General features: G+C 54.5%; 39 protein-coding genes (2 of these 39 cut by a window edge). 25 read left to right on the forward strand and 14 right to left on the reverse strand.

Annotated elements, in window-relative coordinates:
• A protein-coding gene (locus MHH28_RS31775) for a glycoside hydrolase family 28 protein (protein ID WP_405109636.1) crosses the window boundary here: on the forward strand, window positions 1-229 show its 3' portion. It extends 1,223 nt beyond the left edge of the window; the window shows 229 of its 1,452 coding nt (coding positions 1,224-1,452); its start codon lies beyond the left edge, outside the window; it ends in the stop codon at window positions 227-229.
• Between the two features lie 28 nt (window positions 230-257).
• Here MHH28_RS31775 and MHH28_RS31780 read toward each other — a convergent pair whose 3' ends face one another.
• The gene (locus MHH28_RS31780) at window positions 258-1,127 is read right to left on the reverse strand and encodes a helix-turn-helix domain-containing protein (protein ID WP_405109639.1); all 870 of its coding nucleotides are present in this window, start codon (window positions 1,125-1,127) and stop codon (window positions 258-260) included.
• Between the two features lie 73 nt (window positions 1,128-1,200).
• On the opposite strand from MHH28_RS31780, the gene MHH28_RS31785 reads away from it, so the two are divergent.
• The 13 genes from MHH28_RS31785 to MHH28_RS31845 all read left to right on the forward strand — a co-directional run bounded on the left by MHH28_RS31785 (window position 1,201) and on the right by MHH28_RS31845 (window position 13,661).
• Entirely contained in the window at window positions 1,201-2,091 is an 891-nt protein-coding gene (locus MHH28_RS31785; protein WP_405109642.1) for a pectinesterase family protein, read from the forward strand.
• A gap of 19 nt (window positions 2,092-2,110) precedes the next feature.
• Entirely contained in the window at window positions 2,111-3,145 is a 1,035-nt protein-coding gene (locus MHH28_RS31790; protein ID WP_405109645.1) for an alpha/beta hydrolase family protein, read from the forward strand.
• A 35-nt stretch (window positions 3,146-3,180) separates the two neighbouring features.
• Window positions 3,181-4,308 carry a glycoside hydrolase family 105 protein gene (locus MHH28_RS31795; RefSeq protein ID WP_405109648.1) on the forward strand — a complete coding sequence of 376 codons (1,128 nt, stop codon included), beginning with the start codon at window positions 3,181-3,183 and terminating at the stop codon, window positions 4,306-4,308.
• Between the two features lie 180 nt (window positions 4,309-4,488).
• A complete protein-coding gene (locus MHH28_RS31800; protein ID WP_405117371.1) occupies window positions 4,489-4,683 on the forward strand; it encodes a hypothetical protein in 195 nt (64 codons plus the stop codon).
• The gene (locus MHH28_RS31805) at window positions 4,658-5,350 is read left to right on the forward strand and encodes an alpha/beta fold hydrolase (protein ID WP_405109651.1); all 693 of its coding nucleotides are present in this window, start codon (window positions 4,658-4,660) and stop codon (window positions 5,348-5,350) included. Before MHH28_RS31800 ends, MHH28_RS31805 begins: the two co-directional genes overlap by 26 nt.
• Window positions 5,351-5,378: 28 nt before the next feature.
• On the forward strand, window positions 5,379-6,050 hold the full coding sequence (locus MHH28_RS31810; protein ID WP_405109654.1) for an SOS response-associated peptidase: 672 nt from the start codon (window positions 5,379-5,381) through the stop codon (window positions 6,048-6,050).
• A 137-nt stretch (window positions 6,051-6,187) separates the two neighbouring features.
• Window positions 6,188-7,012 (forward strand): S-layer homology domain-containing protein, encoded by an 825-nt coding sequence (locus MHH28_RS31815; protein ID WP_405109657.1) that lies wholly within the window; start codon window positions 6,188-6,190, stop codon window positions 7,010-7,012.
• A 309-nt stretch (window positions 7,013-7,321) separates the two neighbouring features.
• Window positions 7,322-8,071, forward strand: coding sequence for a response regulator transcription factor (locus tag MHH28_RS31820; RefSeq protein ID WP_405109660.1), 750 nt, complete (start codon window positions 7,322-7,324; stop codon window positions 8,069-8,071).
• Window positions 8,068-9,003, forward strand: a complete 936-nt coding sequence (locus tag MHH28_RS31825) for a sensor histidine kinase (RefSeq protein WP_405109663.1) — start codon at window positions 8,068-8,070, stop codon at window positions 9,001-9,003. Before MHH28_RS31820 ends, MHH28_RS31825 begins: the two co-directional genes overlap by 4 nt.
• Window positions 9,004-9,105: 102 nt before the next feature.
• Window positions 9,106-10,023: an ABC transporter ATP-binding protein gene (locus MHH28_RS31830; RefSeq protein WP_405109666.1), complete on the forward strand. Its 918-nt coding sequence runs from the start codon at window positions 9,106-9,108 to the stop codon at window positions 10,021-10,023.
• On the forward strand, window positions 10,016-10,708 hold the full coding sequence (locus MHH28_RS31835) for an ABC transporter permease (RefSeq protein ID WP_405109669.1): 693 nt from the start codon (window positions 10,016-10,018) through the stop codon (window positions 10,706-10,708). The genes MHH28_RS31830 and MHH28_RS31835 overlap by 8 nt, the downstream gene beginning before the upstream one ends.
• Window positions 10,709-10,945: 237 nt before the next feature.
• On the forward strand, window positions 10,946-12,682 hold the full coding sequence (locus tag MHH28_RS31840) for an ATP-binding protein (RefSeq protein ID WP_405109672.1): 1,737 nt from the start codon (window positions 10,946-10,948) through the stop codon (window positions 12,680-12,682).
• A gap of 178 nt (window positions 12,683-12,860) precedes the next feature.
• Window positions 12,861-13,661, forward strand: a complete 801-nt coding sequence (locus tag MHH28_RS31845; protein WP_405109675.1) for a class I SAM-dependent methyltransferase — start codon at window positions 12,861-12,863, stop codon at window positions 13,659-13,661.
• Between the two features lie 138 nt (window positions 13,662-13,799).
• Here the strand turns inward: MHH28_RS31845 and MHH28_RS31850 are convergent, their stop codons facing one another.
• The 3 genes from MHH28_RS31850 to MHH28_RS31860 form a co-directional block, all read right to left on the reverse strand.
• Window positions 13,800-14,645 (reverse strand): DegV family protein, encoded by an 846-nt coding sequence (locus tag MHH28_RS31850; RefSeq protein WP_405109678.1) that lies wholly within the window; start codon window positions 14,643-14,645, stop codon window positions 13,800-13,802.
• Window positions 14,646-14,800: 155 nt separating this feature from the next.
• Entirely contained in the window at window positions 14,801-15,661 is an 861-nt protein-coding gene (locus MHH28_RS31855; protein ID WP_405109681.1) for an effector binding domain-containing protein, read from the reverse strand.
• A gap of 142 nt (window positions 15,662-15,803) precedes the next feature.
• Window positions 15,804-17,489, reverse strand: a complete 1,686-nt coding sequence (locus MHH28_RS31860; RefSeq protein WP_405109684.1) for an alpha-glucosidase — start codon at window positions 17,487-17,489, stop codon at window positions 15,804-15,806.
• Window positions 17,490-17,552: 63 nt separating this feature from the next.
• On the opposite strand from MHH28_RS31860, the gene MHH28_RS31865 reads away from it, so the two are divergent.
• Entirely contained in the window at window positions 17,553-18,260 is a 708-nt protein-coding gene (locus MHH28_RS31865) for an HAD family hydrolase (RefSeq protein ID WP_405109687.1), read from the forward strand.
• Here MHH28_RS31865 and MHH28_RS31870 read toward each other — a convergent pair.
• From MHH28_RS31870 to MHH28_RS31880, 3 genes are all read right to left on the reverse strand, one after another.
• Window positions 18,250-20,568 carry a glycoside hydrolase family 65 protein gene (locus tag MHH28_RS31870; RefSeq protein ID WP_405109690.1) on the reverse strand — a complete coding sequence of 773 codons (2,319 nt, stop codon included), beginning with the start codon at window positions 20,566-20,568 and terminating at the stop codon, window positions 18,250-18,252. The genes MHH28_RS31865 and MHH28_RS31870 overlap by 11 nt on opposite strands.
• Before the next feature lie 503 nt (window positions 20,569-21,071).
• Window positions 21,072-21,734: a beta-phosphoglucomutase gene (gene pgmB / locus MHH28_RS31875; protein ID WP_405109693.1), complete on the reverse strand. Its 663-nt coding sequence runs from the start codon at window positions 21,732-21,734 to the stop codon at window positions 21,072-21,074.
• Between the two features lie 642 nt (window positions 21,735-22,376).
• Window positions 22,377-23,420, reverse strand: a complete 1,044-nt coding sequence (locus MHH28_RS31880) for a LacI family DNA-binding transcriptional regulator (RefSeq protein WP_405109696.1) — start codon at window positions 23,418-23,420, stop codon at window positions 22,377-22,379.
• Between the two features lie 483 nt (window positions 23,421-23,903).
• Here MHH28_RS31880 and MHH28_RS31885 point away from each other — a divergent pair, with 483 nt between their 5' ends.
• On the forward strand, window positions 23,904-31,592 hold the full coding sequence (locus MHH28_RS31885) for a pullulanase (protein WP_405109699.1): 7,689 nt from the start codon (window positions 23,904-23,906) through the stop codon (window positions 31,590-31,592).
• A gap of 442 nt (window positions 31,593-32,034) precedes the next feature.
• Here the strand turns inward: MHH28_RS31885 and MHH28_RS31890 are convergent, their stop codons facing one another.
• The gene (locus tag MHH28_RS31890) at window positions 32,035-33,783 is read right to left on the reverse strand and encodes an alpha-glycosidase (RefSeq protein ID WP_405109702.1); all 1,749 of its coding nucleotides are present in this window, start codon (window positions 33,781-33,783) and stop codon (window positions 32,035-32,037) included.
• 891 nt (window positions 33,784-34,674) lie between these two features.
• On the opposite strand from MHH28_RS31890, the gene MHH28_RS31895 reads away from it, so the two are divergent.
• From MHH28_RS31895 to MHH28_RS31925, 7 genes are all read left to right on the forward strand, one after another.
• Window positions 34,675-36,009: an extracellular solute-binding protein gene (locus MHH28_RS31895; protein WP_405109705.1), complete on the forward strand. Its 1,335-nt coding sequence runs from the start codon at window positions 34,675-34,677 to the stop codon at window positions 36,007-36,009.
• 101 nt (window positions 36,010-36,110) lie between these two features.
• A complete protein-coding gene (locus MHH28_RS31900; RefSeq protein WP_405109708.1) occupies window positions 36,111-37,424 on the forward strand; it encodes an ABC transporter permease subunit in 1,314 nt (437 codons plus the stop codon).
• On the forward strand, window positions 37,421-38,269 hold the full coding sequence (locus MHH28_RS31905; protein ID WP_405109710.1) for a sugar ABC transporter permease: 849 nt from the start codon (window positions 37,421-37,423) through the stop codon (window positions 38,267-38,269). Before MHH28_RS31900 ends, MHH28_RS31905 begins: the two co-directional genes overlap by 4 nt.
• Before the next feature lie 117 nt (window positions 38,270-38,386).
• A complete protein-coding gene (locus MHH28_RS31910; RefSeq protein WP_405109713.1) occupies window positions 38,387-40,522 on the forward strand; it encodes a methyl-accepting chemotaxis protein in 2,136 nt (711 codons plus the stop codon).
• 112 nt (window positions 40,523-40,634) lie between these two features.
• Entirely contained in the window at window positions 40,635-41,294 is a 660-nt protein-coding gene (locus MHH28_RS31915) for a Type 1 glutamine amidotransferase-like domain-containing protein (protein ID WP_405109716.1), read from the forward strand.
• A 252-nt stretch (window positions 41,295-41,546) separates the two neighbouring features.
• Window positions 41,547-42,443, forward strand: a complete 897-nt coding sequence (locus MHH28_RS31920; protein ID WP_405117364.1) for an AraC family transcriptional regulator — start codon at window positions 41,547-41,549, stop codon at window positions 42,441-42,443.
• Window positions 42,444-42,595: 152 nt separating this feature from the next.
• On the forward strand, window positions 42,596-44,101 hold the full coding sequence (locus MHH28_RS31925; RefSeq protein ID WP_405117365.1) for an alpha-glucosidase/alpha-galactosidase: 1,506 nt from the start codon (window positions 42,596-42,598) through the stop codon (window positions 44,099-44,101).
• 474 nt (window positions 44,102-44,575) lie between these two features.
• Here MHH28_RS31925 and MHH28_RS31930 read toward each other — a convergent pair whose 3' ends face one another.
• From MHH28_RS31930 to MHH28_RS31955, 6 genes are all read right to left on the reverse strand, one after another.
• Window positions 44,576-45,151 (reverse strand): DUF2812 domain-containing protein, encoded by a 576-nt coding sequence (locus MHH28_RS31930; RefSeq protein WP_405109719.1) that lies wholly within the window; start codon window positions 45,149-45,151, stop codon window positions 44,576-44,578.
• Window positions 45,151-45,483: a PadR family transcriptional regulator gene (locus MHH28_RS31935; RefSeq protein ID WP_405109722.1), complete on the reverse strand. Its 333-nt coding sequence runs from the start codon at window positions 45,481-45,483 to the stop codon at window positions 45,151-45,153. The genes MHH28_RS31930 and MHH28_RS31935 overlap by 1 nt, the downstream gene beginning before the upstream one ends.
• Window positions 45,484-45,765: 282 nt before the next feature.
• A complete protein-coding gene (gene yhbH, locus MHH28_RS31940; RefSeq protein WP_405109725.1) occupies window positions 45,766-46,926 on the reverse strand; it encodes a sporulation protein YhbH in 1,161 nt (386 codons plus the stop codon).
• A gap of 114 nt (window positions 46,927-47,040) precedes the next feature.
• Window positions 47,041-48,726 carry a hypothetical protein gene (locus tag MHH28_RS31945; protein WP_405109728.1) on the reverse strand — a complete coding sequence of 562 codons (1,686 nt, stop codon included), beginning with the start codon at window positions 48,724-48,726 and terminating at the stop codon, window positions 47,041-47,043.
• Window positions 48,723-55,442, reverse strand: coding sequence for a hypothetical protein (locus tag MHH28_RS31950; RefSeq protein WP_405109731.1), 6,720 nt, complete (start codon window positions 55,440-55,442; stop codon window positions 48,723-48,725). The genes MHH28_RS31945 and MHH28_RS31950 overlap by 4 nt, the downstream gene beginning before the upstream one ends.
• A gap of 132 nt (window positions 55,443-55,574) precedes the next feature.
• Entirely contained in the window at window positions 55,575-56,219 is a 645-nt protein-coding gene (locus MHH28_RS31955; RefSeq protein WP_405109734.1) for a methyltransferase domain-containing protein, read from the reverse strand.
• 170 nt (window positions 56,220-56,389) lie between these two features.
• Here MHH28_RS31955 and MHH28_RS31960 point away from each other — a divergent pair, with 170 nt between their 5' ends.
• Together MHH28_RS31960 and MHH28_RS31965 are read left to right on the forward strand one after the other, a co-directional pair.
• Window positions 56,390-56,830, forward strand: coding sequence for a hypothetical protein (locus tag MHH28_RS31960; RefSeq protein ID WP_405109737.1), 441 nt, complete (start codon window positions 56,390-56,392; stop codon window positions 56,828-56,830).
• Between the two features lie 190 nt (window positions 56,831-57,020).
• Window positions 57,021-57,671: the beginning of a copper amine oxidase N-terminal domain-containing protein gene (locus MHH28_RS31965; protein ID WP_405109740.1), read on the forward strand. The gene runs 1,623 nt beyond the window's last position; the window shows 651 of its 2,274 coding nt (coding positions 1-651); it begins with the start codon at window positions 57,021-57,023; the stop codon falls past the right edge of the window.

Raw genomic sequence — 57,671 nt, forward strand, 5'->3', positions numbered from 1 at the left:
GGCGGCAACCGCGCTGCTGGTGAACGGCTTGCCGGAGATGCCGCTTGCTGCGCTTACGGTAGAGAACTTCAGCGCCGTAAGCGGGCGGGGGATCATCCTGCGGCATGCAGCAGGGCTGAAGCTGGACCGGATCAGGCTGCAGACGCAGGAGGAACCGCAGGTACAGCTGTATAAGTGCAGTGATGTTGAGCTTGTCCGTTCAGGAGAGCTTGCCATTACAGAGCATTAAGTTAGGCAGAGATGCCGGACGGACAGAATTACCCTTTGGACTCCGGCGCAGGCTGCAACGCCGCTTGCTTGCGGTATTGAAGCGGGGTCAGGCCGGTTGATTTCTTGAAGGTCTTATTGAAATGGGACAGATGCTCGAAGCCGACTGCTCCTGCGATCTCCTGGATTCTGGCGGGGGTTCCGGCCAGCAGGCGCTGGGCCTCGCGGACTCTGATATGGACGATATACTCCCGGAAATGAAAGCCGGTCAAGCGATGAAATACCCGGCTCAGATAAGAGGGGCTGATGAAATAGTCCTTGGCGGTCTCTTCCAGCGTAAGCGCTTCCCGGTAATGAGCACGGATATAGGTGGCGACATCGGTTACCAGATGGTGCAGCGGGTGCTTCGTCCCCCCGGCCTGAGACGTACTCTCCGAACGCTGAAGCAGAATCATCAGCTCGGTGAATAGCGCGGTGACAGAGGTTTCGTACAAAGGCCGCCGGATACGGGCTTCCTCCAGCATGCGGTTCAGCAGGGACTCTGCTTCATTCTGCTCGCGCAGGGTCAGCCGGAACAGGCGGTAGCGGTGGTTCTGGAACCACTGCTGTTCGTCTCTCAGCACCGGGGGCAGCAGCAGCGGGTCATAGTTGATCAGAATCCGCTCGAACTCAGCCTTCTCGGAGCTGGCCGTGGCATGCAGCTCCCGGCCGGGAATCAGAATCAGCTCACCTTTATGCACCGTAACCACCCGGTCGTCCACAAAATATACACGCTCCCCGTCCGTCAGGTAATACAGCTCAGTCCATTCATGGCTGTGGGGGCGCGGCATCGCAGTGATGCCTTTGCGCTTCATATGCTGGATGCTCAAGCGCCCGTCTTCAATATAATATTTGGGATTAGGGCCGGATATGCTGTTCATACATCTCCTCTTCTCCTGGAAGCTGTTACAGTTATTATAGAATACATTCAGGTTGCTGTGAAAGGAGCCGTCCATGTTAATGATAGTCTCGAAGAAGGCTGGGGAAGGATTCAGCAGTCTGCAGGAGGCGCTGGATTCCATTCCGCCGGGGGAGCAGCAGGCCGTAACCATACGGATCAAGCCCGGTATCTATGAGGAAAAGATTACAGTCGCCCGCGAAGCCCCGCCCATCCTGCTGCTGGGGGAGGATCAGCATTCCACTGTCCTCTCGTGGAATGATAATGCCCATACGCTGGGCGCGGACGGTGAGCCGCTGCGTACCTTCCGCACCGGGACGCTGAATGTGTTCGCGGAAGGCTTCACTGCGGAGAATCTGACCATCCGCAACACTTCCGGCCCGGGAACCGGACAGGCGGTTGCGGCGTTCGTCGATGCCGGACAGGCCGTGTTCCGGCGGGTGCGTCTGTTAGGCGACCAGGATACTCTGTATACCGGACCGGGCCGGCAATATTATGATGATTGCTACATTGAAGGGGATGTAGATTATATCTTTGGTCCCGCTACCGCATTGTTTGACGGCTGCCATCTGCACACGAAGCGCTCCAGAGGGTATATCACGGCCGCTTCGACGCCGGAGGGAGCCGCCTTCGGATATGTGTTCCTGAATTGCCGGATTACCGGCGGTGAAGGGGTAAGTGACGTATATCTCGGACGCCCTTGGCGTCCTTACGCGCACGTCGCCTTCATCCGCACGGTTATGGACGGTTCGGTGACCGGCGAGGGCTGGCATAATTGGGGGCAGCCGGATAGCGAGCAGACCAGCCGTTATGAAGAGTATGACAGCAGCGGACCCGGCGCTTGCCCGGAGGGCCGGGTGGCGTGGTCCCGCCAGTTAACGGCGGAGGAGGCCGCGCAGTACCGTATTCTGTCTGTGCTGGACGGCTGGCATCCTGAAGGCTATTAAGAACCAGGAGGAACCCCCTATGGAATCATTGGAGCAATATATGAAGCAATTGACGGCTTCCGCAGCGCAGAGCGCTGCTTTCTGTGAGGATATCCCTTACGGGGAGTGGCGGGCTAAGCTAACCGCAGGTTTTACCGGGCGGCTTGGCGGATTTCCGGAGGAACGGGCGGCGCTTGCACCTGTGCTGCTTGAGCGGGTAGCCTGTGGCGGATATATACGCGAGCGTATAGAGATCACCACCTATGAAGGGCTTAGAATGGCCTTGTATCTACTGATCCCGGAGCTGCCGGTAAGCTCACCCTGCCCGGCTGTGCTAGCTATTCATGGACATGGCTACGGCAGCCGGGAGATCACCGGCTTGAACCCGGACGGGTTGGAGCGTACGGGGGACCCTGGCCTGCATAAGGATTTTGCCGTCTCACTGGTGAAGCAGGGCTTCGTGGTCGCAGCGCCCGAGGTTCTCGGATTCGGTGACAGGCGTCTGGCCGAGGATCTGGAGAGCGGCGAGCCCGGGCGCAATTCCTGTTTCCGCCTGTCCTCGGCACTGCTGATGACCGGACAGACAATGGCGGGCTATCGCATCTATGAGACGATGCGGGCGCTGGATTATCTCCAGCTGCGGGATGAGGTTGACAGTGAACGGATCGGCATTATGGGCATCTCCGGCGGCGGGCTGGTGGCGGGCTTCACGGCTGCACTGGATGAGCGGATCAGCAGTGCGGTGGTCAGCGGCTACGCCAATACGTTCGAAGCCAGCATTCTCACCCGGCATCATTGTCTGGACAATTATATTCCTGGTGTTCTGCTGGAAGCGGAAATGCCGGACCTTCTGGGCCTGATTGCCCCGCGGGGTCTGTTCCTGGAGGCAGGGGACACGGACCATCTGTTTGGTCCGGCCGGAGCGAGGCAAGCGTTGGAGCGGCTGGAGCAGATCTATACGGCAGCGGGCCATGGCGGGCAGCTTGGGGCGGATTTTTTCACAGGGGGTCATGAGATTCATGGGGAACCGGCGTATGCCTGGCTGCTTCAGCAGCTTGCCGGTAAGCAGGATTAGGGCAGCATGCTACGCAAATGACAGGAGGAATAGAGATGTCTATATCAGAAGCAGCAAGCACAGGCTTATCCCGCAGAATCGCGGATACATTCATCGGTCAATGCAATGAACAAGGGGAGCACGAATATGTAATGGAGCGCTGGGCATATGTGCCCGGTATGCTGCTGATGTCAGTGGCCCGGGCCGGTGTGCAGCATGGGGAGCCTGAATACCTCGCCTTCATGCAGCGGCATATGGACAGCTTCATCGGGGAGGACGGAAGCATCCGCTCCTATTCGCTGGAGGAATATAATCTGGACCAGATCAACCAGGGCAAGAATCTGTTCTGGCTGTACCGTCAGACTGGTGAAGAGCGCTACGCCGAAGCCGCCCATCTGCTGGCAGCGCAGCTCATCGGGCAGCCCCGGACCTCCGAAGGCGGCTTCTGGCATAAGAAAATATATCCCTTCCAGATGTGGCTGGACGGATTATACATGGCGTCGCCGTTCCTGGCCGAATACGGGGCGGTCTTCGGCCGCCCGGAGCTGATCGATGAAGCCGCCCGTCAGCTGCTGCTGATTGAGCGCAGAACCCGTGATCCCCGTACCGGCCTGTTCTATCACGGCTGGGATGAATCCCGGGAGCAGGAGTGGGCGGATTCCTCCACCGGATTGTCGGCCCATTTCTGGAGCCGGGCGATGGGCTGGTACGCGATGGCCGCCGTGGACTGCCTGGAGCATTTCCCGCTGACCCATCCGCAGCGGGGAACGGTGATGGGGATTTTCCAGCGGATGTGCGGCGCGCTGCTTGAGGTGCAGGACCAGGAGAGCGGCCTGTGGTATCAGGTGCTGGATCAGGCAGGACGCAAGGGCAATTACCTCGAAGCTACCGGCTCCTGCATGTTCGTCTATGCGATGGCCAAGGCTCTGCGGCTGCGGTATCTGGAGCCTTCCTTCAAGGCGGCCATGCTGAAGGGCTATGAAGGAATTCTGAAGCATCTGGTCACCGAAGATGAACAAGGCGTCCATCTGCACCAGATCTGCCACGGGGCCGGGCTCAGCAAGGACCGCAACGGCTCTTACGATTACTACATTTCCGAAGCGGTTGTATCAGATGTACCGATGGGCGTCGCGCCTCTGCTGCTGGCTTCCCTTGAGGTGGAGAGGTACGTTGCCGGGCAATAGACAGATGGCGGAATAAGACAATCCCATCACTTACCTCCTCTATCCTGAGTAGCCAAGCGCTATAATCGGATGGGGAGGTTTTTTTATGTTTTTTCCCTATCTAAATCCTCTTATTGGAAGATTGAAGAACAATTCTATGGGTAACTTTGGGATAAGGCTATCCAATAAGGAGGGAAGCAGATGCTATTCGAAAATTTTCAACTAAAAACAGTGGATACTGGTGATGTGAAGATTCGCTTACGGCAAGGCGGAGAAGGACCTCCGCTACTTCTTTTGCATGGTCATCCTCAAACGCATATGATGTGGCATCGTATCGCCCCGCTTCTGGCAAAAAAATTTTACGGTAGTATTGCCCGATTTAAGAGGATATGGTGATAGTTCCAAGCCTCCAACCACAAGTGATCATTTCCCTTATTCCAAACGAGCTATGGCCAGAGATCAAATTGAAATGATGCAAGAGTTGGGATTTAAACAATTTTCAGTTGCAGGTCATGACAGAGGAGGAAGATGCGCCTATCGTCTAGCTCTCGATCATCCTGAAGTCGTCACCAAGCTGGCTGTTCTTGATATTATTCCAACCGGAGAAGCGCTTAGACGAACAGATAAAGAATTTGCCCTCGGGTTCTGGCACTGGTTCTTTCTGGCACAACCTTTCGATCTTCCTGAAAAATTGATTGGTCTAAATCCGGAACATTTTTATTTCCAGGGAGACCGGAGTATTTTTCACCCCGAAGCCTTAGAAGATTATATACGTTGTATTCACCAGCCAGGAACGATTCATGCCATGTGTGAGGACTATCGGGCCGGTGCTTCTATTGACTTTCAATTAGACGAGGCAGATCGTGGAATCAATAAAATTAGATGTCCCGTTCTAGTTTTGTGGAGTGATCAGGGCGAACTCCCAAAGTGGTATGATGTATTGTCGATTTGGCGAGATCGGGCTGAAAAAGTAGAGGGCCGGGGAATAAATTGCGGACATTATTTAGCAGAAGAGGCTCCTAAGGAGACATTTGAAGAGTTATATAAATTTTTAATAGATTAAAAGACATCCTTATAGGGAGGTTGATTATATGTGCGGACGCTTTACGATCACAGTCACACTTGAAGAATTGATTTCACATTATTTAATAGATGACAGCAAAATTGCCGTTTTGAAACCAAACTATAATGTGGCACCTATGCATAATGTCCCTGCTGTAATCGGCGGTGACCAAGGTAATCGTCTGGGGGAACTGCGTTGGGGGCTGGTACCATTCTGGGCCAAAGACGATAAGATCGGCAGTAAGATGATTAATGCCCGCGCGGAGACTGTGGCTGAGAAGCCCGCCTTTAAACGGCTGCTTACAACCAAACGTTGCATTATACCAGCAGACGGGTTCTATGAATGGAAAAGGGATGGCTCCAGCAAACAGCCATATCGAATCCTTATTAGTGATGGCAGCCTCTTCTCCTTTGCCGGATTATATGACACCTGGGAAGATCCGGAGGGTAAGAAACTAAGTACCTGCACGATTATCACCACCTCCCCAAACAGTTTAATGGAAGATATACATGACCGTATGCCGGTGATCCTGCGGCCGGAGGATGAGGCCGATTGGCTGGGGAGAGACAATGAAGATGCCGAATCCCTGTTAAAACTGCTGAAGCCATATGATGCATCAAAAATGCGGGCTTATAAAGTCCCTTCGGCTGTTGGTAATGTACGGAATAACTCAAAGGAATTGCTTGAGGATATCGGATAAATAAAATCCGAAAATATACCAATCTTTCACCGGAATCATGCTATAATCTTTACGGATTAATAGGGCTTAAGGATTAGATAGAGCAAGGAAATTTATAATTTATATGCTTTTATAACCACAGAGTCGGGGGAATCAGCTTGGTTATCAAAAAAAGTATAAGAAAAAAAGTAATCGCAGGAGCACTCGCCATATGTCTTGCGATATTGCCGGCAGGTGCAGTCTTTGCGGGTCATGCGCCGGATCTGGCAGGAAACTGGGCCAAGGATCAAATCAGCAGATGGATGGACCAAGGTCTGATCTCCGGCTACCCGGATGGGGAATTTAAGCCGGATAATCCGGTCACCCGGGCGGAATTAACGGTTCTGATTAATAGGGCTTTTGGATTCACCGAAACGAAAAAAGCTGATTTTAGCGATATCACCAGCAGTAAATGGTATTATTCAAGTATTTTGCAGGCTAATGCTGCGGGCTATGTTCAGGGCTACGAGGATGGGACCTTTAAGCCTGATCAGAAGATCAATCGTCAAGAGCTGGCTGTGATCATCAGCAAGCTGCTCAAGCTGACAGCATCGGCTGCGGCTCCTGAGTTCAGGGATATTACTAAGAGTGCAGCTTGGAGCAAAGGTGCTATCGGGGCAGTCAGCGAAGAAGGTATCATGAAGGGTTCCGGCGATGGGAACTTTCGGCCCCTCGCTTATGCAACCCGGGCAGAGACAGTAGTCATTTTGGATAGGGCTCTATCCATGCTAAATGCAGATTCCGATGAATATGTAATCATCTATGAAACACCAGGCATATATGGTCCGTTGTCAGGAATGTCGGAAGTAGACAGTGATGTAGTGGTCAGCGTGCCAGGTATCACACTCCGTAATATGAATATCACTGGAGATCTGCTGCTGGGAGAAGGCATAGCTGAAGGCGATGTGCGGCTCCTGAATGTAACAGTAAAGGCAATAGAATGATAAAAGCTGCGGCTCCATCTATCCAGGTTCAGGGGACAGATGGGGCCGCAGCTTTATGATTTAGTGGCTGCAACCGATGCAGCATACTTTTCGATCTGCTGCTTGTTGGATTTGGCTGCCATGATCATACCGCCTTTTCTGTCAGATTGAATAAGAGATTACATTATTCATTATAATATGAAGAGCTTGACCACAGCCTGTCAGGTTACATAGAATTCATAGACTCGGTGATATTACTAGAACCCCGCACGGACAGAGGGTATAATTTCAAGATGGAAGGTAAACAGAGACTTGAACAGGAGGTTCATTATGCAACAGAGGGTGCTGCTGATAGAGGATGATGAAGCGATCAGTGAAATGGTCCATTCTTATCTGACCAAAGAGGGCTACGAGGTGGAGACCGCATACGACGGAGAAGCGGCGGTGGGGAAGTTCCTTGGCGGCCTTCCTTACGATCTGGTGCTGCTGGATCTGATGCTGCCGAAGCGCAGCGGTACGGATGTGCTGCAGATTATCCGCGGCGGCAGCCTTGTGCCGGTGCTGATTATGTCGGCGAAGGACAGCGATGTGGACAAGGCGCTGGGGCTGGGCTTCGGCGCGGATGATTATATTACCAAGCCGTTCTCGATGATTGAGCTGGCGGCCCGGGTGAAGGCGGCGATCCGCCGGGCCGGGTATGCTGCGGCGGGAAGCGGGGCCGCAGCCGGAAGCGGAGCGCAGAGTGGCGGAGAGACGCAGCCGGAGAAGCCGAAAGGGATCGAGCTGCGCGGACTGAGCGTGGACCTGGATAATTTCTCGGTGCGGAAGAACGGGCAAGAGGTGAAGCTGACCGCCAAGGAGTTCCACATCTTGAAGCTGTTCGTGAGCAGTCCTGGCCGGGTATTCACTAAAGCGCAGATCTACAGCCTGGTCTGGGAAGACGATTATTATGGCGATGAGAACGTAATTAATGTACATATGCGCAGGTTGCGCGAGAAAATCGAGGACGACCCCTCCCGCCCGGAATATATCAAGACGCTGTGGGGGATCGGCTATAAGCTGGGGGATATGCTGCCATGATCATCCTGTTGCTGGTTCTGCTTGCGCTGCTGCTGGTGATTACTGTGCTGCAGTTCCTGAATTCACGGCAGCAGGCCCGCCAATTGGACTATATCCACCATAAGCTGGAGAGCATCGTAGAAGGCGGATCGCATGAGCGGCTGCTGCTGATGAGCAGCAGTCCGCAGGTGAAGCAGCTGCTGACCGATCTGAACCGGCTGCTCGATGTCAATCATCAGGGGGCGGCCCGGCGGAGCAAGCTTGAGCAATCCATGCGCGGGATGCTGGCGAATGTGTCGCATGATCTGAAGACGCCGTTGACGGTGGTGCTGGGCTATATTGAGACGCTGCTGCATGATGAGGCGATCTCCAAGGAAGAGCAGGAACGTATTCTGCGGACGATTCATACCAAGGCGGGCGAGGTCATTGCGCTGATGAACCGGTTCTTTGATCTGGCGAAGCTGGAGTCGGGCGACCGGGATATCCCGCTCTCGCGGGTGGAACTGGGCGAGGTCTGCCGCCGGAATATACTTGCCTTCTATGATCTGCTTAGTGAGAGCGGCACGGATGTGCAGATCGAGCTTCCGGAGGAGCCGCTTCATATGATGGGCAACGATGATGCGCTGGACCGGATTCTGACGAACCTGCTCTCTAACGCGATTACCTACGGTAATGCAGGGGGAGTGCTGGGGCTGAAGCTGTACCCGGACGCCGGACGGGTCTGCATAGAAGTGTGGGACCGGGGCAAAGGCATTGCCGAAGGCCACGAGGACATGGTGTTCGAGCGGCTGTACACGCTGGAGGATTCGCGCAACCGCGACTATCAGGGCAGCGGCCTGGGGCTGACGATTACGAAGCGGCTGACCGAGCAGATGAACGGCACCATTTCCCTGAGCAGCCAGCCGTTCGTGCGTACGGCGTTTACGCTCTCTTTTCCGAGACAATCCTTCTGAAGCTGCTTAAGAATTAAGTAAGAATTCAGTAAGAAAAAAGCAAATTCCGCCCTGTAGAATAAATACCAGGAAGACAAAGAAACGCTAAAGGGGATAACGGAAATGACAACGATACTCCGGACATGGGAACTGACCAAGATCTATGAGGATAAGGAAATTGTGCGCAGTGTGAATATGGAGATTAAGCAGGGTGAAATTTACGGATTCCTGGGACCGAACGGGGCCGGCAAAACGACGGTGATGAAAATGATCACGAATCTGGTGAAGCCGACGGCGGGCGAGATTGAATTTGCCGGGGAGAAGATGACCCACCGCTCTTACGAAATGCTGAAGCGCATGGGCAGCATCATTGAATATCCGGTGTTCTACGATAAGCTGAGTGCCCGCGAGAATCTGGCGCTGCATGGAGAGTACATGGGCTTTTATGATACCAATGCAATAGAGGAAGCACTTGAACTGGTGAAGCTGAGAGGGGTGGACAGCAAACCGGTGAAGAATTTCTCCCTGGGGATGAAGCAGCGACTGGGTATTGCCAGAGCGGTTATGACTAAGCCGGAGCTGCTGATTCTCGATGAACCGATTAACGGACTGGATCCGCTTGGAATCAAGGAGCTGCGCGAGGTGTTCCGTATGCTGAGCCGTGATTATGGCATGACACTACTGATCTCCAGCCACATTCTGGGCGAAATCGAGCAGATTGCCGACACGATCGGCGTAATCCGTGAAGGGGTGCTGGTGGAGCAGGTAGCAATGGATACGATCCGGAGTCAGCACACCCAGTATATCGAACTGGTGACTAGTGAATGCACGAAGGCCGTCTTCATCCTGGAGGGGAAGCTGGGCCTCCGCAATTACAAGGTGCTTGACCCGCGGACCATTCGTGTCTATGAAGACATCTCGCAGCTTGAGCTGAGCCGGGCCCTGTCTGCAGCAGAGGTGGAACTGGAGAGTATGAGCAAGAAGCATCATTCGCTGGAGGATCATTTCATGGAACTGATGGGGGGCGTCAAGCATGCTTAAGTTAATCCGGCTGGAGCTGCGCAAGAGTAAATTCACTTTTCTCAAGGGTGTGCTGATTGCAAATTTGGCCATTCTGGTCTTAATGTTTCTAATCTCGTTTACGGGCTTAAATGAAGGGGATTTCGCAACGTATAGCGATTTGTTTCAAGGAGTGTCTGTTTTTGTAAAAGCGACCTATATCATCTTCGCCTCCGTCCTGATCAGCAAGCTGGTCATCGAAGAGTATAAGAATAATACGATCACCGTGCTGTTCATGTACCCGGTACCGCGCAAAATGCTCATGGCGGCCAAGCTGATCATTGTCTTTCTGTTCACCTTCCTCAGCATTTGGCTGTCCACTATAGTGATCAGCGGTATTCTTGCAGGTGTTGGTTATTTCCTGCCTGACCTCATTCAGGGAACGCTGACGATGGATCTGGTTCTAACCCACTCTATGACAGCCGGTATGGATGCGCTCTACGCATCCGGGATCGCACTGATTCCGTTATACTTCGGGATGCGCCGCAAATCCGTCACGACCACGATTGTCTCGGCCGTGCTGATTGTCATGCTGATCTCCTCAGGCTTCGGGAACGGGAGCTTCCGTATGGGTGACCTGCTCGGCATCTCGATTACGCTCGCTCTGGCTGGAGCGGTTATCGCTTACCTCTCGATCCGCAATATTGAGCATCAGGATGTAAGCTGAAGCTGGCGGGAACGAGGCCCGTTGACGCTTAGAATTGCAGTAAACAGTGCGGTCCTCCTGCAGGGCTTGCACTGTTTCTTTGCGGTTCAGCCGCTTTTCTTGCTGTGTTTTCTGGCGACCAACAGCGTTTTTTTTGCTATAATAGTAACTAATTCAGAGAGTTGTACATATTCAGAGCGTTTCTGCAGTCTTCGGACGTTAACTATAGCAGGATTGAAGCAGCGGAGGAGGTGGGCTATGCTTAAAGATTGGGCTTCTATTCTGGAAGGCGCGCTATCGGGAGAAAGTGCTTATAGAGCATTGTTTAATCATCACCCGGATTTCATTATCGTGCTGGACAGGCAGGGAAGGTACGTGGACAGTAACCGGATTGTAAGTGCCGGGGATGTAGGCAGACTGAACGAAGGCCGGATGCAACTTCCCGGAGAGGCTCATTTCGCATCTGCCCTGGCCGGAATTACTTCGAGCTTCGAGCTGCAAGCGGAAGAATACGAAGAGATGGGCGGAGGTACCAGCGGTGCGGTGGAGGGTGAGAGTGACGGAGGTACGGGAAGTGCTGTTACGGTTGAAAATGCGGTAAGTGCAGGTATTACTGTACGCTATGTACCGCTTCATACCGATGAAGGCATTGCCGGTGTGTTCGCTATCCTCCATGATCCCGGGAACCGGCCGCTTTCCAGCCTGCTGCATAGCTGGGTAAGCATAAGCAGCAGGCATGAGGCAGGCGCTGAGCGGAATATGCAGACAGGAGGCGGGCATTCTGCGCCTGCGGATGAAGCGGCAGCCGCCCAGGATGAGAGAGAGCTGCCGCAGGCCGAATTCGTGTTCGAGATGGCCGAGGACAAACGGCTTAGTCTGATTCTCAACTCGGTCTCCGCCGGAATCTTCGGCCTGGATACGCTGGGCCGGACCATCTTCATTAACCGTGAAGGGGCAGAGATGCTGGGATACGAGCCGTCAGAGCTGACCGGGCTGCCGATGATGGAGATGATCCATTACATGCATGGAGGGGCGACCCGCCATTCCCCGCTGGAATGTCCCATTGTGCTTACCCTGCAAGACGGGGTAACCCGCAGCAAGGCGGATGAAGTCTTCTGGCGCAAGGATGGAACCAGCTTCTTCGTGAATTACCGGATCGCTCCGCTGCTGGACAAAGGCCTGATCTGTGGTGTGGTTATTTCCTTCAGCGATATTACGAACGAGCGGGAGATCCTCCGCGCCAAGGAATCGGCAGAACGGGCCGCACAGGCCAAGTCGGATTTCCTGGCGATGATGAGCCATGAGATCCGCACGCCCATGAACGGAATGATCGGCATGGCTGACCTGCTGTTGGAGACGGAGCTTGCAGAGGAACAACGCAGTTATGCCGAGATTCTGCGCAGCAGCAGCTACAGCCTGCTGCAGATTCTTAATGACATCCTCGATTTCAGCAAGATGGAAGCCGGCAAAATGCCGCTTCAATCCGAACGCTTCGATCTGCGGGAGATGCTGGAGGGCGTCATTGATCTGTTCACTCCGAAGGCGGAGGAGAAGAAGCTCTCCCTGCGCTGGTGGGCAGATACCAGTGTGCCGGACATCGTTACCACCGATCCAAGCCGGCTGCGCCAGATTATCGTCAATCTGGTCGGCAATGCGCTGAAATTCACCGATCAGGGCAGCGTGACCTTGTCCGTCAAGAATATTCTGCTGCCCGCCTCACCGGAATATCTGCTGGAGTTCTCGGTCCGTGATACCGGAGTAGGCATTGCCGACAGCAAGCTGAATCTGCTCTTCCAGTCCTTCTCCCAGCTGCATCCATCCATTAACCGCAAATACGGCGGGACTGGACTTGGCCTTGCCATCTGCAAGCAGCTGGTGGAGCTGATGGGCGGAACGATCTTCGTGGAGAGCGAGGAGGGCCGGGGGTCAATCTTCCGGTTCATGCTGCCTTTTGTGAAGGAAGAGCTGGAGGCAGCGTACGCTATTGATGGCTAACGAGTGTCAGGGCATAGTTGCATAGTATTCTTATATTTCGGGCTTAACAGCCCGTTCCCGGATAGAGTGGGGAACGGGCTGTTTGTGTGCGTGGGGAATACGTAGCAGGTTGCGCTCTGGAAGCGGATTATAGTAGAATCAGCAAGGGTATTTCCAAATCTCTTCTAGGGGGAGTTATATGCAGGAGCAGATGTCGAGTGCGAATAAGACAGCTTGGGAGACCAAAGCCTATCAGGCCTGGACACAATACCATGGTTCACCTGAGGAGCTTGCAGTGCAATTGCAGCAGGACCCCGCACATACGCTGCGGTATTGGCTCAAGTACACAGGCGATCCGTCAGGCTTGAAGGTGCTGAATCTGCTCGGCTCTCACGGCAGGAAGGCCATTTGCTTCGCTTTGATGGGGGCGGATGTCACCGTCGTGGATATTTCTGAAGAGAACCGCTTATATGCCTGTGAGGTTGCGGAAGCAGCGGGGGTGAAGCTGGATTACCTCTGTGCAGACGTCATGAATATCCCCGAAGAAGAAGCCTTGGGCACATTCGATGTGGTGCTGATGGAGTTTGGGATATTGCATTATTTCACAGATTTGAATGCGGTGTTTGCCTTGGTGCGCAGACGGCTGAAGACAAATGGACGACTCCTGCTGACCGACTTCCACCCGTTCGCCAGGGCATGGCTGACCACGAAGACGCTTCAGCATCCCACCGGCAATTATTTTGACGATGCGCTTAGAGAAGGTGAAGTTGCATTCGCCAAGCTGCTTCCTGAAGAGGAGCGCTCCGGCCTAGGACATGTGGTGGTGCGGAGCTGGACACTGGGGGATATCCTGACCTCTGTCGCTTCGGAAGGATTAACTATCCGCGCCTTTGAAGAAATCAAGAGTGCCGAGGACCCGGGATTCCCCGAATTCTACACGCTGGTTGCCGATGCCACTGAGGTGCCGCTTAGACCGCTATATCCCGGTACGACACCTTAATTCGATCCCATTTAAAAGAAAAACAGCAGCTCCCCGTACAGGAGACTTGCTGTTTCTTGTTGCATAGAATGTGTGCGAAAAACCGAACACAATTGGGGCCACTGCCGGACTTCATGCCTGCTGCGGGGCTCACACGCTCTAGCGCATATACATCAGACCCACCGTTGCAGGGCCGCAGTGACTCCCGATGACACAGCCGGCATGAATGACGGCGATTTCCTTAACACCGGTCTGCGCGCGCAGCGCGGTCTCCAGATATTGGGCATCCTCTTCGGCCAGCGTATGGGCTATGATGAGCAGCTCCTTGTCCATATCGGCGGCATTCACGAGCGCATGCTGGAGCATCTGCTCCACTGCCTTCTCCTTCTTGCCGCGGACGCGGGCGACAGGGACAATGGCTCCGTCCACCAGCCGGAGAACCGGACGGATCTTCAGCAGGCTGCCGATAAAGTTCTGCATGCCCGAGCAGCGGCCGCCCATATATAAGTAGTCCAGCGTATCGACCACGAATTCCGATTCTACCCGGCTGCGGGCTTCGGTGACCATCGCTGCGATATTGGCAGCGCTCTCGCCTTTGGCGGCGGCACGGGCCGCCTTCATGACCAGCAGGGCGATTCCGCCGCATAAAGTCTCAGAATCTACGACATGCACCCGGCCTTCAGGGAATTCACCCGCTGCCAGTAATACATTCTGATATGTAGAGGATAACGCAGAGGACAGACTGATATAGACAATATCATGGCCGCTGCTGATGACCGGCTGGAAAGCGGCGATGAAATCAGCAGGGGAAGGCGCAGCCGTCTTAGGCAGAGCACCGCCCGCAGCAACCCGGCGGTATACTTCCTCAGGGGTGATTTCGACCCCGTCCTTGAATGTGCCGTCTTCAAAAACAACATATAACGGAACAATACCGATATCATATGTGTCCTTCCAGCCTTGCGGCAAATCGGAAGTGCTGTCTGAAAAGATTTTTACGATAGACATGAATATCTCCTTCACCGTTCTCGGATGAGATTACACTAGATTAAAAAGAACCTATAATCTGTTTATTATACCAAGCTTGAGTGGAATCTCAAAACAAAAAAACAGCTCCACCATCCATGCAGACGGTGAAGCCGTTCCCCTATAGCAGTCCTCGCTTATTTCTTCATCACCGGAATCCATACTTCACAGACATAATCCTCCGCTGTCGTATCGCCGGGCGGGTATAGCTCAATCTCGGCTCCGCCGGTATGCTCGTAGCCGGTTCCCGGGAACCATTCCTGGAATATGCGCTGCCACACCCCTTGAATCGCATGCGGCAAAGCACCCTCTGACCGGAAGACGGCCCAGCTGGCAGCCGGAATGACAGTGGTCTCATACCCCTGTGCATCTGTCTGCGGCGTCCCTTCCACCCCGATCCAGTAGGTAAGCTGCTCCTTATTCATATCCATATCTGCACAGATGCCCAGCCATTCGCGGGTATACGCAAGCTCAATCAGTTTATCGGAAGTGCCGTCCGCATTGCATTCATCCCAGAACTGCGGGATTCTGCGGAAATTCTCCCCGTCTTTGGTAGATACCTCTATTGATTTGCCGATGAGAGTAAAAGCTGCTTTGTCCACGATTTTGTAATCCATATCCTGATCTCCCTTCAATGATAGATGGAACGAGATGCGGGGGAAGGCTTTGAGCTGGACGCCGGGCTTACGCGCTGCCGAAGGGGTTATCCCATGGGCCTTACGGAACGCCTTGGCGAAGGACTCCGGCGAGTCGTATCCGTATTTCAGCGCCACATCCAGCACACGGACCTTGGACACGGCCAGCTCCTGGGCGGCCAGCGTCAATCTGCGTTTGCGGATATAGTCGGCCACGGTGAAGCCGGTCAGCATGCTGAACATGCGCTGGAAATGGAACGGTGAGACAAAGGCCACCTCGGCCACTTCCTCGATGCGCAGCGTTTCAGTCATTTTCAGCTCCATATAGTCCAGTGCATTCTTCATTCGGATCAGCCATTCCAAGCTCCCCATCTCCTTCTGAAATCATCCTATCATACCACCGCACAGATGTTCCTGTTATTCTCTGCTCATTAATGACAGGTTCAGCCTGCGTCCTATATACCTATGATGTCACATTTGAAGGGGGTTGTCAGCCTTCGTTACGCTACCCGATCCGGCAGACCCGGGCCTCGTAAGGGCGGAGGGTGCTGCGGTCTATGGCCGCCTGCTCCTCCGGATAATTGCCGATGATCGTTCCGGTGACGGCATTCAGTTCGTCCGGCAGATCAACGGTCTGGGGAGAATCAGAGAAGTTAAGCAGGACCAGCCACTTCTCACCATCCAAGGAACGGGTGTATGCATAGACATATTCATGCTCCGGCAGCAGCAGCTCATAATCGCCATAGACCATAATCAGATGCTGCTTGCGCAGCTTAATCAACTGCTGATAATAGTAAAATACCGAGTCCGGCTCAGCCAGCGCCTGCTCTACATTGATCTCCGTATACCGCGGATTGAGCTTTAGCCAAGGGGTTCCGGCGGTGAAGCCGGCATGAGTTGAGGCGTCCCACTGCATCGGGGTGCGGGCATTATCGCGTCCTTTGGCATGAATGGCCTGAAGAATGGTATCGTGGTCAGCGCCGCCTTCAGTCACCTTTTCCCGGTACATATTGAGAATCTCGATATCCCTATAGTCTTCAAGCCCGGGGAATTTCACATTGGTCATACCGATTTCCTCACCCTGATAGATGTAGGGCGTGCCTTTGAGCGTGTGCAGCAGGGTAGCCAGCATTTTGGCCGACTGCACGCGGTATTTGCCGTCATCTCCGAACCGGGAGACCATCCGCGGCTGATCATGATTATTAAGATAGAGGCTGTTCCAGCCCTTGTCTGCAAGCCCTACCTGCCATTTATGCAAAATATCGCGCAGACCCTTCAGCGTCCACGGCACGACATTCCACTTCCCGCCCGGGCCGGAGTCCACGTCCATATGCTCGAACTGGAACACCATTTGCAGCTCATGCCGCTCCTCGTCCGTGTAGAGAATGGCGTCCTCGACAGTGGCTCCCGGGGTCTCGCCAACGGTCATTACCTCATATTTGGAGAGGACCTCACGGTTCATCTCCTGCAAATATTCATGGACCCGGGGGCCATTCATGTAATATTCGCCGCCGCCCGCCAGTTCTCCCGGAGCCAGATCCTCATGCTGGACCGAAGGCAGGCCTTCCACCTTGGAGATCAGGTTGATGACATCCATCCGCAGTCCGTCCACGCCTTTATCCAGCCAGAAGGCCATCATCTGGTAGAGGGCTTCACGCAGCTTGGGATTCTCCCAGTTCAGGTCCGGCTGCTTGCGCGAGAACAGGTGGAGATAGTATTCCCCAGTCACTTCATCCAGCTCCCAGGCCGGGCCGCTGAAGATGGAGCTCCAGTTATTCGGCAGATGGCCATCCGGTCCGCAAGGACGCCAGATGTAATAATCGCGGTAAGGATTATCCTTGGAGGAGCGGGATTCCGCGAACCAGGCATGCTCGTCCGAGGAATGATTGATGACAAGGTCCATCATCAGCTTGATGCCGCGCGAGTGCAGCCCGTCCAGCAGCTCCTCCCATTCCTTCAGCGTGCCGAACTCATCCATAATATCCTCGTAATCGCTAATATCATAACCGTTGTCATCGTTCGGCGATTTGTAGACCGGCGATAGCCAGACGACTGTAACGCCCAGCTTCTGCAGATAATCCAGCCGGGAGATAATGCCCTGCAGGTCACCGATGCCGTCTCCGTTGCTGTCCTGGAAGCTTCTCGGGTAGATCTGGTAGACTACGGCTTCTTTCCAAAAGGCTCTGTTCATAAATGTAGCTCCTTTATCATGGTATATTAGGTTTATAGGTTACAGGAGAATGGAGGGGTTGGATTGACAATCCAAGCGGTTCTTTTTGATTTGGATGGAACATTGCTGGACCGGGATACTTCTCTGCTGAAGTTTGTACAAGATCAATATCAGCGTTACCCGGAGCTTCAGATTGTTGATCGTGATCTGTTTGTTCAGCGCTTTATCGAGCTTGATAATAACGGTTACTTGTGGAAGGACAAGGTGTATCAACAGATTATCCAAGAGTTCTCGATTCCGAAGCTGGACTGGAGTTTGCTACTGGATGATTACATCCATACTTTCCAGCAACATTGTACAGGTTTTCCGAACTTGTTAACTATGCTTACTGAGCTTAAGAACAATGGGCTAAAAATTGCATTGATCTCAAACGGTTACGGCCAATTTCAGTACGATAATTTCAAGGCGCTGAACATCGGGCATTTATTTGATGTGGTATTAATCTCCGAATGGGAAGGACTCCGCAAACCAGATCCGGCCATCTTCCATCGCGCATTGACAAGGTTGGGTGTAGCCGCAGAGAATGCCCTGTTTGTTGGAGATCATCCGGATAACGATATTCGTGCGAGCCGTGAAGCGGGTATGAAGGCTGTCTGGAAACGGAATCAGCAGTATATTACGGTGGCCGAAGCTGATGCTGTCATTGATGATTTGGAAGAATTAGTGGAGCTCTTATTGGGAAAAGCCCCGAAGAAGCCGGATATCTTCGGGGCTGATAAAATTACGCCGTAACAGAAACGCCCTCGGCGCTGACAGTACCCAGTCCGTTCACCGTATATTCATTGCCGTGAATGGTGAGGGAGGCCGGAACCTCGGTTTCGTTGCTGACGGTAATCTGTGCATCGGTCACGGTCACTTTCAGCCGGGAGCCGCGGAACATGATTTTGAACGAATAAGAGGTCCAGTGTCCCGGGTTGGACGGGTTCAGAACGAGCCGGTCATTCAGCACGCGAAGTCCGCCGAAGCCGTGTACGACCGACATCCACGTACCCGCCATGCTGGTCGTATGGCAGCCGTCCTCCGTATCGTTATTGTAATTGTCGAGATCCAGGCGCGAGGTCCGCAGGTACATTTCATACGCCTTCTCTTTATAGCCCAGCTCACAGGCGAGAATCGCATGGATGCAAGGGGAGAGGGAGGACTCATGCACGGTAATCGGCTCGTAGAAGTCGAAGTTGCGCTTTTTGGTCTCCAGATCGTAGCGGTCCCCGAGGAAATAGAGTCCCTGAAGCACATCCGCCTGCTTGATGAAGCAGGAGCGCAGAATCCGGTCCCACGACCATTTCTGGTTCAGCGGCAGATGCTCCGGCAGGACATCCTTGACCTGAATGATCTCCTTGTCGAGGAAGCCGTCCTGCTGGAGGAAGATGCCGCGTTCCTCGTCTGCCGGATAGTACATTTTGGCGATAATCTCCGCCCACTGCGCCGTTTCGCTCTCCAGCAGCTCCAGCTTGTCGGCCAGCTCGGCGTAACGCGTACCCTCATTCTCCTGCAGATAGGCCAGCGCCTCAAGTGTGTATTCCATGGTCCACGCGGCAATCCGGTTCGTATACCAGTTGTTATTGACGTTATTCTCGTATTCATTCGGACCGGTGACGCCCAGCATCACATATTTGTCCTTATGAGCCACATAGTTCACGCGTTCCTCCCAGAAGCGGGCAATCTCCACCAGCACCTCCAGGCCGTATTGGCCCAGATAAGCCTTGTCGCCGGTATAATTCACATAGTTATAAATGGCATAGGCAATCGCGCCGTTACGGTGAATCTCCTCGAACGTAATCTCCCACTCGTTGTGGCATTCCTCACCGTTCATGGTCACCATCGGGTAGAGCGCGCCTTTGCGGTAACCGAGCTTGCGGGCGTTCTCCTTGGCCTTCTCCAGGTGCTTGTAGCGGTAGATCAGCAGATTGCGGGCAATCGCGGAGTCGGCGGTACTGAGGTAGAACGGCACACAATAAGCTTCCGTATCCCAGTAGGTGCTGCCGCCGTATTTTTCCCCCGTGAAGCCCTTCGGTCCGATGTTGAGCCGGTCATCCTCGCCCGTATACGTCTGATTCAGCTGGAAAATATTGAACCGGATCGCCTGCTGCGCCGACACATCGCCCTCAATAATAATGTCGCTTTCCTTCCACTTGTCGCCCCAAGCCGCTGCCTGCTCCGTGAGTAGCGCCACGAATCCGGCTTCCTGCGCACTTTGCAGTGCCGTCCCGGCGGCATCCACCAGCTGGCCCAGCCCGTAATTGCGGGAGGTGACATTGGCGGCATACTTATAAATAACCAGCTGGTCGCCGGGTTGTACCGGAACGCTCACTGTACTGCCCACATATTTCTCCTGCTCCAGCACTTCGGCTTCAGCGGTAACCGGCTCACCATTCAGCAGAATGTCGAAGACGAAGGCGGAGGTGACATGGAAATCGAGCTTCTTGGTCTTCAGCGTCAGATGCCCGCCCGCCGGTCCGGCCTTCTTCTCCACCTCGTTCCAGAACTTCTCGTCATAGTTGGAGTCCTTGTTCTTGATATCGCCGTCCAGGTAGGGGGTTACAGTAATATTCCCTGTGAAATTGAGCGGAGTGACGCAATAGCGGATCGCCCCGATCTCATGACGGACCATGCTGACGATGCGGATGCTCTCGACCTTAACGATTTTGCCGTCCTGGGTGGTTGCGGTGAAGCTGCGGGAGAGTGTGCCTTCCTTCATATTAAGCACCCGGCGGAACTCGGTGACTGTAGAGGTGGCCAGATCGAGCGGGGTTCCGTCCAGTTCAATGTTAATGCCGATCCAGTTGGTGCTGTTCAGCACTTTGGCAAAATACTCCGGGTACCCGTTCTTCCACCAGCCGACCCGTGTCTTGTCAGGGTAATAGACACCGGCCATATAGCTGCCTTGCAGGCTGTGTCCGCTATACTGCTCCTCGAAGTTGGCTCTGCCGCCCATGTATCCGTTCCCGATACTAAATACGCTTTCGGAAATTTCCTGGGTCTGCGGATCAAAGGACTCTTCAATAATGGACCATTCGTCGATTTTTAAGTATTGTTTCATGGGTTTGTTTGGCTCCTTTAAGGGGGATGTGAAATGAATTGAACCTCGTAATAAAATTATTGGGACTACGCCGCCGCTGCGCGAAAGGTTTGGTCTTCCGGCCGCTGTTATAATCAGATTTCTTTATTGAAGTGGTTCTCAGCGGATGAGATCTGATTATAAAGGCGGTCGCTAACGCTCCTACAGCTCCAAACGTTCACTCCGCTTTCCGCACCCGGAGCGAAGCTCAGAGGCATAGACTTAGAGTTAGTTGTATTCTGTGCATTTAAAAGGTGCAATTAGAGGGAGTGAGGTCGTATAACTGTAGTCTGTACAACTAAATTTGCCCTAAAAGGTCATATCAGCTTAAAAGTAATAACATAAGTGTACAAAGTACAACTAAGTTGATAATCAGAGGCTACATTGGCTAAATAGTTGTATAAAGTGCAGTTAGGCTGTCCGGCGGGCTAACTGCCGCGTGAGCGGAAGGGCTCACGATTAGGCTCAGCCTCTGTTACTATTTGTCACACAGTGGCAAAAGATTCCTTCAGCGTAGCAACTGTGAGCTGCTGCAGGGAAGGGACAACGATCGTTGCTCCGCCTAGCGTCTCGGGTGAGCCGATGCCTACGCTGCGCATACCGGCGCGGGAAGCGGCCAGGATACCGGCTGCGGCATCTTCGAAGACGACGCAGTGTGCGGGAGCGGTGTTCAGAGCCTTCGCACCCAGCAGGAAGACCTCGGGATCAGGCTTGGCCGCGCTGGTATGCGTGCCGTCGATGATGGCATCGAAGTACGGGGTCAGCCCGGTATTGTTCAGGATGGTCATCGCGTTCTTGCTGGCTGAGCCGAGGGCGACCTTGATGCCGGTTGTCCGGCATTCCTTCAGGAAGTCCAGGGCGCCGGGCAGAATCTCCGAGCTGTCCATCTTGGCGATATACTCGACATAGCGGTTATTCTTCTGCTCTGCCAGTCTGGCTTTGTCGTCTTCGCCAAGCGTGATGCCGCCAATCTCCAGCAGGATATTCAGCGAGGCGGCGCGGCTGACCCCCTTGAGCCGCTCGTTATCCTGCTCGGTGAAGACAAATCCAAGCTCTTCGGCCAGCTCCCTCCAAGCAATATAGTGGTACCGGGCAGTGTCCACAAGAACGCCGTCCAGATCGAACAGGCAGGCTTTGATTTCTGACATGTTTTGAACCTCCTAAAATGATTAGTGAATAAATAGATATGGGCAACCCGCCAAATGGGCGAGAATCCTGCAAAAGGTGCAACATTCCTGTGCGAATTAGATCCGCGCTCGCGGAAATCCTGCACAAAGTACAATAATCGGTGAGAGTTGCGCGCCAAATGGGCGAGAATCCTGCAAAACATGCAACATTTGTCTGAGAATCGTGCCCTGGTGGCGGAAATCCTGCAAAAGGTGCAACATTTCTCTGCACAGGAGGGCAGGCTTAAGAGTAGCATCGAACATCCCAAAGTGTGTATCAGTCCCGGAGCTCCAGCCTCCGTATCAGTCCCGGCGCCAGCGCTAGTACCAGCGCTAACGTCAGCCCAGCTCTATCACCAGCCCCAGCCCCAGTATCCGTATCAGTCCCGCCGCCAGCACTTGTACCAGCGCTAACGTCAGCCCAGCTCTATCACCAGCTTCGGTATGGCGCCGCCCTCAGTCCCAGCGCCACATTAGCACAGGGGAACTCCGCCGCCAGCAACATTCTAATACATTAGCGCAAACGTTTGAACAAAGCTTCAAAAAATAAATGAAGCGAACGTCTGCTTCATTCATTTTCTTGTACATGCCTTGCATTTCTTCTACATGACTTACCAATTCCTTCTAAATTCCTTGATTTCCCGGAGTATGCATAGAGGACTCCCGTACGATTAGACGGTGGGGAATCACAAAACGGTTCGTATATCCGTCCTGATTATCCGGCTTCTGGATGTTCTGGATCAGCACCTGTGAGGCCGTATAGCCTAGATGATAGATTCCGATATCAATACTGCTGATCGGAGGACTGGACAGCTCGGACAGCGGGATGTTGTTGAAGCTGACAATTGCCAGATCCTCGGGGACCTTATACTTCAGCTCGTTCAATCCGCGGAGTACGCCGAAGGAGACCATATCATCCACCGCGACAAGTGCTGTCGGGCGGTTCGGAAGATTCATGAAGAAGGACATCGCCCTATAGCCGCTGTCCTGCAGGAATTCACCTTCGACGATCCATTCGTCCTTCATCTCAAGGCCCTTGCCCTGCATGGCCTTACGGTAACCCTCCAGCCGGTCGCGCGATACGATAAGGTTCGGCGGGCCGCTGACGAAGCCAATGCGTTCATGCCCCATGGAGATGAGGTGATTCGTCGCATCATAGGCGGCCATGATATTATCATTGTCCACTGACAGAATATCCTCGTAGCGGTCGCTCCGTCCTACCAGGACAAAGGGATAACCGCCTGACTGCAAGAAATCGATCACCGTATCGTCTTTACGGGAATAAAGCAGAATAACGCCGTCCACGCGGCGTCCCTTGAGCAGACGGGAGACAGCTTCAAGCTCCTCCTTCTCGTTCGCCCCCGAGCTAATCAGCACATCATAGCCGGAACGGCTGGACTGCGTGACGATCCCGCGGATTAATTCCATAAAAAACAAATTGGAGAACAGCTCTTCGGCCGGTTTCGGAAGAATGATACAGATACTGTTAGTGGTCTTGGATACCAGACTTTTGGCCATCATATTCGGGGTGTAGCCCATTTCTTCCATAATCACTTTGACCTTACGGGAAGTTTCTAAGCTGATTCTGGGATGGCCTGACAACACCCGGGACACCGTGGAGGGAGAGACTCCCGCTTTCTTGGCTACGTCCTTAATGGTAACTGTCATAGAAACCTCCTAATGGAACCGTTTGCTTTACACAGTAATATTAATCGAAGTGGGGTTGATTGTAAATAGAGAAACCACGCATGGGACGTAATCCCGCACTATATAGGCTCTTGGAGCCGATCAGCACTGCTGCATGGGACAATGTTAATCTGAAGAGGGCATAAGAAAATGCGCAAAACTGTGCAATATGTGGGAGTTATTTGTGCAATTAATGTGCAAAAAACATCGGATACCGCTCCTTAATCATTAAAAAATTAGTGGTTGACAATTACTTTGCCGGGAGATTAGTATGTTAACAAATTGCAGCAAGCGTTTACAAAAGCTTATTTTATGCAGGATTCAGCAAAAATCATGAGGTTCAAGCCTGGTTTGATCCTATGCTATCCAGCATTAAGTAACTCCGCTTTATTTTGCAAACGTTTGCGCAAGATTGTTCTGATTCAATTGTTTTTCAACATCACATTAATGGGGGGATTAACGTACATGAGATTAGCTGTACAGGCAAGAAAGACCGGTATGATCCTGATGATTCTCGCTCTGATCTGCTCGGGTCTTGGCATCGGTCCGGCCAGAGTCAGCGCCGCGGAGGTTAAAGCGGTCCTGGTTGGCGATCTGCAGACGAAGTTCACCGGGCTGGCCCCGGCGGAGACGAAGGACTGGAATGAGACCTCGACGGTAACGGAGATGACCTACAAGGGAGAGGGCTTGTACACATTCACCGGCACCCTGCCCAAAGGGACTTATGAGTATAAAATAGCCCTCAACCATGGCTGGTCAGAGAACTATGGCTCTGGCAGCTATACCGATCCGAATGGCGTGGATGCCGGGGGCAATATCCGGATTTCGTTGACCGAAGAGACCCGTGTGACTTTTTATTATAATGACCTGACCAAGGCTATAGCGGATTCTACGTATTATTCTCCGCTTGCCGAGGATCGTCTGCCAAGAGTGACCGGCAGTCTTCAGACTATGCTCGGCGATGCGGATAATCACTCCCCGGCAGAGGCGGGGACGCTGCTTAGCGATCCCGATCTGGACGGAGTGTATGAGCAGACCGCGCTGCTGCCGGCGGGTGAGTACACCTACCAGATTTATATTCCGGGTGCTGAGTCCGCAGAGGGTACAGCCTACCCGGAACCAGCACAGGAGCTTAAGCTGCCTGCGAAGCTCCCGGTAACGTTCCAATATCATGCAGACAACCATAGCGTCTCTGCCCGCTATACGGCCCCTGCTGATCCGGGGACGGTAATGCCTGTTCCGGCAGGGCATCTGAGAGTTCATTACCACCGTGCTGACGGTGATTATGCCAATCAGGGTCTATGGACCTGGGGAGAGGTGGCTTCCCCGTCCGCGAACTGGCCGAAGGATGCGGTTCCCTTCCCTGAAGGACAGACAGATGCCTATGGCGCTTATGTCGACCTGCCTGTCAAGGAGGGGGCGAAATCGGTCTCCTTCCTCGTGGTGAACCGAGTAAGCGGCGTGAAGGAGATGGAGAACGGGGACAAGACATTCCTGATCGGCACTCCAGAGACCAATGAGGTCTGGATCAAGGAAGGATCTAATCTGGCCACGCCTTACGAGCCTGTGTCTCTCCCGGAGAACACAGTGCGGATTCATTATTCGCGGGCCGATAACAATCAGAGCCAGTACGGCCTGTGGCTGTGGGATGATGTGGCAGCGCCGTCCGACGGCTGGCCCAAGGGCGCAACTCCGTTCACGCCGGAGCACCGGGATGCCTATGGAGCTTACGTCGACATTCCGCTCAAGGAGAACGCGAAGACGATCAGCTTCATCGTCATGAAGCCTGCCAGCGGTGACAAGGACGGACCCCCAGGCAATGAGAACAAGAGCTTTGCTCTGCTGGACCGCTACAATCAGCTATGGGTGAAGGAGAATGACCCGAATGTCTATACTTCCCCCTTCGGCGAGACGCCGGTCAGTCTGTTGTCGGCTGAGATATTGTCTGCCAGCAAGCTAATGCTCGGCTTCACCTTGACGGACGGGCTGGACCCTGCTGCGCTGAAGACCGCTATTACCGTGAAGGATGCGGAAGGGACAGCCATTCCGGTCACGGCGGTGACGATTACGGGCGGAGGCACGCTGGAGGTGGCTACCGATGCTTTTGACCTGGGCAAGCTTCCGCTCAGTGTAACTTACGCCGGCACAACGGTATCCGCTTCCACCGGCTGGAGAATGATCGACGAGATGTACAATTATACCGGAGATGATCTGGGAGCCACGTACCATCAAGACGATCATTCGGCAACGCTGAAGCTGTGGGCGCCGAAGGCCAGCTCGGTAACCGCTGTGGTCTACGATGCTGCCGACGCTGACCTCACGGTCGGACACGTGGAGCTGACCCCTGGTGAGAAAGGCGTCTGGTCGGCCCGGCTGACGGCTGGTGATCTGGAAGGCGCACCCGGCGTAGATGACGTTAAGGGCTTCTACTACCAGTATGAGGTGACGAATAATGCAGTAACCCGGCAGGTGCTTGATCCTTATGCCAAGTCGATGGCGGTGTTCACTGTGAATACGGCGGGGGAAGCAGGTGCAGGCGGTGATACGGTCGGCAAGGCTGCGATTGTCGATCTCAGCACAACGAATCCGCCGGACTTCAAGGCGGCAGCTATTGCCGGTTACGAGGAGCGCGAGGATGCGGTCATCTATGAGGCCCATATCCGGGACTTCACCTCTGACCCTGCGATTCAGTCCAGCCTGGACGGGGAGCGTTGGGGGTCTTATGCCGCTTTTGCCAAAAAGCTGGATTACATCAAGTCCCTTGGGGTGACTCATATTCAGCTGCTGCCGGTCATGGCCTGGTATTACGGGGACGAGACCCGGATGGACGCGCGGGAGCTGGATTACTCGGCCCAGGGCAATGAATACAACTGGGGGTATGATCCGCACAGCTATTTCTCTCCCGATGGCGCTTATTCACAGCGTCCGGCTGACCCGGAAGCGCGGATCAGAGAGCTGAAGGGCCTGATTGATGCGGTGCATGAGGCCGGAATGGGCGTCATTCTTGATGTTGTATACACTCATATGGCCAAGAAGGAATTGCTGAACGATATCGTGCCGGGCTATTATGCCTTCCAGGACGCGCACGGTAACTTCATCGGCGGCTTCGGCAACAATCTGGCGACCAGCCACAAGATGGCCGAGAAGCTGATGGTAGATTCCGTGAAATACTGGTTCCAGGAGTATAAAATCGACGGCATGCGCTGGGACATGATGGGCGATGCGACCGCGGGCTCGGTTCAGGCGGCTTATGACGCTGCGGCGGCCATCAATCCTAAGGCGCTGTTCATCGGCGAAGGCTGGGTGACCTTCGGAGGCGATGCCTCCGAGCCTAATCTCAAGGGACAAGGTGCCGACCAGAAATGGATGGACAAAACGGATAGCGTCGGCGTATTCTCCGATGAATTCCGCAATGAGCTGAAGTCCGGCTTCGGCTCGGAAGGAGAGCCGCGCTTCATTACCGGCGGCGCGCGCGATCTGAACACGATCCTGAAGAATATCAAGGCCCAGCCATCCAATGTTCCGGCGGATGATCCGGGCGATATGGTGCCTTATATCGAGGCACATGACAATCTGACACTGCACGATGTCATTGCCTTAACGCTGCGCAAGAATCCGCAGCTTGCGGAGAATGAGCTGGAGATCCAGAAGCGGATCAGGCTCGGCAATCTGCTGCTGCTGACCTCGCAGGGTACGGCATTCCTGCACGCAGGGCAGGAGTACGGGCGTACGAAGCAGTGGATGGCGGCAGGCGTTCCCCAGCAGAAATATACCGAGGTCCGGGATGACAGTGATCAGTCGGTCAGTTATTTCATCCACGATTCCTATGATTCCTCTGACGCGGTCAACAAGTTCGACTGGGCGCAAGCAACGGATGCAGTGAAGTATCCGGTGCAGAATGAGACCAGAGCTTATACAGCGGGGCTGATCCAGCTCAGGAAATCGACTAACGCCTTCCGGCTGGGCGATACAGGGCTGGTGAATGCCAATGTCAAGCTGATCCAGGCTCCCGAGATGCAGCCGCAGGATCTGGTGATTGGCTATACGAGCAAGGCCACAGACGGAACCGGCATCTATTATGTCTTCATGAACGGCGACAGTAAGGCAAGAACCCTGACCTTACCGGAGGATCTATCCGGGGCTGAGGTCGTAGCCGACAGTGACCAGGCCGGTACAGCGGCAATTGCGGCAGCTGATCAGAGCGGCTTCCGCCTGAACGCGGAAGCGATTACCATCGATCCGCTTACCTCGGTGATCCTGCGCAAGGACGCGCCGGCAGCAGTGTTAACCAAGCTTGCCGCCGACAAGTCTGCCTATACACTGAAGGCGGGCAGCACACATCAGGCGTCAGTTACCGCCACGTACGATGACGGGGCTGCCAGTACAGTGACCGCCAAGGCACAGTATGTATCGGATAAGCCGGACATAGCCACGGTTACCGGCAAAGGGCTGATCAAAGGGCTGAAGGCGGGGACGGCCAACGTTACGATTACGTATGGCGGATTGTCTGTCCAGGTGACTGTTGAGGTAACGGCTCCGCCGGTGGACAGCAAACGGTATGTGCAGTTCACATACACCCGTCCTGACAAGGAGTATAAGGGCTGGAGTGTGTGGCTCTGGTACACCGGGGCCACCGATGGCGAGGTGAAGCTTCCCGAGCCTGAAGGTGATTCCGCAAGCTCAAGCGTATTGATCGAAGTGGGCAAGGAGGCCACCCGCGTAGGCTTCGTGCTGATCAAAGGCCTCGACTGGGCGGACAATAAACAGGATATTGCAGAGGACCGCTATATCGAGCTGACGCCGGGCGAGCTTTTCAGCAAAGTCTATGTGACCAGCATGGTCCAGGAGCTTGCGGTGGTACCAAGCATAGGCGGTCCGCTCCTGCAGGGAGAAGCGGTTACGTTCCTCTACCGGGATGATGAGCTGTTCCGCAGCTGGGACATGTCCGCAATCACAGAGATGAAGGTGAAGGTGAATGGAACCGAGTATCCGATGACGTATGACCCGGCCAAGGAGTGGTTCAGCTACCGGCTGGAAGGTTTGCAAGAAGGCACTTATAAGTATAGCTTCGTTGTCAGCAAGAACGGTGTTACCCGTGAGCTGACGGACCCGCATAATACGGTGAACGGCGAATCCGTGATCCGCTACCACAAGCCGGAGGTGCAGATTACGGCAGAGGCCAGTCCGCGCGCGGTCAGCTTCAATGAGAATGCTGTGGTTACGGTCAAGGCGGCTTCCACGGAGGAGGTGTCCTACACGGACGCTTATCTGGATCTTACTGAACTGGGCGGACCATCCAAGGTCAAGCTCGACACAGAGCTGATGCAGCAGACCGTATCGGTGAAGGCGGATGTGACTGCCGGGCTTAAGGACATTCCGGTTGTCCTGGTGGACCAGTATGGCAATGCGCACAGACAGACGGCTGAGCTTGAAGTCAAGGCCAGAACCTACAGCGGCGCCAAGGCCGATTTCGACTGGGACGAGACGCGGATCTACTTCGCGCTGACCGACCGCTTCAAGGATGGCGACCCCTCCAACAATGAGCAAGTGGACAAAACCCATCCCGAAGCGTATCATGGCGGCGATTTCAAAGGGATGATCAGCAAGCTCGATTACCTGGAGGAGCTGGGCATCAACACACTCTGGATTACGCCGGTTGTCGACAACATCGATTTCAACCAGGGGACCAGCTTCGGCGGCAAGCAGTATGCCTACCACGGGTATTGGGCCCAGGATTTCACCAAGCTTGACGAGCATTTGGGCGACATGGACACCTTCAAGGAGCTGATTGACAAGGCACATGACCGGGGGATCAAAATCATGGTCGATGTCGTGCTGAATCATACCGGCTACGGGCTGAAGGAGAGTGACGAACAGCCTGGAGTAGCGGCAGAGGATAAGGCGCGGTTCGCAGGTATGCTGCGCACAGACGGAGTGCAGGCGGACAAGGATGTGATCAAAGGCGAGCTTAGCGGGCTCCCGGACTTCCGCACCGAAGATCCTGTTGTACGAGCCAAGCTGATCGCCTGGCAGACCGGCTGGCTGAATAATGCACGTACAGCGCGCGGCGATACGATTGACTATTTTCGGGTGGATACGGTGAAGCATGTGGAGGATACCACCTGGAAAGCATTCAAGAACGCGTTGACCGCGATCGATCCAGGCTTCAAGCTGGTGGGCGAATACTTCGGCGGAACCGCAGACAATGACGGCGGAACCCTCCAGAGCGGCCAGATGGACGGCTTGCTGGATTTCGGCTTCAAGGAGCAGGCGAAGCGGTTCACCGGCGGAGCCGTTAACGCTGTTGATGCTTACCTGCAGGAGCGCGAAGCGAAAATCAGCAATACGCGAATGATGGCGCAGTTCCTGAGCAGCCACGATGAGGACGGCTTCCTGTCCGAATATCTGGACGGGGACAAAGGCAAGCTCAAGATTGCAGCTGCCTTGCAGATTACCGCCAAGGGCCAGCCTGTCATCTATTACGGGGAAGAGCTGGGCCGCTCCGGCAAGAATGCGGGCAATATGGCTGAAGGCGAGTTCAGCGGGAACCGCGGGGATATGCCGTGGGACCAGCTTGCTGCCGAGCAGGATCTACATGATCACTACCAGAAGCTGCTGAAGATCCGGGCGGACTATTCCGAGGTGTATGCCAGAGGAACCTACAGCAAGCTTGCCGGCTCCGATGAGTCCGGGTATCTGGCTTTTGGCAAGCAATATGGCAAGACGGATATTGTGACGGCTATCAACACTAAGGCGGAAGGGCAATCCGTGGAGATTCCCGTTCCGTATGCCCCTCTGTCTGCCGTGAAGGATGAATATAGCGGTACACGGTATACGGTATCGGCTGCCGGGAAGGTTGTTATTGATCTGCCGGGCAGAGACGCTGGCGGTACCGTCATTCTGTCTGCGAAATCCGAGGTGGTGGTGCCGTCGCCAACTCCAACACCGACGCCAACAGCGACACTGGCACCTTCACCGACGGCAGCAGCAGAATCCGGGGGGGCTCCCTCTGTGAAGCCTGCGCCAAGTGCAGTGACAGTTCCGGGGACTACCCAGGAGATCAGTGAAGCGCAGCTAAGTGCAGCCAAGGATGGCCGATTGGAACTGCGTCTGGAAGCGGGCAAGAATGCGCTGCTACTGCCGCTCCGGGCAGCCAGCTTATTAGATAAGAATGAACTGGTCATTCACTCGGAGGGGCTGTCCGTTACGCTTCCGAATGCAGTGTTGGCTGATATAGAAGCAAAGGGACAGGGGACAGATGCAGCAGGCTCACGGATTCTGCTGGAGCTTGGCCTGCTGGGACAGGATGCAGCGCAGGAAGCGGTCAAGCGAAGCAGCAAGGAGAGCATGGCGGTGGCTGCGGCATCTAGAATCTATGAGCTCAAGCTGGAGGTGGTCAAGCAAGACGGCACCCGCCTGCCTGTAACCCTGTTCAAGCAGCCGGTGATTCTGTCACTGAAGCCTAAGGGCAACCCGGTGAAGGACTGGACAGGTGTGTTCAGTATCGGGGACAATGGTGAGCTGCGTTATATGGGAGGAGCCGTCCAGTCGGACGGGTCTTATATAGCGGCAGTTCCACATTCCGGCAGGTATGCGGTGCTTGAGGTTCATATCGTCTTCAAGGATGTGCCTGACGCCCACTGGGCGGCCGCCGCAATTACATCACTGGCTGCGAAGCAGGTCGTTACCGGAGTGAGCGCTGCGGCCTTTGAACCGGCACGGAAGGTGACGCGTGCGGAGTTCACAGCTCTGCTGATGCGGGCCTTGGGACAGTCCGGGCAAGGGCAGACAACGTTCGAAGATGTGCAATCCGATGCGTGGTATGCTTCTTATGTTGAGGCAGCAGCAAGACTGGGCATTGTCAATGGACGCAGCCGCAGCGCCTTTGCGCCGGATGCGGCCATCAGCCGTGAGGAGATGGCCGTGATGGCTGTCCGTGCCCTGGAATTCAAGCAGGGAGAGAAGCTGGCAATGGCTGCGCAACCGGCTGTGTATGCAGATGCTTCGGGCATTCGTGAATGGGCGAAGGCTTATGTCAATGCCGCTACAGCGCTGAAGCTTGTAGAGGGCAGAGAACAGCGGCAGTTCGTCCCGCAGGGACCACTGACCCGGGCGGAGAGCGCGCAGGTGATCTATAACCTGCTCAGCCAGTAACATGTATATCTAATCGGCTTCATAACGAAACAGGGTATTCCGCCAGCCTTACGGCTGCTGCGGAATACCCTGTTTGTGTTGCCGGTAATTGCCGGTGTATGAAGTGAGTCACTCAACATTGCGGCAATATACAAAGGCAATCTGAAGTTGAAATTCAAGGATAAATGTATTTTGTGCAATTAAAAGCCGTGAAAAAGAAGGATTTCCTCTTCTAACTGTATTCCGTACAACTAAATTAGCCCGAATGGGAAGAATCGAAGAATAGATGGAAGTTTAAGTGTATGAAATACAACTATCCCGCTCAGACGTGGATCATTGGACGTTTTAGTTGTACAGACTGCAATTAAGTGTAACATTTCGCCATGTAGCCTAACTGAGGCGCGGCAATTCCTCAAGAAGCGATTGGTTAAAGTAGTCACGCAAGTATGATTGTGATGTTCCCCTAGGACAACTTGGCCTGAAGCACGGCGAAGCCGTATGCAGGCAGCCTCAGCGACAGCTTGCCGCGTTCGGCACGGAGCGCTTCACCGGTCCACAGGTTCTCCCAGTCACGTTCCTGGACATCCAGCCTGAAGGTCTGCACCGTCTCCTCCGTATTGATCAGCACAATGACCAGATCATCGCCCAGACTGCGCTCGTAGGCCAGCTTGCTGCCCCCGGCTCCGGCCTCCAGGAAGGTGAAGCGTCCGCTGCGCAGCGCCGGGTGGGCGCCGCGGATTTCAATCAGCCTGCGGTAAAAGTTAAACAAGTCACGGTCCTGCCGCTCCGGGTTCCACTCCATACATTTACGGCAGTCCGGGTCCCCGCCGCCGTCCATTCCGATCTCATCCCCGTAGTAAATGCAGGGCGTGCCCATGAAGGTGAACTGGAACAGTGCGGCCAGCTTCATTTTGTTCTTATCGCCCCCGGCCACAGTCAGCAGACGCGCAGTATCATGGCTGTCCAGCAGATTGAAGGCGACCTCGCTGGCCTGGAGCGGATACCGGGACAGTTGTCTGCCGATCGAATGGGCGAAGCCCTCGGCGTCCAGCGTACCGTAGACGAAGAAGTCCAGCACCGCATCCGTGAACGGATAGTTCATGACGGCATCGAATTTGTCTCCTTCCAGCCAAGGGGCCGATTCATGCCAGATCTCGCCCAGAATGTAAGCCTCGGGATTCGCGCGCTTCACCACTTTGCGGAAATCACGCCAGAATTCGTGATCCACCTCGTTGGCCACATCCAGACGCCAGCCGTCGATGCCGACCTCCTTGATCCAGTACTCGGCGACCTTCAGCAGATATTCCTTCACCTCAGGATGCTCCGTGTTCAGCTTCGGCATCAGTGGCTCGAAGGCGAAGGCATCGTAGGTCGGGATGTTGTTCACCACCTGGAGCGGATATTCCCGGATATGGAACCAGTTCTTATATTCCGAATCCTCGCCCTTCTCCAGCACATCCACGAACGGGGCGAAGGTACGGCCCGCATGGTTGAATACCGCATCCAGCAGCACACGGATGCCGCGCTCATGACAGGCCTCGACCAATCTTTTCAGCGTATCTACATCACCGAAATGCGGATCGACCTGCATGTAGTCCTCCGTGTCGTATTTGTGGTTGGTGGTGGCTGTGAAGACCGGTGTGAAATAGATGCCCGTGATGCCCAGCTCCGTCAGATGATCGAGATGGTCCATGACACCCTGCAGATCTCCGCCGAAGAAATTATCCGGCCGCGGGGTTCCGCCCCAGGGCTCCACATTGGCAGGGCTTATGCCGGGATTGCCGTTCGCGAAGCGCTCCGGGAAAATCTGATAGAACACAGCATCCTTCACCCAGGACGGAGGCGTGAAGACATCACCGCGGCTTATGTAGGGGAATTCGAACAGCCGGTTGGGGTTCGCGGGACGCTCCTTCTGGAAGTCACTTTCCGTCATCCAGATCCGTTCGTGGCCCTGCTGTAGCAGGAAGCCGTATTTCAGCCTGCGGTAGAGCGGAACCGATTCGCATTCCCAGTAATCGAACATCGCATCGGAGGTGAACAGGGTCATCGGGATCAATTCCTTGGTCGTGTCCCAGGCATATTTATCGCCCGCCCAGGCGAAGACCTCAGTCAGATCCCCCTTCTTGGCCCGCAGACGCAGGTGGATGGTGTTGTGGTCATAGGCATACGACCAGTTCAGACGGGGACGGTGATACACGGCTTCTAGTAACATAATAATTCCTCCCAGATTTAGATTAGATAAGAAGCACTAAAGACATTAACAAAAAGCAAAAAGGAGCGGAGGGGAAATTTGGAACTGGAGGAGCGGTAGCGTCCGCCTGAAAGCTTTCCGAAGGAAAGCTCGCATCGTAAGCAACAGCTGTATTTGGATTTCTACTGCGTGGAGCGGTTCTAATCAGGAAATCCAAATTGGGCAGCGGCCGGAGGGCCAAATGTTCACCGCAGTGACGACAATGCTTCAAGTTCAATTCTTAAGTGCAGCTTATCTTGCTAGATTACGCACCCGATTCTGCACACAACAAAATAGGCACAACCGCCGGGTATTACGCCGAGGTTGTACCTGATAAGGAACAGTGCCTTTAAATTATGTGAAGGATAGGGTGGTTCGTGATGGTTTGGATTATAGCATGGAATAAAATGAGGTTCAAGAGGTTTGTACAAACAGTTGCACAAAGATTTATCAACGGGAAACCGATTTCCAATGTCTGTAAATTGATAAGATTTAGCGTTTTTACAACTTTATTCGCCTAATTACGACAAAATATGCAGGATTTAATTTTTAAAATGAAGTAAATCGAAGTTATTTAAAGTAATTATGCGATAAGAAGAGTAAAATTAATATTTTCAATGTTAAATGGCTAAATATTAGTGAATTTACTGTGTGCAAACGTTTTTACAATTACAAGTCTGCTGATGTATTATGGATTCAGGAATGAAGCGCTTTCTAAACCGGGTGTAACGTATTCGGAAGAAACAATTGGATAATGCAGAATTTTTTTTGAATCCTCTGAAATCGTTTGCGCAAAGTGGGAAGCACCATCGTCAAAGGAAGCACCATCGTCAAATTAAGTGATATACACACACACAGGAGGGGTTAAAAGGAATGAATCTCAAAAAACTTATGGTTCTCACCGCAGCATGCTCGATGGCCATGTCAATTACGGCATGCGGCTCAAACAACAATACCGGGGGAAATGCAGCGGCGACGAATGCTCCTGCCGATAATGCAGCGGCTACGGATAATGCCGGGGGCGGCAGTGACAATGCTCCGGCAGCGGGTGAGATCGTCCCTGAAGAGGGCGCTTCCCTTGTGATCTGGGAGAGTAAGGAAGAAAGACAGTTCGCTGAAGAAATCGCCAAGCAGTTCACTGCCAAGTATAACGTCCCTATCAAAATCGAAGAGGTTGCCCCGCCGGATCAAGTCGGCAAGCTGACCCAGGACGGTCCTTCCGGTCTGGCCGCTGACGTTATCGTTATTCCTCATGATAATCTCGGCAAGGCGGCCAGCGCGAGTCTGCTGCTCCCGAATGATATCTTCGGGGAAGAGACCAAGGCCGAGAACACCGAGGCTTCCATCGTGGGTTCATCTTATGACGGTGAGCTGTACGGCTATCCGAGAGCGGCGGAGACCTATGCGCTGTTCTATAACAAGTCCCTCGTAAAAGAAGCACCGAAATCCTTCGACGACGTTATTGCCTTCGGGAAAACGTTCACGGATAAGGCCAAGAACCGGTACGGCATTATGTGGGAAGTCGGCAACATGTACTTCAACTACCCGTTCATCGCCACTACCGGCGGTTACCTGTTCGGCAAAGACGGTACCGACAAGGACGATATCGGCCTGAACAATGAAGGTGCGATCAAAGGCCTGACGGAATTTGCGAAGCTGAAGGAAGTATTGCCGATCAAGAGCGGTGACATTAACCCGGATATCAAACGCAGCTTGTTCAACTCAGGCGATGTAGCCATGGACATTACAGGACCTTGGGAGCTTGCCGGATACAAAGAAGCGCTGGGCGACAACCTTGGTATCGCGCCGGTTCCTACCATTGACGGCAAAACGGCCATTACCTTCTCCGGGATCAAGATCTTTACCGTCAACGCCTACACGCAATATCCGAATGCGGCTAAGCTCTATGCACACTTTGCTTCCGGCAAAGATTCGCAGCTGACGCTTAACAAGCTGATCGGTTCCGTACCAACGAACAATGAAGCTTTGAAGGACCCGCAGATTACGGGTGATCCGTTCGTATCCGCTTTTGCCGAGCAAGCCAAGAACTCCCAGCCGATGCCTTCGATTCCTGAAATGGGGAACGTCTGGAGCCCGGTGAATGCAGCACTTCCGGCCATCTGGGATAATAATACCGATCCGAAGGCAGCCATGGACAAAGCAGTAGAACAAATCAAGGATTTGAACAACGGAGCTTCGGCCCAGTAATCACACAACCATCAGCTTACCGTGGAATTAGAGTTGCCCGCCGCATAGTCTGCTGCGGGCAGTTTCCTTGAATTCCGCACGGAGAGGAGAACGGAAGGGAAATGCAGCGACACAAAGCGAGAGCTGGAATACTGTCGGCCATTTTTATGGGATTGGGACAAATATATAACCGCCAATTCATCAAAGGGCTTATGTTCATAGCTGTAGAAGCTGTGGCACTTATCTATTTCATTAGCAATCTGGGAAGAGCCTTCTGGGGGATCACCACACTCGGGGAATCGCCAAGCCGTCTGGAAAAGGTAAAGGGGATTGCCAAAATGGTTCCCGGAGACCATTCCATCGTCATTTTGATTGAAAGCCTCATCACCCTGCTGTTCTTTGTGTTATTCCTGATTGTCTGGTACATGAATATTAGGGATGCCTATAAAATCGGAGCAGAACGCGACAACGGCCGTCCATCGCATACATTCAAGCAATCTGTACGTTATATTCTCGATTACAAATTCGCCCAGAGCTTCTTGCTGCTCCCGGGTATGGGCATTCTGTTCTTCACCATTATGCCGATCATCTTTATGATCATGCTGGCTTTTACCAACTATGCCGCACCGAATCACATTCCTCCAGCCAAGCTCGTAGACTGGGTAGGTCTAGAGACCTTCCGCAACCTGCTGGTGCTGAAATCCTGGAGCCATACCTTTTACGGTGTACTTACCTGGACCATCATCTGGGCGGTTCTGTCAACGATAACTACTTATTTCGGCGGGATGCTGGTCGCCCTGCTGATTAACCAAAAAGGTATCCGCTTCAAAGGCATGTGGAGAATGCTCCTGATCATCCCTTATGCCATACCGCAGATGATCTCGCTCCTCTTGATGCGCAACCTGTTCAACGGGCAGTTCGGACCGATCAACCAGTATCTCGGCTTTTTCGGACTGGATGGATTGCCATGGCTGACTGATCCGTTCTGGGCTAAGGTTACAGTCATTGTCGTGAACATGTGGGTGGGTATCCCGGTATCCATGCTGCTGATTATGGGGGTGCTGACCACCATTCCGCGCGATATGTATGAGGCGGCTGAGGTTGACGGTGCGACCAATTATCAGAAATTCCGCATTGTCACTCTGCCGATGATCCTGTTCTCCACCGCGCCTACACTGATTATGCAGTTCGCCGGTAACATCAACAACTTCAATGCGATCTTCCTGCTGACGGGAGGGAACCCGGTGAACGGGAACTACCAGTATGCGGGCTCAACGGATCTGCTCGTTACCTGGCTGTATAAGCTGACGCTGGATCAGAACAAGAATAATATGGCGTCGGCGATTGGGATCATCCTGTTCATTATTGTTGCCGGGTTCTCCCTGTACAATTACCGCCGGACCAAATCGTTCCAAGAGGAGGACATGATTCAATGATCATCGGACGCAAAGCTGTGAACTTTATTCGTCTGGCCCTAAGCTACATTGCTCTGGTTGCACTGGCGATTGCTGCAATCTATCCGGCACTCTGGATTCTGCTTGCCTCCTTCCGGCCGGGTAAATCCCTGTACAGCAAGACGCTGATTCCCGAGACATTTACCCTCGCTCACTATAAGGAGCTGTTCACCTCACCGGTCTATATGTTTGGCACCTGGTATGGGAATACGCTTAAGATTGCGGTGTTCTCGATGCTGATCGGTGTGGTGCTGACGCTGTTGACCAGCTATGCCTTATCCCGGTTCCGGTTCAAAAGCCGCAAGACCACCATGTCCACACTGCTGATTCTCGGGATGTTCCCGGGCTTCATGAGCATGATCGCCATCTATCTGCTGCTGAAAGAATTCAATCTGCTGGATACCCATCTGGCGCTGATTATCGTCTATGCGGCCGGAGCGCCGCTTGGTGGAACGCTGATTGCCAAGGGCTTCCTGGACACGATTCCGCGTTCGCTGGATGAGGCGGCGCGGATTGACGGAGCGAGTAACTTCGGGATTTTCACCCGGATTATCCTGCCGTTGTCCCGTCCGATGATCACCTATATAGCGCTGACCCTGTTTGTCGGCCCATGGGTGGATTTCATCTTCGCCAAGCTGATTCTGCGGACCAAGGAGAACTGGACGGTTGCCGTGGGGATGTGGGATATGGTCAATACGATGCAGAATTCCAACTTCACGCTGTTTGCGGCGGGTGCCGTGTTGATCTCCGTACCGATTATGATTCTGTTCGGCTTCCTGCAGCGCCTGCTGGTTGACGGGCTGACTGCGGGAGCAAGTAAGGGATAGGAAATAGTAATTAGACAATGTATGTACGAATAACGGGTGCGGCCTTGAAGCAGTTCTGAGGGGCTGCACCTTTCTTTTGTGGAGAAATCGTGATCTGTATGATAAGGGGAGAATGTAATGAAACGGCGGCGATTCATTAATTTCAGCTCGGTTGGCGTCAAGTTATTCGTAATTCTGTTCTGTACTATTGTCCTGTTGTCCTCCGTTCTAGGCTTAACCTCCTATTATGCGGCAAAAGGGATCATTACCGATGAGGTGGCAGCTGCCTCCTCACAATCCATTGTCCAGGCGGCGGACAAGCTGGATTTCCTGTTCGCTGAATATGAAGCGCTCTCCAGGCAATTTGCCGTAGATCCGGCGTTAAAGGCTGACATGGAGACGGTTAATCTTCCAACCGCCGGTACGGTTGCGCGGGCAGCCGCAGAGGACCGGATACGCCGCAAGCTGGACTCCGTGAGAGGATCGGATGAGCGGCTGCTGGGTGTCCGGCTGGTCGCAAGAAGCATGGTGGACGCCGAATCCTACAAATCGACGGGGATTAGCGGTGTGCGCAGTGATGAAGGCATCCTTGCCAGGGTGAAGGAGATCGATAACGGCAAAGGCAATCCCGTGTGGTTCCCCGTCCGGGCTAAAGGCTTCTTCGACTCGTACAGCCAGTCCGCTATGACGATGGGCCGTCTACTACGGAATATTCAGAATCCGGCCGCAGAGTACTACATGCTGATTGAGGTGAAGGGTCAGGCGCTGACGGATGTGCTGTCCAATCTGCATATCGGGCTGGGCGGTGAGATCCGCATCCTCGATTCTTCGGGCCGGGTTGCGTACAGCGCGGACGATGCGCTGCTCGGGCAGGCTTCTTACATACATACCGGAGAGTTGAAATCCGGAACGCAGAAGGGTGAGGAGCAGCAGCTGCCGGGGGCAGGGAAGAGTGAGGAGCCGGAGCAGTCTGGAGCACGGAAGAGTGAGGGAAGAGGGCAGTCGTTCACTGCCGGGGATGAACTGGGAAGTCCGCAGCTCGTAGTCTACCAGCCACTGAGTACAGCGGACTGGACGCTGCTGGGTTATGCGCCGGTAAGTGATTTTACCAAATCTGCCGACCGGCTGCTCTACATTACCCTGCTGGTAGTCTTGGCCGCAGCCTTGATTGCTCTGATCATCGGCTATGTTCTGGTGCGGCTGATCGGCCGTCCGCTCGGCAAGCTGGCCCGGCTGATGGAAGAGGGCGAGCGGGGCAATCTGCAGGTGCGGACCAGCTTCAAGGGCCAGGATGAGATTGGGCGGGTGGGCCACAGCTTCAACCGGATGATGGAGCAGATCTCCCGGATGGCCGGGCAGAGCAGCAGCTCGGCTGCGGAGGTGCTGGCGACCTCGGAGCAGCTCGTTGCCGCTTCCGGCGCGATCAGCAGCCAGGCCAGTGAGGTTGCAACGGCTACCGGCGAAATCGCCGGGGGCGCAGCCAGTCTGGCGGCCGAGGCCGAGAGCAGCCACGCTAAGGTGGAGCTGATGGGCGGCAAGACCGGCGAAGTGGCAGAGAAGAATGCAGTTATGGCAGCATCCGCAGAGAAGGTCATGGAGGTCAGTGACCAGGGAGCGGAGCGGATGAAGAAGCTGGTATCACAGAGTGAGGATGTGCTGAAGCTGATGGACCTGATCCAGGAGAATTCAGCCATGCTGCGGGACAGCACGGTGCTGATCCGCAGCATCCTCTCCCCGATGATTGCGATCAATAAGCAGACGAATATTCTGGCGCTGAACGCTTCGATTGAAGCTGTACGCGCCGGTGCTGCCGGGAGAGGCTTCATTGTTATTGCCAACGAGATCAGAGGACTGGCCAATCAATCGAGTGAGTCCATCGCCTCCGTCTCCCGGATTACCGAGGAGATCAGCAGCCATATCGAGAACACAGTTAAGGTTGTGGGTGAAGCTGCGCCGATGTTTGACAACCAGCTGGCCTCGGTCCGCGAATCCTCAATCATCTTCGAGAGTGTGAGAGCCGAGATGGAGGAGTTCAGCGGGTATCTCGGCCAGTCCTCGGCGGCGGTCTCCGAGCTGGCCGAATACCAGCAGCAGCTTGGACAATCCATGGCCAGTGTGATCTCGGTCGTGCAGCAGACCAGCGCTTCCACAGAAGAGGTAGCGTCCATGTCCTCTCAGCAATTCACCATCAGCAGGGAACTGGTCGCCCTGTCGGGCAAGCTGGAGGAGCTGGCGGAGCAGCTGAAGCAGTCGATGATTTCTTTTCAGGGCTAAAGGGAAGAGAAATGAGTCGTGGCGGGGGAGGAAGCGTATTGCGGGAACCTGCGCTTTTCTATAAGATGGATGAGGTTAAATGTAGGATATCCTGAATACTGAAGGTGATGTCATGGACAAGCATTTATTTCTGAACGGGGGCGGTCCGCCGTTTACCCATGGACTGGCACGGAGGTTCGTAAGCACGATGACAGCAGCCACAGAGCCTGTCGCTGTGTTATTTGAAGAAAGGGAAGACTGGCCGGATTATATGCCTGCTTATATGCAACCGCTGGCTGACGCGGGAATAGCTGAATTCTGTTATCTGCCGCTGAAGTCTACTGAGGTGAATACTGCTATCGAGAGCCTCCGGGCCTGTGGCGGGATTATCATCGGGGGCGGGGATACGGATCTGTATGCCGACCTGATTGTGGATACCCCTATCGGTGAGGTGATCCGGCAGCGTTATGAGTCGGGAATACCGGTTGCGGGATTCTCGGCAGGAGCGCTGATTAGCCCGGAACGGTGTGTAATTTCCGCCAAGGATAATGAGAGCAGACAATTCAAACACCGCAAGGGCCTCAATCTGATTCCGGATCTGCTGCTATCCGTCCATTTCACCCAGTGGGATGAGGAGGAGCATTTACGGACAGCGGTCCGTACCCTCGGCGAGCTGCCGAATTACGGAATTGACGAAGAGACCGGCATCTATCTGCTGAACGGACAGCCCGAAGAGATAGAGGGCGGCGGGGTGTATAGTCTGGTGAATGGAACATTGACAAGAATCCACTGAGGATAATGAGCGGGAGCAGAGGGCACGGGCCTTCTGCTCTTGTTTTTTGTGCGGGAATAAAATGGATAGGTGAGGGGTGTGTGCCGAATGTAATCGGAAAACCGAACACAATGTGGCGGCGCATAGGCTGGGTATTCGGGCGAGTAGGTGTGCGGTTGGGGAAGGGTGAAACCCGCTTCTTGTCCCGGCTGCGCTCAAGCGATACACTTGTGCTATCAATACTGGCAGAGGGGAGGCGGCGGTGTGGCAGAGATGAACGGGAGTCTTTTTGAGCAGGGATTGCTGGAGCGGGATTATAGCCCGCACTTTCTGGCTTACTACTACAAGCAATGGAACAATTATACGATGGCTTACCATCATCATAACTCCACGGAGATTATGTACCTCATCTCGGGCAGTTGTGTGGTGGAGGTGCGGGATGAAGCGGGCGGTGATAGGCCTTACCGGCTGAAGCGGGGAGAGATGATTCTGCTGGATGCAGAGGTGCCGCACCGGCTGATTGTCGAAGAAGGCACCTCCTGCCGGATGCTGAACGTGGAATTTGCTTTTACGGAATATGGGGGTGTAGTCCCGTCCATCGGCAGGTTGGCCCGGGAGGAGGAGGTGCTCGCCGAATTGCTGCGCCATCCCTTCGACAGTCTGGTGTTGACAGATCAGGAAGAGGTCTTCCATGTGCTTAAGGCGCTGGTGCTTGAGTTGGATCAGCGCGGGCGCAAGGGGAGCAGTATGGTGCATCTGCTATTCTCGGAGTTGCTGCTGCGGCTCGCCCGTCTGCGGGGAGAATCGCTTCCGGCCAGCCAGCAGCCCTCACAGCTCTATGTGCGCCGGGCCATCGAGTTCCTGCACCAGAATTATGACCGGAGTATTAAGGTCGAAGAGGTTGCACTCTCCGTGAATGTTCACCCGGGCTATCTGCACCGCATCTTCCGGGCACACACGGGACAGACCCTGACGGATTACCTGAATGAGCTGCGTATGGAGAAGGCCCGGATGCTGCTGGGGCAGGGGGAGATTCCGGTCGCGGAGATTGCCGATTATGTAGGAATCAGCAGCAGGCAGTATTTTCATCTCCTGTTCAAGAAGTATTCCGGCTGTACCCCTATTGAATACCGCAACTCTATCCAGCGCCATTACTGGAGTGAAGAGTAGATTCGTGTTCACCCGGACATGGGTACTCTGTACAGAAAGTTAGGATTGTTGACAGGTTACCTGCAAAATGGTCATGATATTGGTTACGCTTCCGGCAGCCCCCTTGTTACAATGGACAGGAGTCAACAATTCATTGCCGGAGGATGATCATGATGTCTTTTAAAGTAACTTTTATCGGGGCGGGCAGTATCGGATTCACCCGGGGACTGTTGCGCGACCTGCTGACGGTGCCGGAATTCCGTAATATTGAAGTTTCCTTCATGGATATAAACAGCCATAACCTGGACATGGTCACCGAGCTGTGCCAGCGTGACATTAAGGAGAACGGTTTGGACATACAGATCTCTTCCACCACGGACCGCAGGGAGGCGCTGAAGGGGGCCAAGTACGTATTTTGTACTATCCGTATGGGCGGCCTGGAGGCCTTCGCCACCGATGTGGATATTCCGCTGAAGTATGGCGTGGACCAGTGTGTAGGAGATACGCTGTGTGCAGGCGGTATTATGTACGGGCAACGCGGGATTGCGGAGATGCTTGAGATCTGCCGCGATATCCGTGAGACAGCCGCGCCGGATGTGCTGCTGCTGAATTACTCGAACCCGATGGCTATGCTGACCTGGGCCTGCAATAAATACGGCGGTGTGCAGACCATCGGGCTCTGCCATGGCGTGCAGCATGGACATTCGCAGATCGCCCAGGTGTACGGCCTGGAGAAGTCGCAGGTGGATATTATCTGTGCCGGAATCAATCACCAGACCTGGTATATCTCTGCGAAGCATGAAGGCAAGGATCTGACGGCGGGTCTGCTGGAGGCCTTCGAACAGCACCCCGAGTACAGCCGTACCGAGAAGGTGCGGATTGATATGCTCCGCCGCTTCGGCTATTACAGCACGGAGTCGAACGGTCATCTGAGCGAATATGTCCCATGGTACCGCAAGCGCCCCAGCGAGATCATGGACTGGATCGATCTGGGCGTGTGGATCAACGGGGAGACAGGCGGCTACCTGCGGGTCTGCACGGAAGGCCGCAACTGGTTCGAGACGGATTTCCCCAACTGGATGAAGGACCCGGCGCTGGAGTACATCCCGGAGAAGCGCGGCGAGGAGCATGGCTCGTATATCATCGAAGGGCTGGAGACAGGACGCGTCTACAGAGGCCACTTCAACATGGTGAATAACGGCGTAATCTCCAATCTGCCGGACGATGCCATTATCGAAGCGCCGGGCTACGTGGACCGCAACGGTATCTCGATGCCGCTGGTTGGTGACCTGCCCCTCGGACCGGCAGCTGTCTGCAACGTCAGCATTTCTGTGCAGCGTCTGGCAGTGGAAGCGGCAGTGCATGGTGATGACAAGCTGCTGCGCCAGGCATTCATGATGGACCCGCTGGTCGGTGCCGTCTGCAATCCGAAGGAGATCTGGCAGATGGTCGACGAGATGCTGGTCGCCGGGGAACAGTGGCTGCCGCAGTATAGCGCAGCGATTGCTGAAGCGAAGGAACGGCTCGCCTCCGGCGATCTGATCCCGACGAATGCAAGCAACGAAGGCGCCGCCCGGCTGAAGGTGAAGACGGTGGACGAGATGATGCAGGACCGCGAGGCTGCAAACAAGAACGCCGGGGAATCCGATAAGGGCAAGGACCGCGAGAAGGTGCAGTAAGCGGAGCAGGCATAAGCCAAACAAAGCGAATAATCATTATAATAAAGGGCTGTCCCGAAAGTCATGCAATGGCTGCTTGGGATGGCCCTTTAATTTTGGCATAGGTGGAGGTTTAGTACGACGGCACGCGGGCCAAACGTACGCGAAATACCGAACACAATGTGGTGGGAGCGGGCACGCAGGCCAAATGTATGCGAAATACCGCTCCCCTTGCCCTGACGGGGGGGAATAGGTGGATTTTGGACACTTGCTAAGAAGCGAATGGATGATTCTCCAGTAACAGTTGGAAAAATAGCACTTAAATGTTTGCATAGCGCCCAGTAGCAGCGAAATCGGCACCAGCAGATGCTGTTTTTCCACTTGTTTCCCTGTAAAGTTCAGAAGTTGTTCAACTAAGCTGCATTTTTCCACTTGTTATCTGTCGTGTTGTTAGCTGCCGTGGCAATGTCTATTGAAAGGGTGTAAACCAGCCCCTCACTCCCGAATCAGCTTCTCCTGCTGCAGCCGGATGATTTTGCGGCGGACCGGCAGACTGATCCACAAGAAGAACAGGCCCAGAAGCACAACAGACACTCCCACGATGAGGTTGATTTTGTAGATGTTAGATGAAGTGTTCAACATAATCAGCATGATATTGAAGGAGCCGATGATCAGCTCAAGGAACGCAAGGGACAGATAGACTTTATAGATTCTCTGATAGTGTTTGATTTTGGAATCCGTATCGGTGTAGATCTGGAAGGGGCCTTCCGAGGCTTTCCTTCTGAAGAACACCCAGCGCTGGTTCATAAATGCACGATTGGCCTTGGTGGGGGTCCCGGACGGCACACGCTCGGCTCCGGTCTCCTCCATGAATTGCAGATAGCCGGCAGCCTCCTCCGGGTCCTTCTCCAGCAGCTCAATCCGGTAAATATACTCTCCCTTGGCGCTCTCTTCGAACACATAACGGGCCCAAGAATGCTCCACCAGTGCCCATCCCTTGGCCGACATTTGATTCAGCCACGCTTCTTCCTTCTCGTAATCCATGAAAAATTTGCGTACTACCTTACTCATTACTCTTCGCCTCCCATTAGCTTTCTTCCATTGGTAAGCAGCTCGTCAAGCCGGGTCATTTCACTCCGGACTATCAATTTGCCAAGCTCCGTAATCTGATATTCCTTCTTGCGCGAATCCTCTCCGCCTGCCAGCAGCTTGATCCAATCCCGCTCCACCAGCGTGCTTAACGCCCCGTATAACGTGCCTGCACCCAGCTCCACGCGCTGATTGCTCAGCAGCTTCACATTCTGCATAATGCCGTAGCCGTGCATCGGGGTGAGCAGTGACAAGAGGATATAATAGACGCCTTCGGTCAGCGCCCCGTATTCATTGTTTCCGGACAATGCCATCACCTTCCTTGTCTTGCATTTGTGCGTCTTCCGCCGAACGGGATTCCAGATACATCATTTACCGTTATACCATTCAGCGTTATACCTATTGACGTTATATCGTCAACCGATACATTGATTATATCGGCGGGCGATATAATAGTCAACAGGCTTTTGCAGCAAAGTCGATCTCAGCCCACCCAAAAAATCCCCCGCTACCGTTCGCACGGTATACAGGGGATCATCTTCACAGTATGAATCTGTGCACAGCATTCGCTCCGCTGTCAGCCCGGAGACAAGCGCTCAGGCCTCCAAGGCCTTTTTGCCGAAAAAAGCCTTCAGCGCCTGATAGACTTCCTTCTTATCCTTAATCACATAATGCATGAACTGCTCCTGCTTCAGGTGGCGGTAGGCGGACATCAGGGTGCTGCTGCGGTTGTACTGGTTCACCTCGCCGTAGCCGAACATGTTGCTGCGCTTCAGCAGCTCGCCGATCAGCTTGACACAGCGTTCATTGTCGGAGGTCAGGTTGTCGCCATCCGAGAAATGGAAGGGGTAGATGTTGTACTTAGCAGGCGGATAGCGGCTGTCGATAATCTCCAGTGCTTTCTGGTACGCCGAGGAGCAGATCGTCCCCCCGCTCTCTCCCCGGGTGAAGAAGTCATGCTCGCTGACCTCCTTGGCTTCCGTATGATGGGCCAAGAATACGATATCCACCTTCTCATACTGGCGGCGCAGGAAGCGGGTCATCCAGAAGAAGAAGCTGCGGGCGCAGTATTTTTCAAAAGTACCCATCGAGCCCGAGGTGTCCATCATGGCAATAATCACGGCATTGGAGTGAGGGACCGTGATGTCATCCCAGGTTTTGTAACGCAGATCATCGGGGCTGATGCTGTGGATTCCGGGATTCCCGCTGCTGGCATTGCGCCGCAAATTCTCAAGTAACGTACGCTTTTTGTCGATGTTCGACATCATGCCTTTTTTGCGGATATCGTTGAAGACGATGGATTTGACCTCAATCTCTTCCTTATCTTTCGGCTTCAGATGGGGCAGCTCCATGTCCTGGAACAGAATATCCTCGAGATCCTCCAGATCAACCTCGGCCTCAACGGTATCTGCTCCTGGCTGATCCCCGGCTTTATCCCCTTTGCCCGGCTGGGCAGACTGGGGATCGCGTCCAAGTACATCACCCACCTGGCTCTCCCCGTCCCCCTGGCCGACATGCTTCTGCTTGCGGAAATTATAGATAATCCGGTATTCATCCAGACTGCGGATCGGCACCTTCACAATCTGCTTGCCGCCCGACAAAATAATGTTCTCCTCGGTAACCAGATCGGGCAGATTGCCCTTGATGGCTTCTCTGACCTTTTGCTGGTGACGCTCCTGATCCTGATGGCCTTTGCGGTGAAGGGACCAGTCTTCTTTGGATACGACAAAAGCGTATGGACCGGACGGCTGGGACAAGGATGACCACCTCCCATGGACTGTATGAATCGGTATTGTCACTACGAAGACTAAGACTAAGCAGCAGGTTGTAACTAAAGTATATTCAGGGAGATGGGGGATATGTGAGCTGTATTATTCACTGATTTCTTCAATGAGCAGCTTGTAGCTGTTAGAACGGGCTTCGCCGGAGTACCGGCGTCCATCGATGGTGAACAGATACAAGGCGGCTGCAGAGCCTTGAAGATCCTTGCCCATATAATCCATATTGATTCTCACAAAATAAGTCAGGGTGACAGTCTGCCCGGCTTGCAGCGTTCCCAGAGTGACCGTTCCGCTGTAAGGCGTACCAGGTACAGCGATGGCGCTTAGGGTAACGATATCGGGATCAATGACGGTCCCCTGCGGCACAATCCGGATCACCGAGACCTCAGCCGGATAATTCCCGCTGTTGGACACGTAAATGTTGAATTCCGCGATGCCTCCAGGCTCGACAACAGGCGGCTCTCCCTCAATTTGAATCGAGATGATGGGCATGAACAGCAGGGTGGTCACCGTATTAGAGCGGGAGAGCTGCCCGACATTGCGCCCGTCCGGAAGAGAGAACGTATACTGGACCACTCCCTGATTCTGAATGGCCGGAGTCTGGCGGATATCGGTGGCGCCCGGAATCGATACGAGAAAATCGACCACTACGACAGCGCCTGCCCGTAAAGTGCCCAGCGGGATTCCGTCTCCGGGACGGACGCCCTTCTGGGGAACCCCGTCGATACGGACGCTGTCCCAGACGAACAGTACGCCTGGCGGAATGGCGTCTGTCAGCAGTGCGTTCACAGCCAGATTGCCGCTGTTCTGAACAGTGAACTCGTACCTCAAGTTGTCACCGGGCGCTGCGCTGTAGAGATCGACCTTCAGGCTTGCCGATAATCCGGGCTGGATGACCGTAATCTGTACCGTATTGCTTGTGGTGGAGGTTCTATTGTCATTGGCCTCATAAGAGACCTGTGCGCTGGCTATAATTACTGATCCTGGAGGATTCGAGGCTACCCGTACACGGTAGGAGACCTCGGCGGCTGAGCCTGCAGGGAGTGAACCAAGCCCGATGCCTGCAGCCGGGTCAGCTTCAGGGAGATAGACCCCGCCTGCAATAACGCTTCCGGGAAGGAATGAGGTGCCTTCCGGAAGCGGAAGAGCGGCGATGACTCCGGTCAGCGGCCGGGTGCCTTCATTCCGGAGCTGAAGCGTATAGGTGACGACATCCCCAATGAAGGTAGTAGGGGTGCTGGCCGAGAGCAGTGAAGACAACTGGTAGGATAGGAGAGAGACACTGACCGGATTGGAGCGGATCTCTCCGTTCACCGTTCTTCCCTCAGGTGTGTTGAAGGAATACGTGCCGACCGCTCTGTTATGCAGCGCCAGTGAAGGCGGAAGCGAGATGACAATGACCTGGAAGGCAATACTCACACCCGAATGTGGTGCGAGTAAGCCCAAGGGAATGCCGGAAGACGGAGTGACCCCCGGCAGGGGGACTCCGTCTCTAAGCACGCTGTTGGCAATGAACGACACTCCCGGGGGAAGCACATCCGTGATGGTGACATCCGCCCCGGTATTCCCGCTGTTCCTGGCGGACACGATGTAGACGAGCGTCTCCCCCAGGGAGGCGCTCGGGCGGTCTGCTTGCTTTTGCAGCGATAATACGGGGCCCACAACAAACGTATTGACGGTATTGGAATAGGTGACCGAGTCTGTTCCCTCAGCCGAGCTGTACAGAACCATAGACTGATTGCTTACGACAGGCTGGAGCCGTGAGCCGTCTGTCATATGACGATGACCTCAACCTGGAAGGTTACCGTTGTGGTCGCTCCCGGGGCGATCGTCCCGATCGTGATACCGGAGCCCGGATTGGCTCCGGGACGCGGAGTGCCGTCCACAGTTACGCTGCCTGCAACGAACTGGCTGCCGGCCGGGATCGGGTCAACAAGGACCACATTGTTGACGGGAACAATGCCGTTGTTGGTGACGGCAATCGTATAAGTGATGATATCGCCGACAACCGCATCGACAGCCGGAGTGCTCTTGACTGCAGTTACGTCCGGTGAAGAGACCGGTATAACCAGCGTATTCGACACGCTTGATCCGGAGAGCGAGCGGCCATCCGGCGGCGTGAAGGTGAAGGTCGCGGCAGCCTGGTTCACCAGCTGCTGCGGTGAAGGCAGGGAAGCCAGCGTTACCTGCAGGGTGACGAGCAGGATAACCGTGGCACCTGCTGCAACCGTGCCCAGATTGATGCCGGTAGTCGGATCGGCGCCGGGAACGGGCTGGCCGTTAACCAGTACGCTGTTCGGAATGAATACAGCTCCCGCAGGAATGGAGTCTGTCAAGGTGACGACAGCCGCAAGATTGCCTGTATTGGTGACGCTGAGTGAATAGGTGACGGTATCCCCCACCGTCGCATTCGTGGTATCGGCAGCCTTCAGAATGCCGATAACCGGCTGGAATACCGGAGTGACCAGCGTATTGGAATAAGAGGCACCCGAGAATGCGCCGGAGGTGAAACTGACGGAAGCCAGATTGCTTAGTGTGGCCGGATTAGGCAGCGTATTGACCAGGATGCTGAAGGTAACCAGAACGGTAGCCCCCGGAGCTATGGTTCCCAGCGAAATCCCGTTTGCCGGATTGCCCCCGGGCAACGGAGTGCCGTCCACGACCACGCTGCCGGCTACAAATGAAGAACCGGCCGGAATCGGATCGCTCAGCACGACATTGTTAACCGGTGCAATGCCGTTATTGGTGACGGCGATGCTGTAAGGAACGGTATCCCCCGGGACTGCATCGATTACAGTGGTGCTCTTGGCAACCAGAACATCCGGCGAGGATACCGGGATCAGGTTGATGTTCGAGCTGGCGGACTGGTTGAAGACGCGTCCATCGGGCAGCGTATAGTTGAAGGCGAGGATGGCCTGATTGCTAAGCTGCTGGCTGGCCGGCAGCGTGTCGATCACTACGGAGAACACTACGGTCAGCGCTGCACCGGCTGCAATACTGCCCAGGGTGATTCCGGTAGCAGGATCAGCACCCGGAGAAGGAAAGCCGTTAATCAGTACACTGTTCGGAACCAGAGTTGTACCTGCCGGAATCGTATCGGTCAGCGTGGCTGCGGCCGCATAGTTGCCTGAATTGCTTACATTGACGGTATACACAATGGTATCGCCTACCGTTGCATTTTGAGCGCTTGCGCTCTTGGCTGCAGCGATGATCGGCTGGAATACCGGAGTGGTCACAATATTGGAGAAGGCCGCACTGGACAGGGCGCCGGAAGTGAAGCTGGCCGAGGATTGATTGTTCAGTACCCCGGAAGATGGCAGCGCTGTAACCGTTACGCTGAAGGCGACGGTGACGGAAGCACCGGGAGCGATACTGCCCAGGGTCACTCCGGTAGCCGGTGAAGCGGCGGGGCGGGCTATGCCGTCTACAAGCACGCTGCCCGGAACGAAGGCAGTCCCTGCAGGCAGAGCATCTGTGAATACCACATTATTGACTGTCGCAATGCCATTGTTGGTTAAGGTTACAGAATACGTGATGGTGTCTCCGATATTGGTTGCGGTGGTCGCCGTTGTTTTGACAACTGCCAGATTCGGGTTCGAGACCGGCAGGGTCACGGTATTGGTGAGGGTAGAGTCTCCCAGGGTTCTTCCGTCCGGCAAGGTGAAGCTGGAAGCCACGGTTCCCTGGTTGACCAGAACCTGCGGCGATGGCAATGAAGTGATGACCACCGAGAATGTGACGGCTACAGTCGCTCCCGGAGCGATGCTGCCTGCGGCGATTCCGGTGGAAGGATCGGCCTGCGGCAGAGGCTGGCCGTTAATCAGCACGCTGTTGGTCACAAAGGTAGTACCGGCCGGAATATTGTCCGTGACCGTCAGGCTGGCTCCATAGTTGCCCGTATTGCTGATGTTGATGGTGTAGGTCACGGTATCCCCGACTGTGGCATTGGTGGTACTTGCAGCTTTGGCTGCTGCGATCAACGGCTGGAAGACAGGGACCGCCACAGGGTTGGAGAAGGTCGAGCCGGCGAAGACACCGGAGGTATAAGTAACCGTCGCCTGATTGTCTATGGAAGCATCGCCGGGTATGGAGGTGACAGTGACGCTGTACGAGACGACTGCAGAAGCCCCGGAAGCAAGTGTGCTGACTGAAACCCCTGAAGCCGGATTGGCATTCGGAAAAGGCACCCCGTTCACCGACACGCTGCCCGGCACAAAGGTGGCCCCGTCCGGTGCCGGATCACTGAGGATCACATTGTTCACCGGATCGATCCCGTTATTCGTAATATTGACGGAATACGCAATCGTGTCACCGAGTGCCACTGAAGTGGAGGTGGTGCTCTTGACCACCGACAGGTTGGGGGCAGAGACGGCGATGGTTACGGTATTGGAGACGGCGCTGCCGCTGAGCAGCCGGCCGTCAGGCGGCGTGAAGGTATAGGTGGAGGCAGCCTGATTGACAAGCTGCTGCGGTGAAGGCAGCGACACGATGAAGACCGTGAAGCTGACAGACACACTTGCCCCGGGAGCGACGGTTCCGACAGTGATTCCGGTATCCGGTGCAGCTCCCGGCTGAGGGAAACCGCCGACAATGACACTGTTGGGGTCAAAGGTGGTGCCGGCCGGGATGTTGTCGGTTACCGTAACATTGGCCGCAAGGTTACCGGTATTGCTGACCACAACGGTATAGATGACCGTATCGCCAACTGTGGCGTTCAGGTCACTGGCGCTTTTGACAAGAGAGATCTGCGGCTGTGTGACCGGTGTGGTGGTGACATTGGACGATGAAGAGCCGGAGAAGACCCCGGAGGTGAAGCTGACGGTGGACTGGTTATTGACCTGTGAAGGAATCGGCATGGTTATTCTCACCTCGAATGTGACGGCAACGGAGGCTCCAGGGCCAAGGCTGCCGATTGGGATGCCGGCGGACGGAACTGACAACGGCTGGGAGACGCCGCCGACAATTACGGTTCCGGGAAGGAACGCTGCATTCTCTGGCAAGGGATCGCTGAGAATGATGTTGCTGACAGAGGTAATGCTGTTATTCGTCAGCACGGAGGTGAACGTAAGGATGTCACCGGTCACGGCATCCATGGCATTGACGCTTTTGACGACACTGACGTTCGGTGCCGAGACGGGAACCGTGAGGGTGTTCGACACGGTGTTACCGCCAAGCTGACGCCCGTCCGGCAGTGTGAAGGTGAAAGAGGCGGCGGCTGAATTAAGCAGCTGCTGATTCGGAGGCAGCGCTGTGACTGTAACAAGGAAGCTGACCACCACGCTGTCTCCGGGAGCAAGCGGCCCAACGGGAATTCCAGTTAGGGGACTGTACCCCGGCAGCGGCGTCCCGCCTATGCTTACGCTGTTGGTCTCGAATACCGTCTGCGGCGGCAGCGTATCGGTCAGATTCAGCATGGCTGCGATATTGCCGGTGTTGCTGGCCAGGATGGAGAAGGAGAGCAGGCTGCCGACCGAGGCCTGGGCAGGGCTTGCGCTTTTGACTAGTCCAATGACCGGGATGAAGACTGGAGTAAGCACTGTATTGGATAAGGCTGTTCCGCTGAACGTACCTGCTGTAAATGACGCACTGGCCCGGTTGCTGAGCTGAGGCGGGCTTGGAACAGAGTTCGCATTAACCTGGAAGACAATGATGCTTGTGGCCCCCGCAGCAAGTGTGCCGAGGGCAATCCCGGCATTCGGACTGGCAGACGGAACGGCGGTCCCGTTCACCGTAACGCTTCCCGCCACGAAGGCACTGCCTGCCGGAGCGGGATCGGACAGCACTACATTGTTAACAGCTACACCGCTGGGGTTGGATACGGAGACGGTGTAGGTCAGATATTCACCTACAGCAACTGAGGAGAGATTGGCATTTTTGAGAATCGTGATGTTGGGGGCAGAGACCGGAATTGTCACTGTATTCGATACACTTCCGCCGGACAGGGAGCGTCCGCTGGGCAGCTGATAGGTATAGCTGCTGGTGCCCTGGTCTGTCAAGGTTGCCGGAGACGGCAGGGACTGAACGGAGGTCAGGAATGTGACCGTCAAGGCGGCTCCCGGGGCTACGGACCCGAGCGGGATACCGCTGGCCGGAGAGTCTGAGGGACGGACAACGCCGTTCACTGATACGCTACCGGCGACGAAGGCGGACCCGGATGGAATCGTGTCGGTCAGGGTCACCGTTGCTGCGAGATTGCCGGTGTTCTGCACCTGCAGCGTGTACTGCACATTTCCTCCAACAGTGGCGCTGCCGGGGCTTGCACTTTTGACGATACCGATTACCGGCTGGTATACAGGGGTGAGGGTTGTATTGGACTGTGTAATGGCGTTGAATGTCCCCGAGCTGTAAGAGGCCGATGACTGGTTGGCGAGCTGGCCGCTGCCCGGCACAGAGGTGACACTGACCTGGAAGGTTACCGTTACACTGGCCCCCGCAGCAAGGGTACCCACGGTAATCCCTGAAGCCGGATCAGCGGAGGGCCGGGAGCTGCCGGCTGCCACAACACTTCCCGGCACGAAAGAGCTGCCGGCGGGGATCGGATCGGAGAGCACGACATTCGTCACGGCTTCAATTCCATTATTGGTGATCACTGACGAATATAGCAGGGTGTCGCCTACGGCGGCATCCGGGAAGCTGGCGCTCTTGACGATGGAGACATTAGGCAGTCTGACCGGTATGGTGAGCGTATTGGAGGCTGCCGTACCGTTAACGGTCCGTCCGTCAGGAACCAGGAAGGAATAGGCGGCTGTAGCCTGGTCAACGAGCTGCGGAGGAGAAGGCAGGCTGTTCACCAGCACACGGAACTGGACTACCCAGCTTCCTCCGGCCGCGATAGTACCGATAGCGATACCTGCGGCAGGATTGCCAGCCACGGGAGTACCGTTTACCGTAAAGCTTCCCGGAACATAGGTGCTGCCCGCAGGAATGTTATCCGTGAGTGTAGTGGTGGCACCGATATTGCCGGTGTTGGCTATCTGCAGCGTGTAGAGAATCTGATTCCCAACGGTTGCGTTAGTTGTATTGGCGCTTTTGACAATGCCGAGAACCGGAGAATACACCGGCAGCGATTGTGTATTGGATGGAATCACCCCGCTCACAATCGGGCCTCCGGCCACACTCTGGAAGGTGAAGGCAGCGTTAGCCGTGTTGGGCACAAATTGCGGATTCGGCAAGGAAGTCACCCTGGCTTGATAGGTAACCGTTATGGAAGTGCCCAGAGCAAGTGATCCCAGCGGGATGCCGGAGGTGATATCATAAGTCGGCCTGGCAACGCCAGCCACCACCACACTTCCTGTGACAAAAGTAAGACCTGCCGGTAAAGCATCCGACAATACAACACTGGCTGCGCTTGCCGTACCGGTATTACTGATGGTCACGGTGTAGGTGACCAGATCACCAACGATGGTACCGGCGACATTTGCGCTTTTGGTCAAGGAAATCTTGGGTGCATTAATGTCAATTTGCAGCCCGTTGGCGTTAACGACATACGCATCGCCCGATGTAGTCAGGGTCAGGAGTGCAGAGGACTGGTTATTGACCAGGCGTGCAGAGACATCCACATTCGTGATATCCCAGCCCTGCCGCCCGCCGACAATGTTGGAGCCCGGACTGCCGTTGGTCTGATTGCGGGTGCCGAACGTGCCGGTCGTATTCAGATTGCCGGTATCATTGTTAATCTGCGAGGCGAAGAAGTTGCCCGCAAAGTTATTAGGCCCGGACAGGGCGGCCTGGGTGGCGGAGGTAGGGCCGAAAAGCGCCTGGTCTCCCGAGCGGTTGGCATCTCCTTCCTGGGCGCTGAACTGGATGCGTCCGCCCAGCGCACCGGTGACGGGGGTGGCGAACCCGGTAATCGTTGTAACTACCGGTGCCGAGGAGGCCTGGACAAGGACAGCGCCGGCGCGCAGTGACATGTTGCGGAAGGGCAGCGATGGATTCTGATAGATGACGGCGAGTGTCCAGCCGGCATGGTTGGCTGTAGAATCACCGGGAATTACGATCGTCCCGGCTACACCGCCGGTTACATAGGTTCCGGCACCAGAAGCTTGAATGGTGCTGGTCACATTGGCGGAACGGACATAGGCCAGTGCCCCGCTTCCCAGATCCACTGAATTGGCGGTAGCTGAATCAGGGATTACACTGACCGTGTTCCCAAGCGGTGTAGTGAAGGATACCGGGTTGTTGATTACCGCAGTAAGGTTAACGTTACCGTTAACGTAGGAGCCGCCCCAGATCAGCTCGGCATACAGCACCGTGCTTCCGGCAGGGAGAACCAGAATGGCTGCCGAACTGTTGCTCTGGTAGAGGTTTGTAGTGCCGGCAGGATAAGTGCCGAATACAGATGCTGTATTGATCGTAGAGAAGCCTCCGATACTGTCCTGTGTACCCGGTACACCGGCAGATTCAGAGCGGCTTAGCCCCAGTGTGTTGCCTGTGAAGGTGATGGCGCCTGTTGCATTTACCGTAGACCGAACGACTAGAGGAATAATTTTCACCTCCTTTAAAATGAATGCTATAGACAACGAAAAAAAGCAGACCGGCTCCTGGGGGAAGCCGATATGCCATCTTGCTTGTGTTGTATTAGCCTATGTTCAGTGCTTTGCAATCTTGTATGTCCACCCCGATATTTATAACATATATTTCCGGTTCTGCAGCCGGAGCCTGCGTTCCAGCAGCGTACGCGGTTCAGGCAGCACCTTCCGGCTCATTGCTTCCAGTTCCTCATCCGTAATCTCCCGCTTCACTACGGCGAAGTGGTACATAATTTCATGAATGACATTGGACTGCAGCGTCTTCAGGACCTCGAGCTCTTCCGTATCATACAGATTGTCGTCAAACGGATATTGATAGAACAGCTCCATCCGCAGCAGCCTGAAGTCAAATGGCGGCAGCGGCACAGGATAATCCGGGATCTCCGGGCACAGCGGGCTCAGATAGGGCTGGAAGAAGCGGCCGGTGAAATAACGGGGGGTATATTCATCGAATTTTTGCTTAAACATAGGGTTGGAGGCATGCGGGAAACTATGGGCATAGGGTGATAGGATACATACAACGGCCTGGTGGGTGCTGATTCTATAAATCTCTGACATCGCTGCAAACAGATCGTTCACATAGGGCATAACCCGGCTGGCCATGACGAATTCAGCCGTATTGTCGGGCAGGGGGATTCCTTCGCAAATATCGCAGACGATATCCACTCCGGGGTACTGTGTGCGGTCGATGCCCAGATACCCGGATTCTTTGCCGAGGCCGCAGCCGATATCGATTCTCAAGGGATACCACTCCTTCAAATGCTGAATAAGGCTCTTCACTATTGTATTAGTCCGGCGCTTCTGTGCGTACGGCTGATGCCCAGCCCGTAACGGCAAGTTTACACTACCCGTCTTGCGGGGTAATCCTTAGGTAAGGTAAGCAGCACACAATTAACAGAGGAGGTAACATCATGAGACGACAACATACGCTACCTGCAATGGCAGCAACGGCTGTATTGATGCTCACCCTGACGGCTTGCGGCGGGAACAGTCCGGCTGAAGCCCCCGGAGTATCGTCGTCGGCAGGCTCTTCAGGGGTCCCTGTCCAGACGAAGGCGGTACCGCTGGCCAGTCCGGTGTTTAAGCCAAGTCCTTCCGCAGCAGCAGTGTCTGAGAAGATTCAGGGTTCAGGCACTTATGTCGGGCAGATGGATACCCATTCCGTGGAGATTGTGACAGAAGAAGGGCCGACGGCCTTTGAACTCGGTGCCGGTACAGCGGATGCGCCGGAACTGCTTGAGATGGATGATCCCGTGGTATTTACCTATGTGGAAAAAATAGTCGGAAATGATCCTGTCGTGATTCAGCGGGTACTGTCCAGTCTGACCAAAGCGGACAATCCGGCAAAGTAGTACCCGGAACCGGGACTGCAATGGCGAAATACCCTAAGGGTATCCTCCTGTTGCAGTCTTTTTTGCTGTCTTTGAATCCGGTCCCAAAGGTTATTTTATTGTAACCGGTGCAGAGAGAAACTTTTTCCACCCGGCTTGCGTCAAAGAGATAGCAAAATGAGATAGGTGTCCAATCCGGGAGGGTGAGCTTGTGAAAAAGTTATGGATTTCGATTGTAGCAGGATTATTGGTGTTACCGATGTTGTTTCAGGCTCCGGCCCAGGCAGCAGCAAAACCCATCAGAGTTATTATTGATGGAGTGACCTTGTCCACAGATCAGCCGCCGGTAATGGTGAACGGACGGACAATGGTTCCGCTGCGGGCGATCTTCGAAGCCTTCAATGCCGACATCAAGTGGAATCAGAAGACACAGACTGTGACTGCTTTCCAGAATGATACAACGATTGTACTCAAGATTGGCTCCAAGATTGCCACGATCAACAACAAGGCAGTCAGCCTTGATGTACCGGGTCAGAATCTGAAGGGCCGCACAATGGTTCCTACCCGGTTCGTAAGTGAAGCGCTCGGCCGCGAAGTCGGCTGGAACCCGGGTGCGCAGATTGTAACCATCACGACTCCGGTTCCGGTAGGCGGGAATGCGGCTCCGGTATCAGGAATAGCTGCCCAGGATATCAGCGATTACGGGGACGGACGGGATCTGCAGGTCAGCTTCAACCGTGCAGCCGATGAGTCGCTGGTCGATCACTACCGTGTGCTTATCGCCAAGACCGGCACTACACTGAATCTGTCATCTGCCCTGGCAGTAGGGTCCAATAACTACTCCGTTGCTCTGGTAACAGGA

Source organism: Paenibacillus sp. FSL K6-1217, from assembly GCF_045040735.1.
Lineage (GTDB): Bacteria > Bacillota > Bacilli > Paenibacillales > Paenibacillaceae > Paenibacillus_AQ.

Bases quoted from the DNA above. Each gene is read 5' to 3' on its own strand.
- MHH28_RS31780 (WP_405109639.1), bottom strand. From the start codon at position 1,127: ATGAACAGCATATCCGGCCCTAATCCCAAATATTATATTGAAGACGGG.
- MHH28_RS31785 (WP_405109642.1), top strand. From the start codon at position 1,201: ATGTTAATGATAGTCTCGAAGAAGGCTGGGGAAGGATTCAGCAGTCTG.
- MHH28_RS31790 (WP_405109645.1), top strand. From the start codon at position 2,111: ATGGAATCATTGGAGCAATATATGAAGCAATTGACGGCTTCCGCAGCG.
- MHH28_RS31795 (WP_405109648.1), top strand. From the start codon at position 3,181: ATGTCTATATCAGAAGCAGCAAGCACAGGCTTATCCCGCAGAATCGCG.
- MHH28_RS31800 (WP_405117371.1), top strand. From the start codon at position 4,489: ATGCTATTCGAAAATTTTCAACTAAAAACAGTGGATACTGGTGATGTG.
- MHH28_RS31810 (WP_405109654.1), top strand. From the start codon at position 5,379: ATGTGCGGACGCTTTACGATCACAGTCACACTTGAAGAATTGATTTCA.
- MHH28_RS31820 (WP_405109660.1), top strand. From the start codon at position 7,322: ATGCAACAGAGGGTGCTGCTGATAGAGGATGATGAAGCGATCAGTGAA.
- MHH28_RS31825 (WP_405109663.1), top strand. From the start codon at position 8,068: ATGATCATCCTGTTGCTGGTTCTGCTTGCGCTGCTGCTGGTGATTACT.
- MHH28_RS31830 (WP_405109666.1), top strand. From the start codon at position 9,106: ATGACAACGATACTCCGGACATGGGAACTGACCAAGATCTATGAGGAT.
- MHH28_RS31835 (WP_405109669.1), top strand. From the start codon at position 10,016: ATGCTTAAGTTAATCCGGCTGGAGCTGCGCAAGAGTAAATTCACTTTT.
- MHH28_RS31840 (WP_405109672.1), top strand. From the start codon at position 10,946: ATGCTTAAAGATTGGGCTTCTATTCTGGAAGGCGCGCTATCGGGAGAA.
- MHH28_RS31845 (WP_405109675.1), top strand. From the start codon at position 12,861: ATGCAGGAGCAGATGTCGAGTGCGAATAAGACAGCTTGGGAGACCAAA.
- MHH28_RS31850 (WP_405109678.1), bottom strand. From the start codon at position 14,645: ATGTCTATCGTAAAAATCTTTTCAGACAGCACTTCCGATTTGCCGCAA.
- MHH28_RS31860 (WP_405109684.1), bottom strand. From the start codon at position 17,489: ATGAACAGAGCCTTTTGGAAAGAAGCCGTAGTCTACCAGATCTACCCG.
- MHH28_RS31870 (WP_405109690.1), bottom strand. From the start codon at position 20,568: ATGAAACAATACTTAAAAATCGACGAATGGTCCATTATTGAAGAGTCC.
- pgmB (WP_405109693.1), bottom strand. From the start codon at position 21,734: ATGTCAGAAATCAAAGCCTGCCTGTTCGATCTGGACGGCGTTCTTGTG.
- MHH28_RS31880 (WP_405109696.1), bottom strand. From the start codon at position 23,420: ATGACAGTTACCATTAAGGACGTAGCCAAGAAAGCGGGAGTCTCTCCC.
- MHH28_RS31885 (WP_405109699.1), top strand. From the start codon at position 23,904: ATGAGATTAGCTGTACAGGCAAGAAAGACCGGTATGATCCTGATGATT.
- MHH28_RS31890 (WP_405109702.1), bottom strand. From the start codon at position 33,783: ATGTTACTAGAAGCCGTGTATCACCGTCCCCGTCTGAACTGGTCGTAT.
- MHH28_RS31895 (WP_405109705.1), top strand. From the start codon at position 34,675: ATGAATCTCAAAAAACTTATGGTTCTCACCGCAGCATGCTCGATGGCC.
- MHH28_RS31900 (WP_405109708.1), top strand. From the start codon at position 36,111: ATGCAGCGACACAAAGCGAGAGCTGGAATACTGTCGGCCATTTTTATG.
- MHH28_RS31905 (WP_405109710.1), top strand. From the start codon at position 37,421: ATGATCATCGGACGCAAAGCTGTGAACTTTATTCGTCTGGCCCTAAGC.
- MHH28_RS31910 (WP_405109713.1), top strand. From the start codon at position 38,387: ATGAAACGGCGGCGATTCATTAATTTCAGCTCGGTTGGCGTCAAGTTA.
- MHH28_RS31915 (WP_405109716.1), top strand. From the start codon at position 40,635: ATGGACAAGCATTTATTTCTGAACGGGGGCGGTCCGCCGTTTACCCAT.
- MHH28_RS31920 (WP_405117364.1), top strand. From the start codon at position 41,547: ATGAACGGGAGTCTTTTTGAGCAGGGATTGCTGGAGCGGGATTATAGC.
- MHH28_RS31925 (WP_405117365.1), top strand. From the start codon at position 42,596: ATGTCTTTTAAAGTAACTTTTATCGGGGCGGGCAGTATCGGATTCACC.
- MHH28_RS31930 (WP_405109719.1), bottom strand. From the start codon at position 45,151: ATGAGTAAGGTAGTACGCAAATTTTTCATGGATTACGAGAAGGAAGAA.
- MHH28_RS31935 (WP_405109722.1), bottom strand. From the start codon at position 45,483: ATGGCATTGTCCGGAAACAATGAATACGGGGCGCTGACCGAAGGCGTC.
- MHH28_RS31945 (WP_405109728.1), bottom strand. From the start codon at position 48,726: ATGACAGACGGCTCACGGCTCCAGCCTGTCGTAAGCAATCAGTCTATG.
- MHH28_RS31960 (WP_405109737.1), top strand. From the start codon at position 56,390: ATGAGACGACAACATACGCTACCTGCAATGGCAGCAACGGCTGTATTG.